At 64.4% G+C, this 53,471-nt stretch carries 62 protein-coding genes and 1 riboswitch (2 of these 63 only partly in view); of the genes, 33 read left to right on the top strand and 29 right to left on the bottom strand.

Features of this window, described 5'->3' with window-relative positions; genetic code table 11:
• On the top strand, positions 1-768 hold the 3' portion of the coding sequence (locus JQ627_RS17265; RefSeq protein WP_212485356.1) for an ATP-binding protein. The gene continues 561 nt to the left of window position 1, outside the view; only the last 768 of its 1,329 coding nucleotides appear in the window; the start codon falls outside the window, past its left edge; its stop codon occupies positions 766-768.
• A 108-nt stretch (positions 769-876) separates the two neighbouring features.
• On the opposite strand, the gene JQ627_RS17260 is transcribed toward JQ627_RS17265, so the two are convergent.
• Positions 877-1,077 (bottom strand): hypothetical protein, encoded by a 201-nt coding sequence (locus JQ627_RS17260; RefSeq protein WP_212485355.1) that lies wholly within the window; start codon positions 1,075-1,077, stop codon positions 877-879.
• Between the two features lie 230 nt (positions 1,078-1,307).
• On the opposite strand from JQ627_RS17260, the gene JQ627_RS17255 reads away from it, so the two are divergent.
• The 7 genes from JQ627_RS17255 to JQ627_RS17225 all read left to right on the top strand — a co-directional run bounded on the left by JQ627_RS17255 (position 1,308) and on the right by JQ627_RS17225 (position 7,673).
• Positions 1,308-1,841: a lytic transglycosylase domain-containing protein gene (locus JQ627_RS17255; RefSeq protein ID WP_212485354.1), complete on the top strand. Its 534-nt coding sequence runs from the start codon at positions 1,308-1,310 to the stop codon at positions 1,839-1,841.
• Positions 1,842-2,019: 178 nt separating this feature from the next.
• Positions 2,020-2,148, top strand: a riboswitch (TPP riboswitch).
• The gene (locus tag JQ627_RS17250; protein ID WP_212485353.1) at positions 2,136-3,146 is read left to right on the top strand and encodes an FAD-dependent oxidoreductase; all 1,011 of its coding nucleotides are present in this window, start codon (positions 2,136-2,138) and stop codon (positions 3,144-3,146) included. Its footprint overlaps the riboswitch before it by 13 nt.
• Positions 3,137-3,334, top strand: coding sequence for a sulfur carrier protein ThiS (gene thiS / locus JQ627_RS17245; RefSeq protein ID WP_212485352.1), 198 nt, complete (start codon positions 3,137-3,139; stop codon positions 3,332-3,334). The genes JQ627_RS17250 and thiS overlap by 10 nt, the downstream gene beginning before the upstream one ends.
• Positions 3,335-3,505: 171 nt before the next feature.
• Entirely contained in the window at positions 3,506-4,288 is a 783-nt protein-coding gene (locus JQ627_RS17240; protein WP_212485351.1) for a thiazole synthase, read from the top strand.
• A complete protein-coding gene (locus JQ627_RS17235; protein ID WP_212485350.1) occupies positions 4,275-4,883 on the top strand; it encodes a thiamine phosphate synthase in 609 nt (202 codons plus the stop codon). The genes JQ627_RS17240 and JQ627_RS17235 overlap by 14 nt, the downstream gene beginning before the upstream one ends.
• Before the next feature lie 162 nt (positions 4,884-5,045).
• Positions 5,046-6,944 (top strand): phosphomethylpyrimidine synthase ThiC, encoded by a 1,899-nt coding sequence (thiC, locus tag JQ627_RS17230; protein ID WP_212485349.1) that lies wholly within the window; start codon positions 5,046-5,048, stop codon positions 6,942-6,944.
• 171 nt (positions 6,945-7,115) lie between these two features.
• Entirely contained in the window at positions 7,116-7,673 is a 558-nt protein-coding gene (locus tag JQ627_RS17225) for a mismatch-specific DNA-glycosylase (protein WP_409363809.1), read from the top strand.
• 112 nt (positions 7,674-7,785) lie between these two features.
• On the opposite strand, the gene JQ627_RS17220 is transcribed toward JQ627_RS17225, so the two are convergent.
• Positions 7,786-8,514 (bottom strand): SDR family oxidoreductase, encoded by a 729-nt coding sequence (locus tag JQ627_RS17220; RefSeq protein WP_212485347.1) that lies wholly within the window; start codon positions 8,512-8,514, stop codon positions 7,786-7,788.
• A gap of 252 nt (positions 8,515-8,766) precedes the next feature.
• Between JQ627_RS17220 and JQ627_RS17215 the strand changes: the two genes are divergently transcribed.
• Positions 8,767-9,537, top strand: coding sequence for an HNH endonuclease (locus JQ627_RS17215; protein WP_212485346.1), 771 nt, complete (start codon positions 8,767-8,769; stop codon positions 9,535-9,537).
• Positions 9,538-9,682: 145 nt separating this feature from the next.
• Here JQ627_RS17215 and JQ627_RS17210 read toward each other — a convergent pair whose 3' ends face one another.
• Entirely contained in the window at positions 9,683-10,120 is a 438-nt protein-coding gene (locus JQ627_RS17210) for a VOC family protein (RefSeq protein WP_212485345.1), read from the bottom strand.
• A 175-nt stretch (positions 10,121-10,295) separates the two neighbouring features.
• Between JQ627_RS17210 and JQ627_RS17205 the strand changes: the two genes are divergently transcribed.
• The 3 genes from JQ627_RS17205 to JQ627_RS17195 all read left to right on the top strand — a co-directional run bounded on the left by JQ627_RS17205 (position 10,296) and on the right by JQ627_RS17195 (position 12,242).
• Complete coding sequence (locus JQ627_RS17205) at positions 10,296-10,949, top strand: glutathione S-transferase family protein (RefSeq protein ID WP_212485344.1); 654 nt, start codon at positions 10,296-10,298, stop codon at positions 10,947-10,949.
• 193 nt (positions 10,950-11,142) lie between these two features.
• The gene (locus JQ627_RS17200) at positions 11,143-11,535 is read left to right on the top strand and encodes a hypothetical protein (protein WP_212485343.1); all 393 of its coding nucleotides are present in this window, start codon (positions 11,143-11,145) and stop codon (positions 11,533-11,535) included.
• A gap of 11 nt (positions 11,536-11,546) precedes the next feature.
• Complete coding sequence (locus tag JQ627_RS17195) at positions 11,547-12,242, top strand: glutathione S-transferase family protein (RefSeq protein ID WP_212485342.1); 696 nt, start codon at positions 11,547-11,549, stop codon at positions 12,240-12,242.
• Positions 12,243-12,348: 106 nt separating this feature from the next.
• Here JQ627_RS17195 and JQ627_RS17190 read toward each other — a convergent pair whose 3' ends face one another.
• Positions 12,349-12,783, bottom strand: a complete 435-nt coding sequence (locus JQ627_RS17190) for a hypothetical protein (RefSeq protein ID WP_212485341.1) — start codon at positions 12,781-12,783, stop codon at positions 12,349-12,351.
• Between the two features lie 533 nt (positions 12,784-13,316).
• Between JQ627_RS17190 and JQ627_RS17185 the strand changes: the two genes are divergently transcribed.
• From JQ627_RS17185 to JQ627_RS17170, 4 genes are all read left to right on the top strand, one after another.
• Entirely contained in the window at positions 13,317-13,700 is a 384-nt protein-coding gene (locus tag JQ627_RS17185) for a RidA family protein (RefSeq protein ID WP_212485340.1), read from the top strand.
• 152 nt (positions 13,701-13,852) lie between these two features.
• Positions 13,853-14,113 carry a hypothetical protein gene (locus JQ627_RS17180; protein ID WP_212485339.1) on the top strand — a complete coding sequence of 87 codons (261 nt, stop codon included), beginning with the start codon at positions 13,853-13,855 and terminating at the stop codon, positions 14,111-14,113.
• A gap of 240 nt (positions 14,114-14,353) precedes the next feature.
• Positions 14,354-14,605, top strand: coding sequence for a hypothetical protein (locus JQ627_RS17175; RefSeq protein WP_212485338.1), 252 nt, complete (start codon positions 14,354-14,356; stop codon positions 14,603-14,605).
• Between the two features lie 92 nt (positions 14,606-14,697).
• Complete coding sequence (locus JQ627_RS17170; protein ID WP_212485337.1) at positions 14,698-15,333, top strand: hypothetical protein; 636 nt, start codon at positions 14,698-14,700, stop codon at positions 15,331-15,333.
• Between the two features lie 6 nt (positions 15,334-15,339).
• On the opposite strand, the gene JQ627_RS17165 is transcribed toward JQ627_RS17170, so the two are convergent.
• Entirely contained in the window at positions 15,340-15,825 is a 486-nt protein-coding gene (locus tag JQ627_RS17165) for a J domain-containing protein (protein WP_212485336.1), read from the bottom strand.
• A 111-nt stretch (positions 15,826-15,936) separates the two neighbouring features.
• On the opposite strand from JQ627_RS17165, the gene JQ627_RS17160 reads away from it, so the two are divergent.
• The 3 genes from JQ627_RS17160 (at position 15,937) to JQ627_RS17150 (ending at position 17,935) form a co-directional block, all read left to right on the top strand.
• Positions 15,937-16,704 (top strand): SDR family NAD(P)-dependent oxidoreductase, encoded by a 768-nt coding sequence (locus JQ627_RS17160; protein WP_212485335.1) that lies wholly within the window; start codon positions 15,937-15,939, stop codon positions 16,702-16,704.
• A 356-nt stretch (positions 16,705-17,060) separates the two neighbouring features.
• Positions 17,061-17,309: a helix-turn-helix domain-containing protein gene (locus JQ627_RS17155; protein WP_212485334.1), complete on the top strand. Its 249-nt coding sequence runs from the start codon at positions 17,061-17,063 to the stop codon at positions 17,307-17,309.
• Positions 17,310-17,422: 113 nt separating this feature from the next.
• Complete coding sequence (locus JQ627_RS17150; protein ID WP_212485333.1) at positions 17,423-17,935, top strand: collagen-like protein; 513 nt, start codon at positions 17,423-17,425, stop codon at positions 17,933-17,935.
• An 11-nt stretch (positions 17,936-17,946) separates the two neighbouring features.
• Here the strand turns inward: JQ627_RS17150 and JQ627_RS17145 are convergent, their stop codons facing one another.
• A complete protein-coding gene (locus tag JQ627_RS17145; RefSeq protein WP_212485332.1) occupies positions 17,947-18,165 on the bottom strand; it encodes a hypothetical protein in 219 nt (72 codons plus the stop codon).
• 97 nt (positions 18,166-18,262) lie between these two features.
• Positions 18,263-18,529 (bottom strand): DUF2277 domain-containing protein, encoded by a 267-nt coding sequence (locus JQ627_RS17140; protein ID WP_212485331.1) that lies wholly within the window; start codon positions 18,527-18,529, stop codon positions 18,263-18,265.
• Positions 18,530-18,772: 243 nt separating this feature from the next.
• Here JQ627_RS17140 and JQ627_RS17135 point away from each other — a divergent pair, with 243 nt between their 5' ends.
• From JQ627_RS17135 to JQ627_RS17125, 3 genes are all read left to right on the top strand, one after another.
• A complete protein-coding gene (locus JQ627_RS17135) occupies positions 18,773-19,834 on the top strand; it encodes an alpha/beta fold hydrolase (RefSeq protein ID WP_212485330.1) in 1,062 nt (353 codons plus the stop codon).
• An 18-nt stretch (positions 19,835-19,852) separates the two neighbouring features.
• Positions 19,853-20,194, top strand: coding sequence for an MmcQ/YjbR family DNA-binding protein (locus tag JQ627_RS17130; protein WP_212485329.1), 342 nt, complete (start codon positions 19,853-19,855; stop codon positions 20,192-20,194).
• A 165-nt stretch (positions 20,195-20,359) separates the two neighbouring features.
• Positions 20,360-20,713, top strand: a complete 354-nt coding sequence (locus JQ627_RS17125; protein ID WP_212485328.1) for a hypothetical protein — start codon at positions 20,360-20,362, stop codon at positions 20,711-20,713.
• A gap of 5 nt (positions 20,714-20,718) precedes the next feature.
• Here the strand turns inward: JQ627_RS17125 and JQ627_RS17120 are convergent, their stop codons facing one another.
• Both JQ627_RS17120 and JQ627_RS17115 read right to left on the bottom strand, forming a co-directional pair.
• A complete protein-coding gene (locus JQ627_RS17120; protein WP_212485327.1) occupies positions 20,719-20,961 on the bottom strand; it encodes a hypothetical protein in 243 nt (80 codons plus the stop codon).
• A gap of 45 nt (positions 20,962-21,006) precedes the next feature.
• Complete coding sequence (locus JQ627_RS17115; protein WP_212485326.1) at positions 21,007-22,431, bottom strand: S8 family serine peptidase; 1,425 nt, start codon at positions 22,429-22,431, stop codon at positions 21,007-21,009.
• Positions 22,432-22,633: 202 nt separating this feature from the next.
• On the opposite strand from JQ627_RS17115, the gene JQ627_RS17110 reads away from it, so the two are divergent.
• Positions 22,634-23,236, top strand: a complete 603-nt coding sequence (locus JQ627_RS17110; RefSeq protein ID WP_212485325.1) for a pyridoxamine 5'-phosphate oxidase family protein — start codon at positions 22,634-22,636, stop codon at positions 23,234-23,236.
• A gap of 183 nt (positions 23,237-23,419) precedes the next feature.
• Here the strand turns inward: JQ627_RS17110 and bfr are convergent, their stop codons facing one another.
• The 3 genes from bfr to JQ627_RS39050 form a co-directional block, all read right to left on the bottom strand.
• Positions 23,420-23,908: a bacterioferritin gene (gene bfr, locus JQ627_RS17105; RefSeq protein WP_027529403.1), complete on the bottom strand. Its 489-nt coding sequence runs from the start codon at positions 23,906-23,908 to the stop codon at positions 23,420-23,422.
• A 132-nt stretch (positions 23,909-24,040) separates the two neighbouring features.
• Positions 24,041-24,313 carry a bacterioferritin-associated ferredoxin gene (locus JQ627_RS17100; RefSeq protein WP_212485324.1) on the bottom strand — a complete coding sequence of 91 codons (273 nt, stop codon included), beginning with the start codon at positions 24,311-24,313 and terminating at the stop codon, positions 24,041-24,043.
• A gap of 161 nt (positions 24,314-24,474) precedes the next feature.
• On the bottom strand, positions 24,475-24,774 hold the full coding sequence (locus JQ627_RS39050) for a hypothetical protein (RefSeq protein ID WP_249143134.1): 300 nt from the start codon (positions 24,772-24,774) through the stop codon (positions 24,475-24,477).
• 134 nt (positions 24,775-24,908) lie between these two features.
• Here JQ627_RS39050 and JQ627_RS17095 point away from each other — a divergent pair, with 134 nt between their 5' ends.
• Both JQ627_RS17095 and JQ627_RS17090 read left to right on the top strand, forming a co-directional pair.
• Entirely contained in the window at positions 24,909-25,235 is a 327-nt protein-coding gene (locus JQ627_RS17095; protein WP_212485384.1) for a hypothetical protein, read from the top strand.
• Between the two features lie 211 nt (positions 25,236-25,446).
• Entirely contained in the window at positions 25,447-25,728 is a 282-nt protein-coding gene (locus JQ627_RS17090; protein ID WP_212485323.1) for a hypothetical protein, read from the top strand.
• Between the two features lie 99 nt (positions 25,729-25,827).
• On the opposite strand, the gene JQ627_RS17085 is transcribed toward JQ627_RS17090, so the two are convergent.
• Together JQ627_RS17085 and ettA are read right to left on the bottom strand one after the other, a co-directional pair.
• Positions 25,828-27,054 (bottom strand): lytic murein transglycosylase, encoded by a 1,227-nt coding sequence (locus JQ627_RS17085; RefSeq protein ID WP_212485322.1) that lies wholly within the window; start codon positions 27,052-27,054, stop codon positions 25,828-25,830.
• A 7-nt stretch (positions 27,055-27,061) separates the two neighbouring features.
• Positions 27,062-28,711 carry an energy-dependent translational throttle protein EttA gene (gene ettA, locus JQ627_RS17080; RefSeq protein ID WP_063689542.1) on the bottom strand — a complete coding sequence of 550 codons (1,650 nt, stop codon included), beginning with the start codon at positions 28,709-28,711 and terminating at the stop codon, positions 27,062-27,064.
• A gap of 236 nt (positions 28,712-28,947) precedes the next feature.
• Between ettA and JQ627_RS17075 the strand changes: the two genes are divergently transcribed.
• A complete protein-coding gene (locus JQ627_RS17075; RefSeq protein ID WP_028152324.1) occupies positions 28,948-29,163 on the top strand; it encodes a hypothetical protein in 216 nt (71 codons plus the stop codon).
• A 133-nt stretch (positions 29,164-29,296) separates the two neighbouring features.
• A complete protein-coding gene (locus JQ627_RS17070; RefSeq protein ID WP_212485321.1) occupies positions 29,297-30,259 on the top strand; it encodes a D-2-hydroxyacid dehydrogenase family protein in 963 nt (320 codons plus the stop codon).
• Between the two features lie 56 nt (positions 30,260-30,315).
• Here JQ627_RS17070 and JQ627_RS17065 read toward each other — a convergent pair whose 3' ends face one another.
• The gene (locus JQ627_RS17065) at positions 30,316-31,518 is read right to left on the bottom strand and encodes a L,D-transpeptidase (protein WP_212485320.1); all 1,203 of its coding nucleotides are present in this window, start codon (positions 31,516-31,518) and stop codon (positions 30,316-30,318) included.
• 368 nt (positions 31,519-31,886) lie between these two features.
• Here JQ627_RS17065 and JQ627_RS17060 point away from each other — a divergent pair, with 368 nt between their 5' ends.
• Positions 31,887-32,681, top strand: a complete 795-nt coding sequence (locus JQ627_RS17060) for a hypothetical protein (protein ID WP_212485319.1) — start codon at positions 31,887-31,889, stop codon at positions 32,679-32,681.
• A gap of 2 nt (positions 32,682-32,683) precedes the next feature.
• Here the strand turns inward: JQ627_RS17060 and sseA are convergent, their stop codons facing one another.
• The 3 genes from sseA to JQ627_RS17045 all read right to left on the bottom strand — a co-directional run bounded on the left by sseA (position 32,684) and on the right by JQ627_RS17045 (position 35,383).
• Positions 32,684-33,535, bottom strand: a complete 852-nt coding sequence (gene sseA / locus JQ627_RS17055; RefSeq protein ID WP_212485318.1) for a 3-mercaptopyruvate sulfurtransferase — start codon at positions 33,533-33,535, stop codon at positions 32,684-32,686.
• Between the two features lie 123 nt (positions 33,536-33,658).
• The gene (locus JQ627_RS17050; RefSeq protein ID WP_212485317.1) at positions 33,659-34,072 is read right to left on the bottom strand and encodes a rhodanese-like domain-containing protein; all 414 of its coding nucleotides are present in this window, start codon (positions 34,070-34,072) and stop codon (positions 33,659-33,661) included.
• Between the two features lie 135 nt (positions 34,073-34,207).
• On the bottom strand, positions 34,208-35,383 hold the full coding sequence (locus JQ627_RS17045; RefSeq protein ID WP_212485316.1) for a VWA domain-containing protein: 1,176 nt from the start codon (positions 35,381-35,383) through the stop codon (positions 34,208-34,210).
• Between the two features lie 122 nt (positions 35,384-35,505).
• Between JQ627_RS17045 and JQ627_RS17040 the strand changes: the two genes are divergently transcribed.
• On the top strand, positions 35,506-35,751 hold the full coding sequence (locus tag JQ627_RS17040; protein WP_063981466.1) for a GlsB/YeaQ/YmgE family stress response membrane protein: 246 nt from the start codon (positions 35,506-35,508) through the stop codon (positions 35,749-35,751).
• A gap of 92 nt (positions 35,752-35,843) precedes the next feature.
• On the top strand, positions 35,844-36,686 hold the full coding sequence (locus tag JQ627_RS17035) for a MoxR family ATPase (RefSeq protein ID WP_008140272.1): 843 nt from the start codon (positions 35,844-35,846) through the stop codon (positions 36,684-36,686).
• A gap of 179 nt (positions 36,687-36,865) precedes the next feature.
• On the opposite strand, the gene JQ627_RS17030 is transcribed toward JQ627_RS17035, so the two are convergent.
• The 4 genes from JQ627_RS17030 to JQ627_RS17015 form a co-directional block, all read right to left on the bottom strand.
• The gene (locus tag JQ627_RS17030) at positions 36,866-38,512 is read right to left on the bottom strand and encodes a GMC family oxidoreductase (protein ID WP_212485315.1); all 1,647 of its coding nucleotides are present in this window, start codon (positions 38,510-38,512) and stop codon (positions 36,866-36,868) included.
• 19 nt (positions 38,513-38,531) lie between these two features.
• Positions 38,532-39,125, bottom strand: coding sequence for a GNAT family N-acetyltransferase (locus JQ627_RS17025; protein ID WP_212485314.1), 594 nt, complete (start codon positions 39,123-39,125; stop codon positions 38,532-38,534).
• A gap of 109 nt (positions 39,126-39,234) precedes the next feature.
• Positions 39,235-40,161, bottom strand: a complete 927-nt coding sequence (locus JQ627_RS17020) for an SMP-30/gluconolactonase/LRE family protein (RefSeq protein WP_212485313.1) — start codon at positions 40,159-40,161, stop codon at positions 39,235-39,237.
• A 135-nt stretch (positions 40,162-40,296) separates the two neighbouring features.
• Positions 40,297-41,130 carry an AraC family transcriptional regulator gene (locus tag JQ627_RS17015; protein WP_212485312.1) on the bottom strand — a complete coding sequence of 278 codons (834 nt, stop codon included), beginning with the start codon at positions 41,128-41,130 and terminating at the stop codon, positions 40,297-40,299.
• 171 nt (positions 41,131-41,301) lie between these two features.
• Here JQ627_RS17015 and JQ627_RS17010 point away from each other — a divergent pair, with 171 nt between their 5' ends.
• On the top strand, positions 41,302-42,405 hold the full coding sequence (locus JQ627_RS17010) for a mandelate racemase/muconate lactonizing enzyme family protein (protein WP_212485311.1): 1,104 nt from the start codon (positions 41,302-41,304) through the stop codon (positions 42,403-42,405).
• A gap of 9 nt (positions 42,406-42,414) precedes the next feature.
• Here JQ627_RS17010 and JQ627_RS17005 read toward each other — a convergent pair whose 3' ends face one another.
• A complete protein-coding gene (locus tag JQ627_RS17005) occupies positions 42,415-42,771 on the bottom strand; it encodes a hypothetical protein (protein WP_212485310.1) in 357 nt (118 codons plus the stop codon).
• A gap of 183 nt (positions 42,772-42,954) precedes the next feature.
• Between JQ627_RS17005 and JQ627_RS17000 the strand changes: the two genes are divergently transcribed.
• Positions 42,955-43,179: a hypothetical protein gene (locus JQ627_RS17000; RefSeq protein ID WP_041953164.1), complete on the top strand. Its 225-nt coding sequence runs from the start codon at positions 42,955-42,957 to the stop codon at positions 43,177-43,179.
• Positions 43,180-43,459: 280 nt separating this feature from the next.
• Here JQ627_RS17000 and JQ627_RS16995 read toward each other — a convergent pair whose 3' ends face one another.
• Positions 43,460-44,116, bottom strand: a complete 657-nt coding sequence (locus tag JQ627_RS16995; RefSeq protein WP_212485309.1) for a glutathione S-transferase family protein — start codon at positions 44,114-44,116, stop codon at positions 43,460-43,462.
• Between the two features lie 169 nt (positions 44,117-44,285).
• Between JQ627_RS16995 and JQ627_RS16990 the strand changes: the two genes are divergently transcribed.
• Positions 44,286-45,509: a polyhydroxyalkanoate depolymerase gene (locus JQ627_RS16990; protein ID WP_212485308.1), complete on the top strand. Its 1,224-nt coding sequence runs from the start codon at positions 44,286-44,288 to the stop codon at positions 45,507-45,509.
• Positions 45,510-45,512: 3 nt separating this feature from the next.
• Here the strand turns inward: JQ627_RS16990 and JQ627_RS16985 are convergent, their stop codons facing one another.
• The 5 genes from JQ627_RS16985 to JQ627_RS16965 all read right to left on the bottom strand — a co-directional run.
• Positions 45,513-48,887: an adenylate/guanylate cyclase domain-containing protein gene (locus tag JQ627_RS16985; protein WP_212485307.1), complete on the bottom strand. Its 3,375-nt coding sequence runs from the start codon at positions 48,885-48,887 to the stop codon at positions 45,513-45,515.
• Between the two features lie 313 nt (positions 48,888-49,200).
• Complete coding sequence (locus tag JQ627_RS16980; protein WP_212485306.1) at positions 49,201-49,716, bottom strand: hypothetical protein; 516 nt, start codon at positions 49,714-49,716, stop codon at positions 49,201-49,203.
• A 402-nt stretch (positions 49,717-50,118) separates the two neighbouring features.
• Complete coding sequence (locus tag JQ627_RS16975) at positions 50,119-51,042, bottom strand: AraC family transcriptional regulator (RefSeq protein ID WP_212485305.1); 924 nt, start codon at positions 51,040-51,042, stop codon at positions 50,119-50,121.
• 261 nt (positions 51,043-51,303) lie between these two features.
• Positions 51,304-53,172 carry an ABC transporter ATP-binding protein gene (locus tag JQ627_RS16970; protein ID WP_212485304.1) on the bottom strand — a complete coding sequence of 623 codons (1,869 nt, stop codon included), beginning with the start codon at positions 53,170-53,172 and terminating at the stop codon, positions 51,304-51,306.
• Between the two features lie 9 nt (positions 53,173-53,181).
• A protein-coding gene (locus JQ627_RS16965; protein ID WP_212485303.1) for a glyoxylate/hydroxypyruvate reductase A crosses the window boundary here: on the bottom strand, positions 53,182-53,471 show its 3' portion. It continues 637 nt past the right edge of the window; only the last 290 of its 927 coding nucleotides appear in the window; its start codon lies off the right edge, out of view; its stop codon occupies positions 53,182-53,184.

Here is a 53,471-nt window from a genome sequence, read left to right as displayed (position 1 = left end):
GCCGCCGAGAATTTCAGTCTCGACGGCGCGGCCGATCCGCTGCCCGAGCGCGGCCCGGAGGAGATCCGCTCGGTCGCACGCGCGCTCAACCGCATGCATGAGCGGATCGCGCGGCTGATGTCGGATCGCACCCGGATGCTGGCGGCGATCAGCCACGATCTGCGCACCCCGATCACCCGCCTGCGCCTGCGTGCCGAGTTCATCGAGGACGAGGGCAACCGCAAGCGCATGCTGATCGATCTCGACCAGATGCGCTCGATGCTGGAGTCCGTGCTGTCGCTGCTGCGCAATGACCGCAAGATCGAGGCGGTGACGCTGGTCGACATCGCGAGCACGCTGCAGCTCATCGCCGACCAGTTCGGGGACATGGGGCATGTCGTGCACTATGACGGCCCCGCTTCGGCGACTGCCGCCGCGCGGCCCGACGATCTGCATCGGGGCGTCACCAACCTCGTCGAGAACGCCGTGCGCTTCGGCGCCGAAGTGACGATCCGCCTCGACGTATCAGGCACCAAGCTCGTCATCGACGTCGAGGACGACGGCCCCGGCATCTCGGATGCGCGCAAGCAGGAGATGCTGGAACCGTTCGTGCGCGGCGACGACGCGCGCACCATGGACGATTCCACCGGCTTCGGGCTCGGCCTGTCGATCGCGCGCGCGATCGCGCTCGCCCATGGCGGCGAGCTGTCCTTGCACGACCGCGAGCCGCACGGGTTGATCGTGCGGATGCAATTGCCGGTGTGGCAGCAACCGCGGCTGGCAGCCTAAGGCATGATCCGGACCCGAAGGGCAGCGTCAGCGCAAAGCGTGCAGCGGTTTTCCCTCGCGACAAACGCGGAACGCGTTTGCGCGGAGATCATGCCCTAAGGGCACGCCTCAGGCGGCGAGCGGCGGATGCTCGATCGCGTGCTCATCGAAGATCGCCACCGCCTCGAAGCGGTAGCCACAGGCGTGGCAGTTCCAGAGATAGGAAACGCGCCCTTCGCCCGGCTCGATCCAGTCTGGGAACGGGATCGGTGTCCCGCATTGTGCACACGGGTTCTGCTTGGGGATGTCGCCGATGTTTTCTCGGGTCATGGACGTCCTCCCGAATGCTGGTTTTGAATAGCGATTTTTGGGCGAGCGCACGAACGGACAGACCTGCTGTCGCGTAAGTCACCTCGCCAGCTCCAAGCTTAACCTAGGTTTAAGTCGTAAAAACGACGGCCGCGCGAAAATCGCCGTTGGCGGCGTTTCGCCACATCATCGCCGTGTTCCCACGGCCTAACGCGCACGGGTGCAGGTCTGTTCTGCCGAGGAATAATTCAATGAAAATTTTGCGCATTGCCGTGCTCGCTGCGACCGGGCTGATATTGCCGCAGGCCGCATTCGCGGGCGAAGCCGAATACGCCGAGATGGTCGCGATGCATGCGCGTGCCAACGGCGTGCCGGAAGCGCTGGTGCATCGCGTCATCATGCGCGAGAGCCGCTATCAGCCCGGCCTCGTCGGCCATGGCGGCACCATCGGCCTGATGCAGATCAAGCTCGCGACCGCCCGCGGGGTCGGCTACACCGGCGACGCCGCAGGCCTGCGCGATCCCAACACCAACCTTACCTACGCCGTCAAATACCTCGCCGGCGCCTATCGCGCCGCCAATGGCGACCACGCCCGAGCCGTGCGTTATTTCGCGGGCGGCTATTACTACGTTGCAAAGCGGCAGCGGCAGGAGGCCGTGCAGGTCGCCAATATGGGCGACACCTGGCTCGAGCCCAACGGCAATCCGCAGCCGATGTTCGGGACGACGCCGCATAAGAAGCTGGCCCAGCGTGTCCGCAACGCGCGGGCGCAGGCGCCGAGATAGCTCTCGTGTCCCGGACGCCTGCGACGCGAAGCGTTGCTGCGCAGAGCCGGGACCCATTCCAACCACGCGCGAAGCTGGGCCCCGGCTCAGCAGCGCACCATTGCGTGATGCGCTGCGTCCGGGCACGAGGGGTTCCCGCAAAGCGCGTTGACCACCTCGTCCCGCTGGCATACATTAGAGCCGTTCCGAGGGGTGCTCCGAGGAGGAGCTGAGATACCGCTAAATGGGTCAGAAGGCCCAGGACCGCGGTGACCCTTTGAACCTGATCCGGGTCATGCCGGCGAAGGGACAGGGATGTTGCAGACCACCAAGCGACCGGATTCCCCGGTATCCATTATCGGCGCAGGCATCGCAGGTGCCTGGCAGGCGCTGTTGTTCGCGCAGGCCGGCCACTCCGTGACGCTACACGAGCGCGGTGACGCGGCGATGACCGATTCCACCAGCCATTGGGCCGGCGGGATGCTCGCGCCCTGGTGCGAGGCGGAGGTCGCCGAACCCATCATCTCCCGGCTCGGCCAGCGCTCCCTGGACATCTGGCGGCGCGAGCTGCCGGATACACCGTTCAACGGCTCGCTCGTCGTCGCCCATCCGCGCGAGCGCAACGATTTCGAGCGTTTTGCGCGGATGACCGAAGGCCACCGCCGGCTCGATGCGACCAGCCTTGCCGAGCTCGAACCGTCGCTGGAGGGCCGCTTCCGCGACGCGCTGTTCTTCCCGACCGAAGGCCATGTCGAGCCGCGCCGCGTGCTGCCGAAGCTGCACGAGCGCATCCGCGCCGCCGGCGGCACGATCAAGTTTGATAGCAACGTTTCCGCCAAAGACCTCGACGGCATCGTGATCGACTGCCGCGGCCTTGGCGCGCGCGACGAGCAGCCGGAGCTTCGCGGCGTCAAGGGCGAGATGATCCTGATCGAGACCGGCGAGGTACAGCTCGCGCGCCCGGTGCGGCTGATCCATCCGCGCTGGCCGCTCTACGTGATCCCGCGCGAGGACAATCTGTTCATGCTGGGCGCGACCTCGATCGAGGCCGAGGACACCGGCGTCAGCGTGCGGTCGGCGCTGGAGCTGCTCGGCGCGGCCTATGCGGTCCATCCCGCCTTCGGCGAAGCGCGGATCATCGAATTCGGCTCGGGCCTGCGCCCGGCTTTCCCCGACAATCTGCCACGCATCGGCATTCGTGGCGAGAGGATCGCCGTCAACGGCCTCTACCGCCACGGCTTCCTGATCGCGCCGGCGCTCGCCGAGCTGACGCTCAGCTATGTCGAGCGCGGCCAGATCGACAATGAGGTGATGCAATGCGCGTGATCGTGAATGGCGAGCAGCACGAGGTGAACTCGGCCAGCGTCGACGCGCTGCTCACCGAGCTCGACTACGAGGGCACGCATTTTGCGATCGCGCTCAATTACGACGTCGTGCCGAAGAGCCGCTGGGCCGAGACCAGCTTGAAGGCCGGCGACGAGATCGAGATCATCACGCCGCGGCAGGGAGGGTGAGGTGATGGCTGTCCATTTGTCGCCTCGGCGCGCGCCACACATTCCGCTGTCATCGCCCGGCTTGACCGGGCGATCCAGTACGCCGCGGCTTCTCGCTTCCAGCCGCGCCGCCGTGGCGTACTGGATCCCCGCTTTCGCGGGGATGACACCGTCATTCGAGGAAACACCGACATGGTGACCTTCTACGGCAAAACCTTCGCCTCCCGCCTGCTGATCGGCAGCGCGCTCTATCCTTCGCCTGCGATCATGCAAGGAGCGATCCGTGCCTCGGGCTCGAACATCGTCACGGTGTCGCTGCGGCGCGAGGCCGCCGGCGGCAAGACCGGGGACGCGTTCTGGCAGCTGATCCGCGAGCTCGACGTCAGCGTGCTGCCGAACACCGCCGGCTGCCGCAGCGTGCGCGAAGCCGTGACCACGGCAAAACTCGCGCGCGAATTGTTTGGCACCAACTGGATCAAGCTGGAAGTGATCGCCGACAACGATACGCTCCAGCCCGACGTCGTCGGCCTGGTCGAAGCTGCGGCCATCCTGATCAAGGACGGCTTTGAGGTGTTCCCCTATTGCACCGAGGATCTCTCGGTCGCGAACCGCCTGGTCGATGCCGGCTGCAAGGTGGTGATGCCGTGGGCCGCGCCGATCGGGAGCGCGAAGGGCATCACCAACCGCGACGCGCTGAAACTGCTGCGCGAGCGGCTGCCCGACATCACGCTGGTCGTCGATGCCGGCATCGGCGCGCCGTCGCATGCCGCCGAGGCGCTCGAGCTCGGCTACGACGCCGTGCTGCTCAACACCGCGATCGCAAAGGCCGCCGATCCCGTCGCGATGGCGAATGCCTTCCGGCTCGGCGTCGACGCCGGCCGCACCGCTTATGAAGCCGGGCTGATGAATGCCCGCGATTTCGCCTCCCCCTCCACCCCTGTCGTTGGGACCCCGTTCTGGCATGCCGTATCCTGATCGCTTCTACCCCGTCGTCGACAGCCTCAAATGGGTCGAGCGGCTGACAAAACTCGGCGTCGGCACCATCCAGCTGCGCGCGAAAGATCTCAACGACGCCGACGCGCTCCAGATCGTCGCCGACGCGCTCTCGATCACCGAGGGCACGCAGGCCAAGCTGGTCGTGAACGATTACTGGCGCGCGGCGGTCGTGGCCGGCGCAAAGTATCTGCATCTCGGCCAGGAGGATCTGGCGGACGCCGACCTCAAGGCCATCCGCGAGGCCGGCCTGTCGCTCGGCGTCTCCACCCATGACGACGCGGAGCTTGAGACGGCGCTCGCGGCGAAGCCCGACTACGTCGCGCTGGGCCCGATCTTCTTCACCACGCTCAAATCGATGCGCTTCGAACCGCAGGGCATTCCAAAGATCACGGAATGGAAGAAGCGCATCGGTCCCATCCCGCTGGTCGCGATCGGCGGCATCAAGTTCGAGCACGCGGCGGAGATCTTTGCCGCCGGCGCGGATTCCATCGCCGTCGTCAGCGACGTCACCCAAAATGCCGACCCGGATGCGCGGGTGCGGCAGTGGCTCGGCCAGTCGAAGGAGGCGGCGTGACGATGCACCTCCCCCTCTCCCCACTCCGTCACCCTGAGGTGGCCGCGCAAGCGGCCCTCGAAGGGCGACGGCCCGGCTCGTCCATCCTTCGAGACGCCCAAGCGCGCGCACCTCAGGATGACGAGAGCAACAGCATGCACACGAATTAAACCGGAGGATCCCATGAACATCCGCTCCAACCCCGACAAGACCGTCCCCGCCGTCACCACCGGCCCGCTGGCCTCCTCGCGAAAGATCTTCGCCTCGCCCGACGCCGCGCCCGATCTGCGCGTGCCCTTGCGCGAGATCATCCTCTCCGAGGGCGCCGGCGAACCGAACCTGCCGGTCTACGACACCTCGGGCCCCTACACCGACCCGTCCGTGACGATCGACGTCAATGCCGGCCTCGCCCGCGATCGCAAGGCCTGGGTGCTGGAGCGCGGCGGCGTCGAGGAATATGACGGCCGCCAGATCAAGCCGGAGGACAATGGCAGCGTTTCCACCGACAAGGCCGCGCGCGCCTTCTCGGCCTATCACAAGCCGCTGCGCGGCCTCGACGGCCACAAGATCACCCAGCTCGAATTCGCCCGCGCCGGCATCATCACCAAGGAGATGATCTACGTCGCCGCCCGCGAAAACCTCGGCCGCAAGCAGCAGCTTGAGCGCGCAGAGGCAGCGCTCGCCGATGGCGAGAGCTTCGGCGCTTCGGTGCCCGCCTTCATCACGCCGGAGTTCGTGCGCGACGAGATCGCGCGCGGCCGCGCCATCATCCCCTCCAACATCAACCACTCCGAGCTCGAGCCGATGATCATCGGCCGCAACTTCCTCACCAAGATCAACGCCAATATCGGCAACTCGGCGGTGACCTCGTCGGTCGAGGAAGAGGTCGAGAAGATGGTGTGGGCGATCCGCTGGGGCGCCGACACCGTGATGGACCTCTCGACGGGCCGCAACATCCACACCACGCGTGAGTGGATCCTGCGCAATTCGCCGGTGCCGATCGGCACCGTGCCGATCTACCAGGCGCTGGAAAAGTGCAACGGCGATCCCGTGAAGCTGACCTGGGAGCTCTACAAGGACACGCTGATCGAGCAGTGCGAGCAGGGCGTCGATTACTTCACGATCCACGCCGGCGTGCGCCTGTCCTACATTCACCTCACCGCCAACCGCGTCACCGGCATCGTGTCGCGCGGCGGCTCGATCATGGCGAAGTGGTGCCTGGCGCATCACAAGGAAAGCTTCCTCTACACCCATTTCGACGAGATCTGCGATCTCATGCGCAAGTACGACGTCTCGTTCTCGCTCGGCGACGGCCTGCGCCCGGGCTCGATCGCGGACGCGAACGACCGCGCGCAGTTTGCCGAGCTCGAAACGCTCGGCGAACTGACCAAGATCGCGTGGGACAAGGGCTGCCAGGTCATGATCGAGGGCCCCGGCCACGTGCCGATGCACAAGATCAAGATCAACATGGACAAGCAGCTCAAGGAATGCGGCGAGGCGCCGTTCTACACGCTTGGACCGCTGACCACCGACATCGCGCCGGGCTATGACCACATCACCTCGGGCATCGGTGCGGCCATGATCGGCTGGTTCGGCTGCGCCATGCTCTGCTACGTCACGCCGAAGGAGCATCTCGGCCTGCCTGATCGTAACGACGTCAAGGTGGGCGTCATCACCTACAAGATCGCCGCGCATGCGAGCGATCTCGCCAAGGGCCACCCAGCCGCCCAGCTCCGCGACGACGCGCTCTCCCGCGCCCGTTTCGACTTCCGCTGGAGCGACCAGTTCAACCTCGGCCTCGACCCCGACACGGCCAAGAACTTCCACGACGAGACCCTGCCGAAGGAAGCCCACAAGGTCGCGCATTTCTGCTCGATGTGCGGACCGAAGTTCTGCTCGATGAAGATCACGCAGGACGTGCGCGATTACGCGGCGACGCTGAATGATCCGAACTCGATCGGCATGTCCTTGAGCGGCACCGCCGAGGACGGCATGGCCAGGATGAGCGAGAAGTTCAAGGAGATGGGGAGCAGCGTGTATCTGGATGCGGAGAAGGTGAAGGAGAGCAATCGGGTGTTGTGATCTCTCCACTCTTTATGCCCGGGCCTGCACGGGCATCCATCAGAAACGAAGCCGGGCGAGAGCTCGGCTTCATTTTTAAGCGGCGAGTGGAGCGCTAGACTGAAAGCGCGCGGAGCGCATTAACCGTGCCAGGATGAGCAAAGCGACATCCGGGATTGACAGCCGACCCGCATGTCGCTGACGCTCGTGCGGGCTACAACTCCGCGGATAAACAATTTGCCCGCACCCTCCCCCCACCGCCTCCCCGACCAGCTCAGTCCCGACCTCCGCCTCGTCTTCGTCGGCACCGCCGCCAGCACGCGCTCGGCCGAGGTCGGGCACTACTACGCCCATCCCGGCAACCGCTTCTGGCGCGCGATCCATGAGGCCGGGATTACGCCGCGGCGCTATCAGCCGGGCGAGTTCGCGGCGCTGCTCGAGCTCGGGATCGGCTTTACCGATCTCTCCAAGTCGGGCGCCGGGATGGATCACCAGATCGCGACTGAAACGATCGACGTGGCGGGGTTCAGGGCGAAGATCGACAAGTACCGGCCGAGGACGATTGCGTTCACGAGCAAGAAGGCGGCGAGCTTGTTTTACGGCAGGCCGTCGAGCGCGATCGCGCTGGGGCGACAGCCGCGCGATGCAGGTTTGCCGGAGATTTTCGTGCTGCCCTCGCCGTCCGGCGCGGCGTCCGGGCATTGGACGCTGGAGCCGTGGCACGAGTTGGCGGCGTGGATCGCTGCGTAGGATGGGCAAAGGCGCCGTTGCGCCGTACCCACCAACTCTCCACAAATCCGGTAGAACGGTGGGCACGGCGCGCGAAGAGCGCGCCTTTGCGCACCCTACGAGAGCATGCGCCCTAAAGATCGAAATTGGTCGGCATCATCACCACGTCGCGAATGGTCATGCCGCGCGGCCGGGTCAGCATGAACATCACCACTTCAGCCACTTCGCTGGCCTCCAGCAGGCTGCCCGTTTCCCTGGCTTCCTTCAGCTTCTCGGGCGGCCAGTCCGCGAGCAGCGAGGTGACGACCGGGCCGGGCGAGATCGAGCCGACGCGAATGCCGTGCTTGAAGACCTGGCGCCGCACCGTCTGGACGAAGCAGTTGATCGCCCATTTCGACGACGCATAGACCGGCTCCCAGGGCGTCGGAAAATGCGCCGCCAGCGAACTCGTGACGATGATGTCGCCGCTCCGGCGCGCGATCATGTGCGGCAGCACGTCGTGCACGTTCTTCATCACGACGTTGACATTCAGGTTCAGCATCCGGTCGATCGCCATAGTGTCGGCATCGACCAGATCGCCACCGACATAGGTGCCCGCATTCGCGTGCAGGATGTCGAGCTGGCCTGCCTGCTCCAGGACGCGCGGCAGCAGCGTTGCGCAGTCTCTTGGATCGAGTAGATCGACGACCAGCGGAATCACGGCGTCGCCATGCTTGTTGCTAAGCGCCTTCAGCGCGGCCTCGTCGCGGTCGACCATCACCACGCGCGCGCCCGCGGCCAGCATTGCTTCAGTGCTCGCCAACCCGATGCCCGACGCGGCCCCGGTCACGGCAGCAAACTTGCCTTCCAATTCGTTTCCCATGGGGCCACCATCCTGCTGATGGTCGGCAGTATAGCGATGCAAGACGAATTGGCGATGCGGATCGCTGGCTTCGCAGGGTGACAAAGGCGCTCTTGCGCCGTGCCCACCATCTCTCCACAATTCCCCTGGAACGGCGGGTATGGCACGCGAAGGGGCGCCTTTGCGCACTCTACGCGCTAGCTCTGACGCCGTCAGTTTCAGGTCCGTCACCACACCGCCTTCATCAAGACATCCATTGCCGGAGAATTGCCGATGCCCAAGCTCATGACGATCCAGTGGATAAATCAGGAGGCTGGCGGCGCAACCGATATCCTGCCCATGTTGCTCTTCTCGCGTGAGCGAGCGAACGAGCAAATCTCCCATCGGCTGAGATGGCCCGGCACTGGCGTTGTTTCAGTCCGGTGTCGATTGAGCGTCTCCAGCGATTACGCCGAGTTGACCTACGATGCGGCAGAGGCAAAGCGATCTGATATCTGGCCCGGGAGAGCCAAGCTCGTCTTCAGAAATGGAGGGCGCGATCAGGTCGATCACGTTCTCTGGGCTAATCCTGGCGAACCCTATGAGAGATTGGAGCCGGTCATCCAGTACGTGGACGATGGAACCGAAGGCGAGATCGAACGCCAAACGCGCTTCGGCCGGATGTCGAAACGCCCCGAGCAGACCGTTTTCAGCGCGTCCGTCCGGGATGCCTACAACGAAACATGCGCCGTCACCGGCTGCACGACGCCGGAAGCCCTCGATGCGGCTCACATCAAGGTCGACGAAAGGGACAGAGGCGGTGAAGAACCGCGTGTCGACGACAACAGCATTGAGAACGGCATCCTTCTCCGAGCGGATATTCATGCAATGTTCGATGCGGGCCTCATATCGCTGAGCAAGGACGGCAAGACAGTTGACGTGAGCGAGAGACTGTCTGACGAGACCTATTCGTTCTTGAAAGGCAAGAAGATCTCGCCTCCGATGTATTCTCCTCCGTCTCGCGACAACATCTTGTCGCACCGCCGACGTTTTGGCTTCGAATAGCGCGTAGGCTGGGTAGAGCGCCGGTCTGCAGGGTGGGCAAAGGCGCTCTTGCGCCGCGCCCACCATCTCTCCACAAATCCGGAAGAACGGTGGGCACGGCGCGCAAAGAGCGCGCCTTTACCCACCCTGCGACAGCGTCAGCCCCTCACCCCGCATACGCCCTGTCGAGGTCAGCGATGACGATTTTCCGCATCTCCATCATCGCCTGCATGACGCGGTTCGCCTTCGTCCGGTCGGGATCGCCGAGGTAGCGGCCGAGCGCCGACGGGATCACTTGCCAGGACAGGCCAAACTTGTCCTTGAGCCAGCCGCAGCGGGATTCCTCGCCGCCGTCGGCAGTGAGGCGGCTCCAGAAGTAGTCGACCTCGGCTTGCGTCTCCACGCTGATGAAGAACGAGACCGCCTCGGTAAAGCGATATTGCGGCCCGCCGCTGAGCGCATGGAAGCGTTGGCCTTCGAGTTCGAACACCGCCATGAAGTCGCTGACGGTCTCGACTTTGGCGTTGGGAAACACCGATTTGTAGAATGCGACGGCGTCCGGGACGTTGTTGTCGAACCAGAGGAATGGCGTGATGGAGGTCATGGGGGGATCCTTTCGGTTCGGGCGGGGCGCGCGGGTGTTCCAAGGACGTGACCGGGATCGGCGTTCCGACAGCGCGGACAGGATTTTTTCGACCGGCCGGAAAACGCGGTAGCCTGTCGGAAACCGCCCCACCCATTCGTCCTCTGACCAAAACCCTGACCACCCCGGAGCCCCCATGCGCCCCACCATCACCGCCTTCGAAAGCTCGCCCGACCGCGGCCGCGGGCAGGCGCGCGACATGCGGGTCCGCTGGGCGCTGGAGGAAGCCGGCCTGGCTTACGACGTTCGCCTGGTGTCGTTCGCGGCGATGAAGGAGCCGGCGCATCGTGCGCTGCATCCGTTCGGGCAGATCCCGACCTTCGAGGACGGCGACCTCGCGCTGTTCGAGTCCGGCGCAATCGTGCTGCACATCGCCGAGCATCATGCCGGGCTGCTGCCGACAGATGCCAATGCGCGGAGCCGCGCGATCGCATGGATGTTTGCAGCGCTGAACACGCTGGAGCCGCCGATCGTCGAGTTCGGGATGACCATGCTATTCGAGCGCGACAAGAGCTGGTACGAGGAGCGCCTGCCAGTCCTGAAAGATCGCGTCCGTATCAGGCTCGGCGAATTGTCCCGTCGCCTCGGCGATGCCGATTGGCTCGACGGCGCGTTCAGCGCCGGCGATCTCATGATGGTGACGGTGCTGCGCCGGTTGAACGCATCTCGCCTGCTGGAGGAATATCCCGACCTCTCAGCCTATGTCGCCCGCGGCGAAGCGCGGCCGGCGTTCCGGCGGGCGTTCGATGCGCAACTGGCGGTGTTCACGGCCGCATCGACCGGCAGATAGAGGCCGCGCCACTTACTGAAGCCGGTACATCGGTCCGAATCCGTACGTCGACGGGCGACGCCAGGCGTCCTCCGATCGAATGACGCTGCGCACAATGCGCAAGGACTGTTGCCAGCCCGTCACTCTGGCGATACGACTTGAGGTGGAGGAGCCTGATATCAACCGGTCCGCATCATTCCAGGAAGGCACCGCCATGAGCGACGATCTCTCCGGTGTCTGGGATGGCAGCTACATTCAACCGGGCACCGGCATGGTCACCTTCACCGCAACTCTGGTCGACGCCGGCGGCGCGCTCAGCGGAAGCGTGACCGAGCCCTGCTCGAACCCGCGTTGCCCGCTGCGAACCCACAACGCCTCGATCGCCGGCCAGCGCTCAGGCAACGCGGTCTCGTTCGTCAAACGTTACGAGCCGCCCGGCTACGGCTTCGACACGGTCCATTACGAAGGCAGGGTGAATGCCGAGGCGACCGAAATCGACGGGCGCTGGCGGCTGCCAGGCTTTTCCGGCGCGTTCCTGATGATCCGCGCCAGCAGGGTCGCGCAAGCGGCCACGACGGAGCAGCGCGCCAAGGTGCCATCACGCTGAAGGGAGCAACCATGCTGGCCCTCTATTCCTACCCGGAACTGTTTGGCGTCGCCGACAACAACGGCTACGGCCTCAAGGTCTACGCATTCCTGAAACTCGCGGGCCAGCCGTTCGTGCACGAGCACGTGTTCGATGCTTCCGCCGCGCCGCGCGGGCAGCTGCCTTACGTCGTCGACGACGGCGAGACCATCGGCGATAGCGAGACCATCATTGCGCATGCGATCGCCAAATATCGCCTGAGCATCGACGCCGCGCTGTCGCAGGACGCACGGCGCACCAACCATTTCGTCACCCGCATGCTCGATGATCTCTATTGGGTGATGTCGTATTCGCGCTGGAAGGACGAACGCTTCTATCCGGCGTTCCGCGACGCCTTCATCGCGCAGCATCCGCAGATCGATGCGGCCGGATTCGAGAAGGCCAAGGCCTACAATGCGCAGCGCTATCATTACCAGGGCATCGGCCGCTACACGCCCGATCAGGCTTACGCGCGGGGCCTCGCCGATCTGCAGGTGCTGGCGGAGATCGTTCCCGCCGCGGGCTACGTCCACGGCGCGGCGCCGACCAGCGTCGATGCCGGTATCTACGGCTTCATCGCCAACATCTATTACTTTCCGATCCCGACGCCGCTGAAGGCTTTCGTCGATGCGCACACAAATCTCGTCGCGCATTGCCAGCGGATTCATGCGGCGGTGAGTGGAAAGTAGTCCATTCCGTCATTGCGAGCGCAGCGAAGCAATCCAGACTGTTACCGCGGACGGATTCTGGATTGCTTCGCTTTGCTCGCAATGACGGCATTGATACATCGCGTCTCTACCGCATCGTGATCGCGAGCCCGCTCAGATCCGCATTCGCCATCAGGCCGGTCTGGTAGCCCGACAGCTCAAGCACCGCGCCCTTCTGGTTGGTCAGCACGATAGCGCGGGCGCCTCGGCCGACGGCAAGGCCGGCTCCGGCCGCACCATAGACGCCGGCGACGTCGGAGGGGCGGTTGATGTTGGAGACACGGCCCCGCAGCACGGTCTTGGAGCCGCCGAAGACGAGGCCGTAGTCGAGCCCGCCGGTCGAGAGCCCATAGGAGCGGCCGCGGAAATTCAGCACGCCGCTCCCGCCCGAACCGCCGATGATCCAGCCCGCCTTGTAGATCGTCAGCACCACGGTGCCGCCGTCGGCCAGTGCCGAGGTCGAAAGGCCGGCCAGAGCGGCAATGGCGACCAGCGCGGCGCGGAAGGTGGTGGCGATCTTCATGGGAGTCTCCGGGGGCTGTTTTCCAAAGGAGGGAAGCGAATCAGACGAGGCGAATCTATCCGATGGATCGCGGCGGCAACATGATGAGGATGACGTGAGACGCGCTCTTCGCCACGCTCACAACTGTCATCGCCCGGTTCAACCGGGCGATCCAGTATTCCAGAGGCCGCCGTTGGAGAATTCACTCTCGCCACGTCTGCCGCGGCGTACTGGATGCCCCGGTCAGGCCGGGGCATGACAGCAGAGTTCGAGGCCCGCACGAGGCGGAGCATGAAGCTACACACGGCGAAGATTGGGCCCGCAGCACAGGCCAACCGCATCATGCCATTCTGCTCCTGTTTTGCCCGACGGAGCAAGCGGTAATTTCGCCCTTCCCGAATTCAAAAAAACCAATGATTTCGGCATGATCCCTACTGTGCATGGGGTTGTTTTCGCATTTTTTGTTCTGCCGGCCTTCCTCAAGCCGATTGCAACTCCCCCGCATGTCGCTACGCTCATGCGGCCCACGCGACCGTTCCATCCGAGGTGATCCCATGCCGATCCAGCATTTCGCGCCCCCGCCGCACGTCAAGGCGCCGCCGCTGTCCTTTGCCACGCGTGCCGGCGATCTCCTGTTCGTCTCGGGCATTCCCGGCTTCGATGCCAATGGCGCGCTGCCGGACGGTTTCGATGCGCAGTTCGCCAACGTCGCCGTCAACATCAGGCGCGTGCTGGACGAAGCCGGCGCAACGGTCCGCGATCTCGTCAAGGTCAACGTGCTGCTCACGCGCGCCTCCGACGTCGCCGCGATGAACGCACTCTATGCCGGCGCGTTCGGCCCGCCGCCCTACCCGGCGCGCACCACCTGCGTCGTGCACGCACTGCCCGATCCGAAAATGCTGATCGAGATCGAGGCGGTGGCGTCGCTGGCGAAGTGAGCGGCGCCTTGCGCGTGTGACTTGCGGGGCACTCGGCCAAACCAAGTGGCCGACTCCCTCTGACATGTCCGTGAACGGCCGCCCCTCGGCTTGCAAAGGATAGGCTTTTACCGCACGCATTTTCGGGTCACACGTCCCCACAAGGAGATATCATGCGTCGCGTTCTCGCCCTCTGTGCCGCTGCCGGCATCGCCACTTCCGTCTTTGCCGTGCCGGCCTCGGCGGCGGTCGGCTATTACGTGATCCGCTGGGACAACACCGGCATCTGCCAGGTCTGGAACGAGGAGCTGAAGTACAAGCCGTTCCAGTGGGGCGCGTCGACCTACAAGGTCGTCAGCAAGCCGCTCCCGACCTTCACCGCGGCTTCGGACCTCCAGATCAAGCTGCGCTCGGAGCGCCGCTGCACGCTCTGAGCGTCACGCGACGAATTTGATTTTGAGGGCGGGCCGCGCGAGCGACCCGCCCTTTTCCTTTGCAGGCGCGCGCTGGTTTTCCCGCTCAAATGGCGCATTTCCTGCCCGCACGCTTTGAACCTGATCAGCCGGCGGAACTACTCACATCTTGTCCGGGGCGCATCCCCAAAAGCGCCCCGCACCATCACCTCCCCATCATTGTCGGGAGGCGCATCACATCTTTCATTTGAGGAGCTGATCATGCGTCGTATTTCCGTGCTGTGCGCTGCTGCCGGCCTTGCCGTCACCGCCTTCGTCGCCGCGAGCCCTGCCGAAGCCAGCTATCACCTGATCCGCTGGCAGGACACCGGCTTCTGCCAGATCTGGGACGAGAGCATCCCGACCGCGCCATGGCCCTCCGACTACGCCCGCGTCAGCGCGACCGTGCCGACCTTCGTCGACGCACTCGTGCTGAAGGATCACGCGTTGAAGAACGGCCACTGCACCTGGTAAAATTTGGATCGGCGGACGCAAGGGTCGGGCAAGGATGCGATGCTAGCATCCTTGCCCGCTCGTTTTTTATCTCGCGACTTCGGAGCAGAGCGATGCGCCCGCCAACGACAGCAACAGTTCTCGCCGCGTCGCTCCTGCTCGCCGCAACGGCGCGGGCGCAGGCCCCTCAATCCTTCCGCGTGATCTCGCCGATCTTCGGCCAGCTCGTCAGCTTCGCGATGCCGTCGGACTTCATCGCGGTGTTCGAGAACACCAAGGGCGGCCACTACATCCGCGAGGCCGTGCTCAAGGGCGAGACGGCCGAGCGCTGGACGCAGATGATCACCGTGACAGGCGAGAAGGGCATGACGCTGACGCCAGGCGCCTCGCCCGAGAGATTCGCGGGCACCATCGCCGGCGGCTTCAGATCAGCCTGTCCTGACAGTTTTGCGGCGCAGCCGCTGGGGGTCATGACCTTCGGCCGCTTCGAGGGTTTCGTCGCCGTGATCGGCTGCGGCCGCGTCGACAGCGGCCCGACCCGCCACAGCGAGACCGCGCTCCTGATCACGCTGAAGGGTACCACCGACTACTACACCCTCCAATGGGCCGAGCGCGGGCCGGAGAGCGACGAGCCGCCGGTCAATGGCGAACGCTGGCAGACGCGCTTGCGCGATCTCGGCCCGATCGATCTCTGCCCGATCGTAGCAGGGGAAGCCGCGCCCTATCCGAGCTGCGTGAACAAGAGCTGAGCGCTCTCACGCATCCTTGTGCGCGCCGGGATGGATGAGGATGTCGCGCGCGGCGGCGAGATCGATGAAGGCCTCAGTGCTGCCGCCCTGGTCGGGATGCATGCCCTTGGCGGCGCGGCGATAGGCCTGGTTGATGTCGTCGCAGGTGAGCTGCACGGCGAGCGGCAGGCCGAGCATCCTGCGCGCACGATCCTCGCTTGAGAGCTTCTTCGGCATGGCGTTGCGGCGGCCGAAGCGCGGCGCGGTCAGGTCGTGAACGACCTCGAGGATCACGCCGACGCGGCGCTGGGCCGCCAGCGTGACGCTGTGATCATCATTGTCCACGGCCTGGCGCAGCACCGGAAGCGCCTGCTCGGCCGCCTGGCGCAGCGTGGCATCCGTACTCATGCGCACGATCTCGGCTGCGAGCCGGCCCGCCTCGGACCAGTCGGCCGACTGCGCCGACCGCAGGCGTTCGAGAGCGAGTTTCCAGGATTCAAGCCGTTCCATCATGCGCGCAACGTTTAGCAATGAAGATCAGTATGCCAAGGCCGCCGTTTCCGACCCCTTAATTTCGAGTTAGCCTTTCATGAAACTTCGAAACGAATCCGGGAGGAAATTGTCATGGCATTGCTCGCAAACCACATCGCCGTCATCACGGGCGCCGGCTCCGGCATCGGCCGGGCGATCGCGGCAGGCTACGCCCGCGAGGGCGCGCAAGTGGTCCTGCTCGACGTCAACGCCGACACGGTCGCGGAGGCCGCGCAGGAGATCCGCAAGGCCGGCGGCAAGGCCGAGAGCTTTGCGCTCGATGTGACAAGACGTGACGACTGCTTTGCGCTCGCCAGGCAGATCGCCGACAAGGTCGGGCAGGTCTCGATCCTGGTCAACAATGCCGGCATCACCCGCCGGAATGCCTTCACCGCGGAGACGGAGACGGTGGCGAAGGACTGGAACGACATCATCTCGCTCAACCTCAACGGCGTCTTCAACGTGACGCAGGCGTTCCTTAGCCCCCTGCGCGCAAGCAAGGGCCGCATCGTCAATATCGGCTCGATCCAGTCCTTCGTGCATCTGCGCACGCCGAGCTCGGCGGCGTATACGACCTCGAAGCACGGCGTGCTCGGCTTCACCAAGGCGCTTGCGGCCGAGCTCGGCAAGGAAGGCGTGCGCGTCAACGCGATCGGGCCGGGCTTCATCGAGACCAACATCAACGCCAACGTGCGCGCGACGAATCCGGCGCTGGTGCAGGCCTTCGTCGACCACACCCCGCTGGCGCGGACCGGCAAGCCCGAGGACATCGTGGGCCCCGCGATCTTCCTCGCGTCGGATCTGTCGGCCTACGTCACGGGGACGATCGTGATGGTGGACGGCGGGTATCGGACGGTGTGAGAGGGGCGAGGCTTCACCACATGAGCAGGTGTCATCGTCCGAAGGCGGACGATCCATGACTCCGCGGCACCTCGTGGTGCGTCTGACCTCTCGGAACACTGGATGCCCCGTCCCAGTGCGCAATTGCGCGCAAGGCGGGGCATGACAGCGAATTTGTCGCGTGAGATACGTCCGCATCACTATGCATCTCGTGCCAATCACGGCAGCTTCGCGGTATTCCCGAGGTCAATTGGTGCGATGGCCCGCGATTAACCTTTCGTTAACCAAACCCGCCCACCGTAGATCTACGGCTTGGGGGTCGTTTGTTCTCGATCGCTTCCAAAGAAGGAAGCGGGCGTTGATCGGGGAGTATGTTGATGACCACTGTTCATGTCGCGGCGCCCGAGCAGGGCGCGCAATTTCTTGCCCCTAACCAGATCGTTCCGCTGTTGATCGGCGCGACCGTCGACGAGGTCGAGCGCGAGCTCGTGCTCCAGACGCTCGCACGCTGCGACGGCAACCGCACGCGCGCGTCGCGCGTGCTCGGCCTGTCGGTGCGCACCCTGCGCAACAAGATCAGGATCTATGCAGCGTCCGGCATCGATGTGCCCGCGTATCACGACTAGCGCGCGACCTGGGGACGATTGATGTTGATCAGGCCCGGCGCAAGGCGCCGGCGGAATTGCTGCTGTCGTCAAACGCCGCTAAGTAGCTTGCTTCCGGTCAAGGGAGCAGTGGCGTGGCAGACGAACAGAAACGGCAGGGACCGCAAGGTCCGCGCGGGCGGCAGGGCGAGCCGGGACGGCCGGGGCCGCAGGGTCATCCGGGCAAGCGCGGCCCGGACGGCGCGCGTGGCAAGCCGGGACAGCAAGGCAAGCCGGGGGCGGCCGGAAAGGCCGGCGCGCAAGGCAAGGCCGGCCTCCCGGGCAAGCCAGGCGAGGCCGGTGCGCGGGGCGCAGCCGGGCCACAGGGGCCGGTAGGGCCGCAAGGCCCGCGCGGCGAGGCCGGACCGCCCGGCCAGCTGCCGTCGATCGAGCAGGTGCTGCCGTGGCTCGATCAACTCTTCGACGCCTGGGACGAGCGCCGCCGCCAACGCGAGCGTGAAGCCGCCGAGCGCGAGGCGCTGGAAGCCGCCGTGCAGGAGACCGATGAGGCGATCGCCGATGACGAGGCCGACGACGGCGAAGGCGACGATCACAGGAAGAAGAAGAAGAAGAAGAAGAAAAAGAAGAAGCACGGCCACAGGGACTAGCAGGCGCACGCCTACTTCGTCTGATCCTCACGCCCCGGCAACATGCCCATGCGCTCGAACTGCCAGCGCATGGCGCGGTACCAGAGATAGCCGACCAGCGCGCCAAGCAGCGTCAGGATGACGAGGTTGACGCTGCTGTAGGAGCCGCTCCACCACATCATCCATGCGGTCCACAGCACCGTGAAGGCGACGGCACCTGCTTTGAGAGGAATAATAAGGGGGCGGCTCATGGTAGTGCTCCGGGCTGTCAAAATCCCGGCAGATACCATCGCAAGTTGAAGCCTCCGCTGCCGTGAGCCAGATCACGGAACGGACACAGGAGACCGGCTAACCGAACCGCAGCCGCGAGCGCTCCTTGGCCTTCTCCGCCTCGACCTCGCGGTCACGCGCCGGCGCTTGGGTGTGCAGCGAGGTCAGGAGCTTTCGCGCAGCCTCCGAGACTTCGGCCACCGCGCGGTCGAATGCCGCCTCGTTGGCCTGCGACGGCTTGTTGAAACCGGACAGTTTTCGCACGAACTGCAACGCCGAGGCATGGATCTCGTCCTCCGTCGCCGGCGGCTCGAAGTTGAACAGCGTCTTGATGTTGCGGCACATGCGCTCTCTCCCGTGGCGGTGTTCCCCTGAGGACGATCGGCGAGGCCGAAATCCTACATCCGGGAAGCAGCCGGTCATAGGCAGGACCAGCCATATCTGATCCGCGATTATTCCCCTTGCGCGCCGCACCATCGCGGAATGTTTTTCGGGGGGCGATGATGGTCCGGTCTCGATCCGCCGTGACCAGCTGCTAAGATCGCGTCCAACGCGGCCGCCAACCATGAGCCGCATGGGGAGAGAAACATGAAAACGTCTTGCGCGGCGCTAGCGGCCCTCCTGCTGTCCATCGCAATGCCGGTTATGGCCGCCGATTATCCAGCACCGAGGCAAGGCGACTGGATCGCCAAGGATTTCAAGTTCCACACCGGCGAGACGATGCCGGAGCTGAAGCTGCATTACACCACAATCGGTGAGCCCTCAGGCCTGCCCGTGCTGGTGCTGCACGGCACCGGCGGCTCGGGCGCAAGCATGCTGTCGTCCACCTTCGCCGGCGAGCTGTTCGGCGCGGGACAGCCGCTCGATGCGTCCAAATACTACATCATCCTTCCCGACGCGATCGGCCACGGCAAATCGTCAAAACCGTCGGACGGCATGAAGACGGGCTTCCCGAAATACAATTACGACGACATGGTCGAGGCGCAGCATCGCCTCGTGAAGGAAGGCCTCGGCGTCAAGCATCTGCGGCTCGTGATCGGCAACTCGATGGGCGGCATGCAGACCTGGATGTGGGGCGAGAAATATCCGAAGGAGATGGACGCGCTGGTGCCGATGGCCTCGCAGCCGACCGAGATGGCGTCACGCAACTGGATGATGCGGCGGATCATGCTCGACACCATCCGCAGCGACCCCGACTACAACGGCGGCAACTATACCAGCCAGCCGCGCATGATGAGATACGCCATCACCGCCTACGGCATCGCCAGCATCGGCGGCACGCTCGCCTATCAGCAGCAGGCGCCGACGGCGGCGAAGGCCGATAAGATCGTCGACGAGCGGCTGGCGACGCCCATCACGTCCGATGCCAACGACTTCCTTTACCAGTGGGGCTCCTCGCAAGACTACAATGCCGGCGAGAAGCTGGAGACAATCGAGGCCACGCTGCTGCTGATCAATTCCGCCGACGACGAGCGCAACCCGCCCGAGACCGGCATCACGGACGCAGCGATGAAGCGGGTCAAGAATGGCAAGCTGTATCTGATCGCCGCAAGCCCCGAGACGCGCGGCCACGGCACCACCGGCAACGCGAAATTCTACAGCGAGCATATCAGGCAATTGCTGCAAACCGCGCCGCAGCGGACGATGTGAGCCAAGCAGCAAGACAGCATGTCGAATGCTCGCTTTCGCAAGGCTGCGCTGGCGCTTCCCGGCGTCATCGAGGGCGCACATCACGGCCATGCCGACTTTCGCGTCGGCAAGCGCGTGTTCGCGACGCTGGGCTATCCCGACGAAAACTGGGGCATGGTGAAGCTCACTCCCGACCAGCAGGCCGTGCTCGTCGACGCGGAACCGGAGATGTTTCGTCCGGTCCCCGGCGCCTGGGGCAGGAGCGGCAGCACGAATGTGAAGCTGGCGAGGATCGATCAGGTCGCGTTGCGGAGCGCACTCGGGATGGCATGGCGCAATGTCGCGCCGAAATCGCTGCTTGCATCGCTCGAGACGCGATAGGAAAAGATCGTCCGCGCAGGTTCGCGCCGTGCGCCTGGCTGGCCGCTCATACCGCAACGCATCATATGCAGCGCCCGGCGCCGCATATTATTTGAGCATGCAATGCGCTGACAGCTCGGGCTTAATCGCATCAACGATACGAATCGAGACGCGACGGAGGATCGCATGCACAGGCTTGCGCTGTGCGTTTGGCTGGCCGCGACGACGGCACTGACGAGTGCGGCGTTCGCGTTCGATAACGGCCAATATGACCACGTTCCGCCCGACATCCGCGCCTGGTTCAAGAGCGTGATCGCGCCGAATGGCGTGCCCTGCTGCGACGTTTCCGACGGCCATCGTACCGACTACGACGTGCGCAACGGCGCCTACTGGGTGCCGATCGAGGGACAGTGGATAGAGATTCCCGAGCGCGCCATCATCCGCGATCGCGGCAATCCGGTCGGCCAGGCCGTGGTGTGGTACGTCCACCATCGCGGCGCGATTATCATCAGTTGCTTCGTGCCGGCGGACGCGGTGTAGCTCGCTCAGGTCTTGAGGTCCCGCTTGGGCGAGGCCTCGACATATTCGATATCATCGCCGAAATCGTCGAGCGCGGCGCGAACCGATTTGGCGTCGGCCGCAGCGACGGTGAAGATCGCGGCGAGGGTCTGCCGCTTCTGTCCCGGAAACAGGCTTTCCGCGGCATAGCCGGCATCGCCGAGCGTCTTGATGATCTTGCGCCGCCGGCGCTGATCGACATGATCGTGGAATTTGAACTGCACGGACATGCTGGGAAGCTAGCCCTTCGCGGCGCCCGATCAAGGTTGCAGAAGCTATTTTCGTCCCTTTCTCGCGGGCTTTGCCTTTGCAGTTTTCCTGGCAGCTTTCCTGCGCGATTTCCTTGCCGCTTTCACGCGGCCGAGCGCAGCGGCAACATCCAGCAGGCCGGCGCCGTATTCCGGCGTGAAAGCCCTTCCCCGCATCGCCGGCAATTTCGTCGCCGTCGCGATCAGGCGCTTGGCGACCGCAAGCCCGGCCGCCCTGGATTTCGGCTTGTTGATGTAGACGAGTGCAGCGGCGCCCGTCACATGAGGTGTTGCCATCGACGTCCCGGGCCAGGAATCGTAGCTCGTATGGTCGGCGAAGCTTGCCTTCACCCGGGGCACCGTCGACAGGATGTTGACGCCCGGCGCGACCAGCTTGATGTGCTTCCCCGTATTGGAGAACGAGGCGCGCCGATGAGACTCGTCGACGGCGCCAACTCCGATGGTGTCCGGGTAGCCCGCCGGATACTCCTTCGGATTGCCGTCCTCGAACTCGTTACCCATCGCGGTCGAGATGACGACACCGGCATCGATCAGTTCGGCGAAGATCGTCGCTTCCGCCTTCGAATGATCCTCCCCGCCAATGCTGAGGTTGATGACCTTGATGTTGGAATCGAGCGCGGCCGCGAGCGCCTTGCTGTAGAATTCGAAGTTGAAGTTCTCGTCATCGCCTGCGCGCTTGGGATCGTCGAACACCTTCCAGCAGTGCAGCCGGCAATTGGTCACGCCGGCGATGCCGGCCGAATTATTGACCACGGCCGCGATCGTGCCGCTGACATGTGTGCCATGGCCGAGAAAATCACGCTCTCCGTTGCCGTCGTGCCGATAGTCCTCGATGGCGTCTGCGAGATCGGGATGCCAGGCGTCGACACCGCTATCGAGCACGGCGACATGAACCCGCCCCGCACCTGGCCGCGATCTATCGAACCATCTGACGGCGCGAAGCCCCCACTGCCTGATCTTCATGGGATCGGCGGCGGCACTGAGCCACCGGTTGGGAACGGGCTCGACCAGATCCACCGCCTTGGAGGCACGCAGGCGCTTCAGGACCCCTGCGTCGACCTTCGTGTCCTTCACCTGCACGATCTGAAATCCGGCCAACGCCTCCCGCGGCGGCGCCGTCGCGGAGCGTGCGATCGAGCGATGAACCGCGGCCAAGGCCATCGCCTGGGGCTGCGCGGGTGTCTCACCGCCGTCGACCACGAACAGCGGCTTCATCGACTGAAGCCCGAGATTGTCGCGCAGGAAATCGATCGGCCCCCTGACTTCATCGGGCATCGCAGCCATCAGCGCGCGGGACGTCGTCGCCTGAAGCGAGGTCGCCGCGATCTGCCGGGCTGCGGCCGGCTTCAACCGAACGATCAATTGTCCCGGGACATGCTTGCGACGGCGCGGCCGATCGCCCGCGATCCGCATTGCCTGGGTTGAGGCCATGACAAATTCCTTCGTTGAAAAGCATCAAAATACGACACCCGTTATAAGCGAACTTTCAGATCTACGCCACCTGCCCCCTGTCGATCGCGCCTGCTCCCGATCGCTGCGCCATGCCATGGCTACGCCAGGCCGCACATGCTATTTCGGGGATAGCGGTCGAGCCGGAGAATGCTATCCTGTGGCCTCAATCAGGGAGACCTTCGTGACCGAGCTTTGCGCCGAAGACCTCGCGGCCATCTATGCCAGGCCGAGCCCACGCGTGATCGCAAAGGCGCGTCCCGCGATCGATGCGCATGCGAAGAAATTCATCGAGATGTCGCCGTTCTGCGTGCTTGCAACGTCAGGCGTCGACGGCAGCGTCGATGCATCGCCGCGCGGCGGCGGGGTGGGCTTCGTCCATGTCGCCGGCCCCAACCAGTTGCTGATGCCCGACCGTGCCGGCAACAACCGGATCGACAGTTTTCGCAACGTCGTCGAAGGCTCGGGCTTCGTGCACCTGTTGTTCTTCGTCCCCGGCATCGACGAGACGCTGCGCGTCGGCGGACGCGGCACGCTATCGGCCGATCCGGACCTGCTCGCGTCGATGGTGGAATTCGGCAAGCCTCCGCGCGCGGTGCTGAACGTCGCGGTGAGCGAAGTCTATTTCCACTGCGGCAAGGCGCTGATGCGCTCGAAGCTGTGGTCACCTGAGAAGGTGCAGCGCTCGGTGATGCCCAGCATCGGCGAGGTCATCCACGCCCAGACCGGTCTGGGCGAGCCCGAGAGCCAGGAGATCGTGGAAGAGCGTTACAAGACGCAATTGTAAGCTCGCGCAACAATCACGGTGTCGTCCCGGGCAAGCGAAGCGCAGATCCGGACTCATAACCACAGGAACTGGTTTGGCGAAGACTCGTCGTTCGGTACTGCTACCGGCAACGATCGCAGATTCCGCGGTATGGGTCCCCGCCTTCGCGGGGACGACATGGGAGTTTGCGGCTAAAGCCGAAGCCTAATGCCCCTCGCCCTCGAGCCCGCCGACGTGCTTCTGGGTGTAGAGCTCAAGGCCGATGCGGCCGATCAGATCGAGCTGGGTTTCGAGGAAGTCGATGTGGTGTTCCTCGTCGCTCATCAGCTTCTCGAACAGGTCACGCGTGACGTAATCCTTGACGCCGTGGCAGTAGGTCGCCGCTTCCTGGTAGAGCGCCCGCGCGCTCATCTCGGCGGCGAGATCGCATTCGATGATCTCCTTGACGTTCTGGCCGATACGCAGGGGATCAAGCACCTGCATGTTCGGGAAACCGTCGAGGAAGAGGATGCGCGCGGTGAGCTTGTCGGCGTGCTCCATCTCCTCGATGGACTCCTTGCGCCAGACCTTGGCCATGTCCAGCAAGCCCCAATTGTCGAGGAAACGATAGTGCAGCCAGTACTGGTTGATCGCAGTCAGCTCGTGACGCAGTGACTTGTTGAGATAGTCGATGACTTTTGCGTCGCCCTGCATGGTTCACTCCAGCTCTTGCAGTCCAAATCGGCCCTAACCGACTTTAGAACGCTTCTAAATCAGTTTAAAGACGAGGGCAACCGGCTACGGGGACGCAGCCGGGGAAAAGCTCAGCCGAAATTGCGGAAGATTTCAGCAGGCCGCGAGGGCGAACTGGGCGAGCGCGGCCGTCTCGTCATTGGCGGCCACGGTGTGGCTGTGCGGGCAGCCCGAGCAGCAGGACTTGGCACAGGGACCAAGCGCTTCGTCGATGATGGTCTTGATGGTGCGGGCGCAGCGGCCGCATTCCGCGCTACAGCCGAGGCATCCATACACCTGCTTGGCATGACGTACGGCGTCGTCGGATTCGGCGACGGCGGCGCGGATATCGTCATCGCTCAGCACGTTACAGGAACAAACGATCATGGAAGCGGCAGGCCCTTCGGTGATGCGCCATCATCGATATTTAAGGGGCCGTCCGGATGCAAAGGGAAAAAGCGGTATTTGAAGCTATTCCAAACTGGCCCGGATACAGCCTAGAACGGCTCTAAAATAGGGTGTTGTGCTGGATCAAGATTTTGGCGGACCTAGTCACCGCCACCGCCTCCACCACCATCGCCGCCACCTCCGCAATCTCCGCCACTGCTACCGCTATCGCTGCTGGAACAGCTGTCGCTCGAGCTCCCCGAGCTGTCGCTGGAAAACCAGCTCCCCAGCGAGAAGCCATCGCTGGTCCCTGAATAGCCGTCGCCACCACTCCCGCCATCACTGCCGGCACCAGCGCGGGAGCGCCGCCGGCCCCGGCTCTGGAGATGGGTGAACCAGCCATAGCCAATCGCGAAAACGACCCCGGCAGCGATCAAAGTATTCATCATCGCCTTGCCCATCGTCGTCTCCCTCACGGACCTGCGATCCATTAATTGGTCGCTGCCCGCAAATGTGCCGTTCATTGATCATTCAAACGAAGTATGGAACTTTAGCCCCAAAGAGTTCCCGCGTGTTTATGCGAAAGGTCAAGCCAATGAAGAAGTCGCTCCTGACGGTCGCCGCCGTCGCCACCCTGGCCCTCATTGCCGGGACACCGGCCCACGCTCAGCGCGGTGTCGCCGCCGGCGTGGCCGCCGGGATCATCGGCGGCGCCATTGTTGGTGGCGCGCTGGCCTCTCCGTATTACTACGGACCTGGTCCGGGCTACTCGTACGGCCCCGGCTATTATCCGCCCCGCTACTACGCGCCGGGTCCCGGCTATGTCGCCGACGACTATTACGGTGACGGCTGCGTTTGGCAGAGGCAGCGCTTCTGGGATGGCTACGCCTGGCGCACCCGCCGCGTCAGAGTCTGTGGCTGAGGCGCATTGAACCGGTTCACGACGGATGCGCCGTTCATCTCCGGGCCCGAAAAAGACCGCTTTTTCTCGTCACAGCTCCGTGTGCGTTTACCGTGGATTGACCAATTGCGCGCTTCCTAGCTGCATGGTCGATTTCATCAGAGTGTGCGTGAACCTTTGAAACCCGGATGCTCCTAACAAGGGACGTCCATCTCCCAGGAGAGCCAAGAGCATGAAGAAGACTTTTGTTGCCGCCCTCACGGTTGCGATGATCGCCGGTTCGCTGGTGACCGCCGCTCCGTCCGCGAAGGCCCATGACGGCGTCGGCGCCGGCATTGCAGCCGGCCTGATCGGCGGCGCCATCGTCGGCGGCGCCATCGCGTCGAGCCGTCCCGCCTATGGCGGACCGGTCTACGTGGCCGAGCCCCCGCCGCCCGCGCCCTGCTACTGGCAGCGCCAGCGCTATTGGGACGGTTACGGCTGGGTCGTCCGCCCGGTTCGCGTTTGCTACTGATCTGATCGCAAGATCTGATCGCATGGCGCATCCGCGCCGCGATCGAAGCCCGGCCGAGCACCTCGGCCGGGCTTTTTCTTTGGCGAAGAGCTGAGCCCGCTACCGCGCCGCCTGGATCGAGCGCAGCACCTCTTCGCTCGGCCAGCAATCGACCTTGAGGCCTGCCGACTTCTGGTAGGCGCCGAGCGCAGCGCGCGTCTGCATGCCGGCCTTGCCGTCGATCTTGTCCTTGTAGAGCCCAACGCGGGTGAGCCCGCGCTGCATGGTCTCGACGTCCCTGGTGCGCAGCTGCTTCGACGCCGCCCATGGTGTTGCGAACGGCTGCGGGCTCGTCATGCGGTCGCCGAGATGGCCGACGAACAGCACGTAGAGATCCGAGAAATTGTACTCCTTGATGACGAAGTAGTTCTTCGTCGTCAGGAACGACGGGCCGTAAATGCCTTCCGGCTGCAGCAACGAGGCGGGCTGCGCCTGCTCGGCGGCGCTCAGCTTCTCGCCGCGCACCGGCGCAAAACCTTCGCGCAACCACTGGCCGATCGGCTTCGTCACCTCGGGCACGCCGCTGGTGCAATCGACCTTGGCCGGCGCCTGCACCTCGTAGGCCCAGCGCACGCCGCTCTCCCAGCCCTTGTTGACGAGCTGCTGCGCGGCCGAGGCCAGCGCATCCGGCACCGAATGCCAGATGTCGATGCGGCCGTCACCGTCGAAGTCGACGCCGTGCTTATAGTATTCCGACGGCAGGAACTGCGTGAGCCCGGTGGCGCCGGCCCAGGACGAGCGCATGTCCTTGCGCGTCACCACGCCCTCGCCGAGGATCTTCAGCGAGAGGATGAACTCGTTGCGATAGGTGTCCTTGCGCCGACCGACATAGGCCTGCGTCGCCAGCACGCGCACGAGATCGTAAGGCAGCGTGTAGCGGCCGTAATCGGTCTCGCGGCCCCAGATCGCGAGCATCACCGTCGCCGGCACACCGGATTTCTTTTCGATCTCGCTGAGCGCCGGACGATATTTTTGCAGCAGCCGCTGCCCCTCGCCCGCAAGCCGCGCGATCGATGCTTCCTTGACGTAGTCGGCAGGCACCTGCACGAACTCGGCCTGCGACGGTGCGCCGGTCGCGGGCCGTCCGGGCAGGATCAGGTCGGGCAGCTTGTAATCAGGCTCGAGCCCGCGCGTCTGTTCATCGAATGTCGCGCGCGACACGCCGGCGGCCTGCGCCTCCGGCCAGAGCGAGGCGATGAACTGGGTGAAGGCGGCGTCGGCGGCGCGGACGGGCGACAGGCCACAGGTGATGGCGACCACCGCAGCTATGAGCGCCCGCCGCATCATGCCCAGATCACCGCGTCAGCTTCTTGTACTTCACGCGATGCGGAATGATGCTGTCCTGGCCGAGCCGGCGCATCTTGTCCTTCTCGTAGTCCTGGAAGTTGCCTTCGAACCATTCAACGTGGCTGTCGCCTTCGAAGGCCAGGATGTGGGTCGCGATGCGGTCGAGGAACCAGCGGTCATGGCTGATGATGACGGCGCAGCCGGCGAAATCCTCCAGCGCCTCTTCGAGCGCGCGCAGCGTGTCGACGTCGAGGTCGTTGGTCGGTTCGTCGAGCAGCAGCACGTTGGCGCCGGACTTCAGCATTTTTGCCAGATGAACGCGGTTGCGTTCACCGCCGGAGAGCGCACCGACCTTCTTCTGCTGGTCGGCGCCCTTGAAATTGAACGACGAGCAATAGCCGCGCGAGTTCACTTCCTTCTTGCCGAGCAGGATCAGCTCGTTGCCGCCGGAGATCTCCTCCCACACGTTCTTGTTGCCGTCGAGCGCATCACGCGACTGGTCGACATAGCCGAGATGCACGGTCTCGCCGACCGTGATCGTGCCCTTGTCCGGCGTCTCCTGCTTGGTGATCATCTTGAACAGCGTGGTCTTGCCGGCGCCGTTGGCACCGATCACGCCGACGATGCCGCCGGGCGGCAGCTTGAAGGTGAGATCGTCGATCAGCAGCCGATCGCCATAGCCTTTGCTGAGCGCTTCGAAATCGACCACGTTGGCGCCGAGCCGCTCCGCGACGGGAATGATGATCTGCGCCGTCTGGGTCTGCTTCTCGCTCGCCTGCTTGAGCAGCTCCTCGTAGCGCTGATAGCGCGCCTTGGACTTGGCCTGGCGCGCCTTCGGCGAGGACGCGACCCATTCCTGCTCGCGGGCGATCGTCTTCTGATGCGCGGCGTCCTCGCGGCCTTCCTGCTCGAGCCGCTTCTGCTTCTGCACCAGCCAGGACGAGTAGTTGCCCTCGTAGGGAATTCCCTTGCCGCGATCGAGCTCGAGAATCCAGCTCGTGACGTTGTCGAGGAAGTAGCGATCGTGGGTGACGATCAGGATCGCGCCGGGATAGGTGCGCAGATGACCTTCGAGCCACGACACGGACTCGGCGTCGAGGTGGTTGGTCGGTTCGTCGAGCAGCAACAGCTCGGGCTGGTCGAGCAGCAGCCGGCATAGCGCGACGCGGCGGCGCTCACCGCCGGAGAGTTTCGTCACGTCGGCATCGTCGGGCGGACAGCGCAGCGCGTCCATCGCCTGGTCGACCTTGCTGTCGAGATCCCAGAGGCCCTGGGCCTCGATCTCGTCCTGCAGCTTGGTCATCTCGTCGGCGGTTTCCTCGGAGTAGTTCATCGCCAGTTCGTTGTAGCGATCGAGGATGGCCTTCTGCTTGGCGACACCCAGCATGACGTTCTCGCGCACGGAGAGCGCCGGGTCGAGATGCGGTTCCTGCTCGAGATAGCCGACGCGGGCGCCCTGGGCGACCCAGGCCTCGCCGTTATACTCCTTGTCGAGGCCGGCCATGATCTTGAGCAGCGTCGACTTGCCCGAGCCGTTGACGCCGAGCACGCCGATCTTGGCGTCCGGGTAGAACGACAGATGAATGTTATCGAGCACCTTCCGGGTCGGGTAGCTCTTGGTCAGGCCCTGCATGAAATAGATGAACTGGCGCGCCATCGGTCCCGTGAAACCTTCGATTTGAGGAAATTTGCTTGCCGCCGATGTAACGATCCCGCCCCCAAAGGGCAATGTTTTCCCTCCGTTCACCACGGATGAATACGGGTCGGACACCATCCGGCCACCGATCCGGACAATTGAAACCTTTTTTTAATAAAGCAGGCCAAAGCTCGTCATGGCGCCGAAAAAGACGCCACCCGCGGCAGAAGCGGCGGGGAGAACAGCGAGGCCGCATCATGGCTCTGATCGAGACCAATTCCATCGCCGTTCCGGCACGAGCCGGCAGCGCTTCCGGACTCGTCACGGAGATCAAGGGCTTCTGGAAGCGCTTCTTCGCCACCGCTTTCAACCCTTACCGCCCCGAGCTGCACTACATGCGTGGTCCCGGCCCCGCCTGGCGCGCCAAGCACGGCATGGACACGCCGTTCCGCCTCAAGCCTCGCGACCTCTGACCCCTTCCCTCCTATCGGATTTTTGAACACGTCGGCTGCTTGCGCGCGGGCGCGATTGCGCGCAACCATGGCCAGGTTCCGACGATGGCGCCCCTCGCCTGGCACCATCACCTCTCGCCATGGATGAAAGCTGATGACGCGGCTGCGCTGTGCAATTCTCGACGACTATTTCAACCTCGCCCTCGACGTCGCCGACTGGCAAAAACTGTCCGACCGCGTCGACGTCACCGTGTTCAGCCATCCCTTTGCCTCGGAGCAGGCCGCAGCGAGCGCGCTGGCCGATTTCGAGATCATCTGCGCGATGCGCGAGCGCACGGCGTTCCCCAAGAGCCTGTTCGCGTCGCTGCCGAAGCTGAAGCTGCTTTTGACCTCCGGCATGCGCAACGCCTCGATCGACATGGAGGCGGCGAAGGCGCAAGGCGTTGCCATCGGCGGCACGCAATACTCCCGCGATCCGACCGCTCCGCTGACGATGGGCCTGATCCTCGAACTGACCCGCGGCATCGGCCGCGAGAATGCGCGCATGCATGCGGGCGAGCCCTGGCAGACCTTTGCCGGCGTCGAGATCGAGGGACTGACGCTCGGCATCGTCGGGCTCGGCAAGCTCGGCAGCAAGATGGCAGGCATTGCGAAAGCGTTCGGCATGAACGTGATCGCCTGGAGCCCGAACCTTACGCCGGAAAAGTGCAGGGCGGCCGGCGTCGGCTATGCCACCAAGGAGGAGCTGTTCGCCAAGGCCGACATCATCACCATCCACGTGGTGCTGAGCGATCGCTCGCGCGGGCTGGTCGGCCGCGACGACCTCGCGCGGATGAAACCGACGGCGTTCCTTGTCAACACCGCGCGCGGACCGATCGTGGACGAGCAGGCGCTGCTGGAGGCCTTGCAGCAGAGGAAGATCGCGGGTGCCGGGATTGATGTGTTCTCGGTCGAGCCGCTGCCGGTCGACCATCCCTTCCGCAAGCTCGACAATCTCGTGCTGACGCCGCATCTCGGCTACGCCACCGAGGACGGCTTGCGCATCCATTACGGGCAGATGGTCGAGGCGATCGACGCCTTCACCAAAGGCAGCGAACTGCCGCGGAAGCTGGCCTGAAACGAAAAGGGCGTGCCGCGGCACGCCCTTCGCTAATCTGAACTGTCGCGCAGCGCTTAGCGCACGGTGACCGGCGCGGGCAGCGGCGGCACCACCGTCGGCTGCGTGCCCGGAACGGGACCAGCCTGGGCGGACACCGGAGCCGGACCCGCAGCGCCCGACGTCGGCGCAGCCGAGGCAGTCGCCGTCCCCGGCGGCGGGCCGCCCGGCATCACCACCACGCGGGTGCCGACCTTGACGCGGTCGAACAGGTCCGAGACGTCCTCGTTCAGCATGCCGATACAGCCGGACGACACGAACTTGCCGATGGTCGAAGGCTGGTTGGTGCCGTGGATGCGGTAGACGGTCGAGCCGAGATACATCGCGCGGGCGCCGAGCGGATTGCCGGGGCCGCCGGCCATGAAGCGCGGCAAATAAGGCTGGCGCTCGATCATTTCCGTCGGCGGATGCCAATCCGGCCACTCGGCCTTGCGGGTGATCTTCTGCACGCCGGTCCAGGTGAAACCGTCGCGGCCGACACGGACGCCGTAGCGGATCGCACGGCCGCCTCCCAGCACGTAATAGAGGTAGGTATTGGGCGTATCGACCACGAGCGTGCCGGCAGGCTCCTTGGTCTGGAACGAGACCTCCTGGCGGCGCAGGTTCGGCGAGAGCTGCGCCGGTGCCGCGTCAGGCTGCTCCTCGGGCGGCAGCGAAGCGATCGTCATCGGCCGGCCGTCGGCGCCGACGGGCGGCTGGCCGGACTGGACCGTCCCGGTCGCGGCGGGGCCACCAACGGCCTCCGGCGGTCGCAGACCGTCATTGGCGGGAGCCTGTCCCTGCTGGCCCGGACGATTGGCGTAGATCACCGGCGGCGGACCGGCGGGACGGCCGTAGCGCGGATCGTCGGGCGACATCACGGGGCCCTGCGGCGGCGCGGCCGAATAGACCGGCGGTGCGCCAGCCGGACGGCCATAGCGCGGATCATCCGGCGACATCACCGGACCCTGCGGCGGGGCGGCGGAATAGACGGGAGGACCAGCCGGGCGGCCGTAGCGCGGATCGTCGGCTGGGCCGGGCGGCGGCAGCGACGCCTGCGGCATCGCGTCGTCTTCGTCGTCCAGCGCGTCGAAATTCGGGGTGCGATCGCCGGGGCGGTATTCGGCCGGAGCGCCATAGCTCGGCGCCTGCTGGACCGGATAGCTCTGAGCCTGTGCGAGCGAGGTTCCCGCCGCAGCGACTGTTGCGGCAGCGCATATCGTCAGAAAATGTTTGATCATCATCGCTCTTGTATAGCCCCGGGGCCCATCCGGACCGTTAATGGCCAGATGACCGAAGATAGCGGCACATTCAAGACATTACCGGTTCATTTGCGCCTGATTTGACGATTTGTGATGCAAGCGCACACAGTTGCCCCGTTGCATCACGGGGCGGAAATCGCCTGACACCGTGGATTGCCGGAGTCATCGGCTCGAATTTAAGGGAACGGCGCGGAATCGTTGCGGTATGTTCGAATCAGCCTGATTCGCTGCCGCTTTGAGCTTCCATCCCGGCGTGGCGAACGCGGCAATCAGTACCGTCACCGCGTTCAGATGGCTCATGGGCCCTGGCCACCACGCTGCCGGGGCGGAAATTCGCAACCCCCTCGATGCTTCCCGGCTTTCGCTTCCTGTTTGCCGCGATCCTGCTGTCAACCTCCATCCTGGTGTTCGGCCTGGGCGCCGCCGCGCTGCTGCGCGCAACCCACGAGCAGTATGTCAGCAACCCCTCCTGGCGGAACGGCCCGCAGGAGCAGGTGTTTGCGCAGGCTCCCGAGCCCGCCCAGCCGATGCTCGCGGTCCTCCGCGCCGAGCCGGAGGCGGCCGCCGAGCCCACGCCATCGCTGCGCGACCGCGTACCGACCATCGGCCTGCCAGCGAACGAGCCCGAACCGGTGGCCGGCCTGACCACCGAGGCCGACGTGCAGTCGCAGGTCACCGAGGCCGCGCCTCCGGCCGCCGAACCGGCGCAGGCCGAGACGACGGCGGAAACCATCGCTCCGGCTCCTGCCGACACACTCACCCCGGCCGACACAACGGCATCGATCCCCGAGGCCAAGCCTGCGATGACCGCCAGCGAACCGGCGCCGGCCGATCCCGATGCGGCCCTCGCCTCCCCGGCGCCGGACATTGCCTCGGCCAGGCTGGCCGTGCTGAACGATCCGGCGGCGACGGCCTTGAAGGATGCGCCGGCGAAGGCCAAGGGGAGCGCCAAAGGGGACACCAAGCGGGACACCAAGGCGGACAGCAGCGCCTCGGACGGCAAGGCGACCAAGCGCCAAGCGAAGGCGAAGAAGCGGCACCGCGTGGTGCGGCGTCCTCCGCCTCAGCAGTTGCAGCAGAGCTATGATCCGTTCGGCCCGCAGCAGGCGCTGGCGACAACGGCCGCGCGCACGCGCCAGTAAGGCTACGCCGGTCCGGTCGCGATCGGCGGGCCTTTTTCCCGGCCCCATTCCGACCAAGAACCATCATAGAGCGCGGTGTCGGTGATGCCGAGGCGATAGAGCGCGAGCGTCAGCACGCCGGCGGACACGCCCGAGCCGCAGCTCGTCACGATCGGCGCGTCGAGCTTGACGCCGGCGTTCGCGAAGGCGGCTCGGAGATCGTCGAGCGGCTTCATGGTGCCGGTCGCGGCATCGAACAGCTGGTTGTAAGGCACGTTGCGCGCGCCGGGGATGTGACCGGAGCGGATGCCCGCGCGCGGCTCGGGGGCGCGGCCCTCGAAGCGGTCGGCGGCGCGCGCGTCGATCACCTGCTCCTTGCTGCTTTCGACGTTGGCGATCAGCTGCTGCATGCTGCGCACGCGCTTTGAATCGTAGCTCGCCTTGAAGTTCGCCGGCTTCGGCTTCACCTCGCCGGTCTCGACGGGGCGTTCCTCGGCGCGCCACTTCTTCAGCCCGCCATCGAGGATGCGCACATTGCTGTGGCCGAAGGCCAGGAACATCCACCACGCGCGGGGCGCGGCGACCCAGCCGCCGGCATCGTAGAGCACGATGGTGTCGGCATTGGAGATGCCGAGTTGGCCTGCGTCACGGCCGAACTGCTCGGCGCTCGGATACATGTGCGGCAGCGGGTTGGAATGATCCGACACCGCGTCGACGTCGAAGAACACCGCGCCCGGCAGATGAGCGGCGAGATAGTCGTCCTTCGGCAGCGGCAGCACGCCCGGCAGCTTGAAGCTGGCGTCGAGCACCTTGACGTTGGCGTCGTTGATGTGGGCGGCGAGCCATTCGGTGGAGACGAGGGGGTCGGTGGCCATCGGTGTTTCCTTGTGGTCATTCCGGGGCGCCCGGAGGGCGAGCCCGGAATCCATCGTGCAGCAGAGTTGGTGGATGAATGGATTCCGGGCTCGCGCTACGCGCGCCCCGGAATGACGAGAGAGTTAGCCCTTCTTCTTCGGCTCCCACTGCTCCGTCGGGCCACCGGCATCGCGCCAGGCGGCATAGCCGCCGGCGATGTGGGCGACGGGCTTCAGGCCCATGTCCTGCGCGGTCTTGGCGGCGAGCGCGGAGCGCAGGCCACCGGCGCAATGGAAGACGAACTTCTTGTCCTCCTGGAACACCGGTTTTGCATACGGGCTCTGCGGATCGATCCAGAATTCGAGCATGCCGCGGGTGCAGGCGAATGCGCCGGGGATGCGGCCGTCGCGCTCGATCTCGCGGGGGTCGCGGATGTCGACGATGACGACGTCGCCGTTCTTGGAGATCTCGATGGCGTCCTTGGCGTTGAGCGTCTCGATCTCGGCATTGGCCTCGTCGATCAGCGCCTTGATGCCGCGGGTGATGGTCTGGGGCATGTGGTTCTCCCTTCTCTTCGTCATTCCGCGGCGATGCCCAGCATCGAACCCGGAATCCATTCATCTACACGGACTGCGGCCCGATGGATTCCGGGCTCGCGACTTCGTCGCGCCCCGGAATGACGGCGGCGAGAGTCAGTGCGTCAATTCCTTCATCGCACCCTCAAGCCCCTCGATCGTGATCGGGTACATGCGGTTGGCGAAGATGCGTTTGATGATGGTGGTCGATTCCGAATAGTCCCAATGCTTCTGAGCGACCGGATTGAGCCACACCGAATGCGGATAGGTGTGGATGATGCGATCGAGCCAGACCGAGCCCGGCTCCTCGTTGACATGCTCGACCGAGCCACCGGGCACCATGATCTCGTAAGGCGACATCGATGCGTCGCCGACGAACACCACCTTGTAGTCGTGCGGGTATTTGTGCAGCACGTCCCAGGTCGGCGTGCGGTCGGTGAAGCGGCGCTTGTTCTGCTTCCACACGCCTTCATAGAGGCAATTGTGGAAGTAGAAATACTCCATGTGCTTGAACTCGCTCTTCGCCGCCGAGAACAGCTCCTCGACCTGCTCGATATGCGCGTCCATCGAGCCGCCGATGTCGAAGAACACCAGGAGCTTCACCGCATTGCGCCGCTCGGGCCGCATGTGGACGTCGAGATAGCCGTGATTGGCGGTCTCGCGAATGGTGGTGTCGAGATCGAGCTCATCAGGTGCGCCGGTGCGCGCGAACTTGCGCAGGCGCCGCAGCGCGACCTTGATGTTGCGGATGCCGAGCTCGACATTGCCGTCGAGATCCTTGAACTCGCGCTTGTCCCACACCTTCACGGCACGGTTGTTGCGGTTCTTCTCCTGGCCGATGCGGACGCCTTCGGGGTTGTAGCCGTGGGCGCCGAACGGCGAGGTGCCGGCGGTGCCGATCCACTTCGAGCCGCCCTGGTGCCGGCCCTTCTGCTCCTCGAGCCGCTTCTTCAGGGTCTCCATGAGCTTGTCCCAGCCCATGGCCTCGATCTGCTTCTTCTCTTCCTCGCTGAGGTACTTTTCGGCGAGCTTCTTCAGCCACTCCTCGGGAATCTCCGCCTTCTCCATGGCATCGAGCAGGCTTTCCAGCCCCTTGAACACGGTGCCGAAGACGCGGTCGAACTTGTCGAGGTTGCGCTCGTCCTTCACCAGCGAGGCGCGCGACAGATAGTAGAAGTTCTCGACCGTGTAGTCCGCCAGATCAGCGTCGAGTGCCTCCATCAGCGTGAGGTATTCGCGCAGCGTGACAGGGACCTGCGCATCGCGCAGAGAAGTGAAGAATTGCAGGAACATGGGTGACAGATTGCCCGTCGGGTGGCCGACGTCAAGGGGCGGAGCTCGCCGCGGGACGCTGGACCGGTTGGCTTTTTGCTCTAGAATTGCCCGTCTCCGGGGTTGTTTTGGGGACGTTTGCAATGGGAATTCTCGCAGCGCTCATCATCGGCGCGATCGCCGGCTGGCTTGCCGGCAAGATTGTCCATGGGGCGGGATTTGGGCTGATCGGCAACATGGTCGTCGGCATCATCGGCGCGCTGGTCGCGAGCTGGGTGCTGCCGCAACTGCATATTGCGCTGGCCACCGGCACGGTCGGCGCCATCGTGGATGCCACCATCGGCGCGGTGATTGTGCTCGTCATCCTTTCGCTGATAAAACGGGTCTGAAAGCCTGACCGAACCAGGAACGGCCGCCATGAGCGGCCGTTCCGTTTGTTGGACCAGGGCGATGCCCGGCCGACGACCAACAAGGACGCACGATGAAATTTACCGGCACCAAGGACTATGTTGCGACCGACGATCTCAAGGTCGCCGTCAATGCCTCGATCGTGCTGGAGCGCCCGCTGCTCATCAAGGGCGAGCCCGGCACCGGCAAGACGGTGCTCGCGGAGGAAGTGGCGAAGGCGCTGAATGCGCCGCTTTTGACCTGGCACATCAAGTCCACCACCAAGGCGCAGCAGGGCCTCTACGAATACGACGCGGTGTCGCGCCTGCGCGACAGCCAGCTCGGCGATGCCAGGGTGTCCGACATCAAGAACTACATCAAGCGCGGCAAGCTGTGGGAAGCCTTCACCGCCGAGCAGCGCCCGGTGCTGCTGATCGACGAGATCGACAAGGCCGACATCGAATTCCCCAACGACCTCTTGCTCGAGCTCGACCGCATGGAATTCCATGTCTACGAGACCGGCGAGACGATCAAGGCCAAGCAGCGCCCGATCATGATGATCACCTCCAACAACGAGAAGGAGCTGCCGGACGCCTTCCTGCGCCGCTGCTTCTTCCACTACATCAAGTTCCCCGACGCCGACACCATGGGCCGCATCGTCGACGTCCACTTCCCCGGCATCAAGAAGCGCCTGGTAGAAGAGGCACTGCGCATCTTCTTCGAGGTCCGCGAGGTCCCGGGCCTGAAGAAGAAGCCGTCCACTTCGGAGCTACTCGACTGGCTCAAGCTGCTGCTCAACGAGGACATGAGCGTCGAGCAACTCCGCGAACGCGACCCGCGCAAGCTGATCCCGCCGCTGCACGGCGCGCTGCTCAAGAACGAGCAGGACGTGCACCTGTTCGAGCGGCTGGCGTTTTTGAGCCGGCGGGAAGTCTGAGGCACGCGGTCGCGCGATAGCGCTCCGCTGCAGCCCCACCACCGGTGTCATGCCCGGCTTGACCGGGGCATCCAGCAAGACTTGTAGGATGGGTAGAGCGCAGCGAAACCCATCCTGCTTCGGCGAGCGCTGCATGATGATGGGTTTCGCTGCGCTCTACCCATCCTACGAAGTCCGCCTCACGCCACCGCCGCATCCGGAATGCGCGCCGCGTCCATCGGCTGCTTGCCGCGGATGAGGTCCGACGCACGGTCGGCGATCATCATCGTCGAGGCGTTGAGGTTCGCCGAGATCATGCGCGGCATCACGGAGGCGTCGATGACGCGGAGGCCCTCGAGCCCGTGGACGCGGAGCTGGTCGTCGACGACAGCCCAGGTGGAATCTGCCGGGCCCATGCGGCAGGTGCAGCCGGGGTGGAAGGTGGTGGTGCCGCGCTCGGTGGCGGCGGCCAGGAACTCGTCGTCGGTGTTGATGTTCGGCCCCGGGAAATCCTCGTAGGCGTAATAGGGCGACAGCGGGGCGCTCTTCAAAAGCCTGCGCGCGAGCTTCATGCCGCCGACGATGACGCGGCGGTCGAGCTCGGCGTCGAGATAGTTGGTCTGGATGATCGGCGGCGCGAACGGATCGTTGGAGCGGATGCGGACATAGCCGCGGCTCTCCGGGCGCTGCTGCCAGGACGCGACCGTCATGCCGGGCTCGTCCTCGAGCTGGCCCTGCACGCCTTCCTTGTAGCTCGCCGGCGTGAAGGTGAGCTGGAGATCCGACGAGTCGGCGCTCTCGCCGGAATGCCAGAAGCAATAGACCATGGTCGGCGACAGCGAGAGCAGGCCGCGGCGCGCGGTCGCCCATTTCAGCGCCTCGATCCACAGCGAGAAACCGCGGCGGAGCTCATTGATGGTCTTGATGTCCTTGACGCGCGCCACCGTGCGGGGCGCGTAATGATCCTGCAGACCTTCGCCGACCGGCAGCGCGTGACGCACCTGGATGCCGTGCGCGCCGAGCAGATCGGGCGAGCCGATTCCGGAGAGCTGCAGCAGCTGCGGTGAATTATAGGTGCCGCCGGAGAGGATCACCTCCTTGTTGGCACGCACTTCCACCGGCGTGCCGCCGCGGCCGCCCTTGGTGTAGCGCACGCCGACAGCGCGCTTGCCTTCGAAGATGATCTCGGTCGCGTGCGCGTGGGTGTGCACATGCACATTCGGCCGCTTCATCGCGGGCTTGAGGAACGCGGTCGAGCCGGAGACTCGCAGGCCGTTGTTGATGGTGCGCTGGCAGTAGGAGACGCCTTCCTGCTTAGCGCCGTTGTAATCGGGATTGCGGGGAATGCCGAGCGAGACCGCGCCTTCCATGAAGGCCTCGCAGAGCGGATCGCGCCAGTCCATGGTGGTGACGGTGAGGTTGCCGTCGCGGCCGCGATAGGCGTCCTCGCCCTCGCCGACCCGTTTCTCCAGCCGCTTGAAGTAAGGCAGCACGTCGGCATAACCCCAGCCGCGATTGCCCATCTGCGCCCAGGTGTCGAAATCCATCCGCTGGCCGCGATTGTAGATGTGGCCGTTGATCGAGGACGAGCCGCCCAGCGTCTTGCCGCGCGGCGCGTAGATGCTGCGCCCACCGGTCCAGGGCCCCGGCTCCTGCTGGTAGGCCCAGTTGATGCTCTTCATGTGGAAGGTCTTGATGAAGCCCGCCGGCAGATGGATGTAGGGATGCCAGTCGCTCGGGCCCGCCTCGAGCACGCAGACGCTCACGTTCGGATCCTCGCTCAGCCGGCTGGTCAGCACGCAGCCGGCGGAGCCCGCGCCGACGATCACATAGTCAAATCTATCCATGATGCCCGCCAGAAGCCGCTCAGCGCGGCTTGTCGTTGAGTTGATAGTTCAAATGCGTCCGCACCGTCGGCCATTCGGCCGCGGTGATGCTGTAGACCACGGTGTCGCGCAGCGTGCCGTTCGGCGCAATTTGATGGCTGCGCAGGATGCCGTCCTGCTTGGCGCCCAGGCGCTCGATCGCGCGGCGGCTCTGGTGGTTGAAGAAGTGCGTGCGGAATTCCACCGCAATGCAGTCCAGCGTTTCGAAAGCGTGGGTGAGCAGCAGCAGCTTGCACTGCGTGTTGAGCGGCCCGCGCTGCGCGCTTTTGCCGTACCAGGTCGAGCCGATCTCGACGCGCCGATTGGCGGCATCGATGTTCATGTAGGTGGTCTGGCCCACGATCTTGCCGCTGCCATCGAACACGGTGAAGGGGAGCATCGAGCCCGCGGCCTGAAGGCCGAGCCGGCGGTCGATTTCCTTCGCCACATTATCCGGCGTCGGGATCGCAGTATACCAGATCGTGTAGAGCTCGCCGTCCTTCACGGCCTCCACCAGCCCCTCGCGGTGCTCTCGCGACAGCGGCTCGAGACGGGCGTGCTGTCCACGCAGGGTGATGGGATCAGGCCAGGGCATTGAAGTCTCTCTCCGTTGTCATTGCGAGGGAAGCGAAGCAATCCAGAGTCTTACCTCGGAGGCAGCCTGGATTGCTTCGTCGCTTCGCTCCTCGCAATGACGGCTTGGCTCACTTATTCAAAAAGTTCAACGGCAAACCGCCGCGCGGCCAGTCCATGGCGACCAGCTCGCCCTTGCCCGACAGCGTGATGTAGGCGGTCTTCAGACCCTCGCCGCCGAAGGCGATGTTGGTGGTCACGCGGTCGCCGGTCGGAACCTGCTCGACCAGGGTCCCGTCAGGCGCGATCACCGAGATGCAGCCGGAGACGAGGGTGGCGACACAGACATTGCCGTTCGCCTCCACTGCGAGCGAGTCGAACATCTGGTAGCCGCCGAGGCCGCAGATCGGCTTGCCGCGCTCGCCGCGATAGATCACATCGCGCGGCTTCAGCGTGCCGGGCGCGGAGAGCTCGTAGGCCCAGAGCCGGCCCGTCGGCGTCTCCGCGATGTAGACGGTGTTCTCGTCCGGCGACAGGCCGATGCCGTTGGCCGGCAGCACGCCGTGCACGACTTCGACGATCTCTTTCATGCCGGGCTTGAGGTAGTACATGCCGCCGACATCCATCTCGCGCGCGCGGCGCTTGCCGAGATCGGAGAACCAGAGGCCGCCGTGCTTATCGAAGACGAGATCGTTCGGCCCGCGCAGATCGTGCTCGCCGCATCTGGTCACGACGGTCTCGACCTTACCGGATTGCAGGTCGATGCGCTGGATCGAGCCGCCGAGATAATCATCGGGCTGCGGTCCCGGCATGATCATGTTGCGGGTCGGGATCCAGGAGAAGCCGCCATTGTTGCAGATGTAGACCTTGCCGTCGGGGCCAAGGGCCGCGCCGTTCGGGCCGCCCGGAATTTTCGCGACGATCTCCTTGCGGCCGTCGGGATAAACGCGGGTCAGGCGCTGACCGCGGATTTCCACCAGCACCACCGAGCCGTCCGGCATCACGACCGGCCCTTCGGGAAATTCGAGGTCGGTGGCGAGAACGCGGACGTCAGACATGGGGTACCTCCCGGCTTGCTTGTTATGGCTTGCACGGGATGTCCGGCCTCGGCCCCTCATGCAAGGTTTGCCTGAGGTTATGACAAAGTCACCCGGGCTTGCCAAGCAAGCGGGATGGTATGCCAGCGTTGCGCGTCACTCTCGCACCGGTATCCAGATTTCGAAACCGCCATTGCCGGTCGAGGGATCAAACTTCTCGTCGTAGCGTTCGAAGTTCGGCGCGTCCGCGGCCTTCAGGCCGGAGGCCGGCAACCACTGATTCCAGATCGTGTTGACGGTACGGCGGATCGAGGCGACGTGCTCTGAATGCGTGAACACCGCATAGCGCTGCTCGGGGATGCGGATGCGACCGAACTGGCGCGGCAGGTCGGAAAAATCGGCGACCTCGATGCCGGCGATGTAGTCGAAATTGCCGGCATCGTCGCCGTTGCAGCAGACGCCGTAGGCGACGTTCCCGACGCGCGCGGGAATTTCGTCGACCTCCCGGTGGAAGCGGTGCCACAATTCCGGAATGGCAGCGCCGTTGTCGCAGGCGATGCGCTCGCTGATGCCGGCGACGAGGAAGGCCTTTGCGGTTTCGAAACGCGGGGCTTTGAGGTTGTCGAGCATGGTGGAGTCCATGAGGATCGGCTCCTGTAGCTTGAGATGGCCAGTGCATGTCGCGGCCCGGACCGCTTCGGGCGTCACCCCGAACTGGTCGCGGAACGCGCGGGTGAATGCTTCGTGCGAGCCGTAATCCGCCTCCAGCGCCAGCGACAGAATGTCCGGCGCGCCGTTCGCAAGACTGCGCGCAGCCTTGCTTAGCCGGCGTGCGCGCACGTAACGCATCACCGGAAGACCGGTGGCTGCAGCAAACGCGTGCACGATGTGGAACCGCGACACGCCTGAGATCGCGGCAATCTGGTCGAGCGTCATCGGCTCGGCCAGATGGCTTTCGATATACCAAAGCGCGCGCTGGGCTGGGTTCATGGTGTCAAAGGCCCTCATTCGAAGCCTGGCAATGATGCGCTGATGACCACCGCCTCGCTTGATCGGCATTGCTGTCCTCGCATGAGGATAGTCCCGAAACAGCCACTGGCAACGTCCCGGCGTTCGCGGCTACACTCGTTGAAACCGCTCACGAGAAAGAGGAACCGCGTCATGGAAATCACCGATGTGCGGGCGCACCATATCCGCATCCCCTATGACGCCGGTGTCGCGAGCTTTCGCCAGGGCGCGTCCGCAATCTCCGCGCTCGACATGGTGCTGGTCGAGGTCACGACCGATGCCGGACTGACCGGCTGGGGCGATGCCTTCGCCTATGTCTGCCCGCGCACCACGCGAAGCGCCGTCGAGGAGATGATCGCGCCGCAGGCCCGCGGGCTGAAGGTTCCCGATGCCGGCGGCATTCCCGCGGCCATGGAGCAGATCCAGCGCAACCTGCACCTGTTCGGTCGCTACGGCATCACCATGTTCGCGATATCAGGGCTCGACATCGCGCTGTGGGACCTGGCTGCGAAGATCGAGGGCGTGCCGGTGCATCGCCTGCTCGGCAAGACCAGGCGCGCGAACATTCCCGCCTATGCGAGCCTGCTGCGGATCGGCTCGCCCGAGAACATCGCCGGCGAATGCAGGAAGGCGCTCGCGCTCGGCTATGGCGCCATCAAGCTGCACGAGACCACGACGCCCGCGGTGTTTGCCGCGCGCGAGGCGATCGGGCCCGGCATTCCACTGATGGTCGACATGAACTGCCCGCTGACCGGCGAGCAGGCGGTCGCGTTCGCGAAAGCATGCAAGGACGCACAGCCGATGTTCCTGGAGGAGCCGGTCTGGCCGCCGGAAGATTTTGCTGCGCTCTCCGACGTCCGCAGCAAGGGCGGGCTCGGTGTTGCCGCCGGCGAGAACGCCTGCACGGAATATCAATTCCGCCAGATGATGAATGCGGGCGCGGTGAGCCATGCCCAGCCGTCGGTGATCAAGGTCGGCGGCATCACGGAGTTCCTGAAGGTCGCCGCACTGGCCGATCAGCTCGGCGTCAAGATCGTCCCGCACTCCCCTTATTTCGGTCCGGGCCTGCTGGCGACGCTGCACCTGCTGGCGACGCGTGACGACGGGCTCGTCGAGATGTTTTATCTCAAGCGCGAGGCCTGCCTCTGGGGCGGCCGCGCCGACGTCGATGCGACCGGCCATGTCGCGGTGCCCACCGGCCCCGGGCTCGGCTACGAGCCCGACCGCGGCGTGATGGAGCGTTATCGCGTGGCGTGATCGTCGCGCTTATTTCTGCGCGTCCTTGGGCGGCGGTGCGTCCTGCTTCTTCTTCAGATCGTCCGCGATCTTCGTCTGTGCAAACTGGAGGTCGCCGAGCGTCTTCTGAAGGCCGGCGACAACGGTCTTCAGCGCGTCGATCTGGCGATTGGCCGCATCAAGCTTCTGCTGATGATCGAGCGTCAGCTTGGTGATCGTCTTCTGGAGGAAATCGACGTTACTCTGGAGGCAGCTCGTGCGCCGCTCCATGGTCTTCTCGACGGTGCAGATCTCGATGCCGGGCACGTCCTGCGCGCGGACCGGCGCAATCGCCAGCGTGGCGAGCAGCAACAACACGAAACAAACGCCGACGCTTCGAAGCGGCATGCAGGTTCCTCGTCAAAATCGATCACGGCAATGTGCGCTTTTTACGCGCGGTCGCCAGAGGCTACCACACTCGTACCGCATTCTCGCGTGAGCTTGGCTTGTTCCCTTGGACGGGGAGCGGTGAACCGTGCGCGGAAGAGATGGGCGATCTTTCCGCGACTTTGATTAGGGGAGATTTTTGGAATGGCAACGCGCGATAGACGTCTGGCGGAATTCGATGGCGCCGGAGAACCGCCGCCTGGCCTGCCGGTCGAAGTGCTGTGTGAGGACCATAGCGGAACGTATCAATTGCCGTTCGCCTGCCGCTATGTCGAGGGACGATGGCAGAACGACGCGGCCGGCGTTCCAGTGGAAGCCACTGTCATCGGCTGGCGTGTGCCGCGCGCGAAGCACTCGGGTTTCGCCTGACGCGCGGCATCTGTCTCAAAATGCAACGGGGCCGCGCTCTGCCTTAACTAACGGAACGCGGCCCGAACGAATCACGTCCGAATCAGCCGAAAGGCCCTGTACGCGGCTGTTCACGGCTAGATGTCGCAACAGGCCCGCACGCGCATACAATATCTGCGCAGCATCTGGGCCGGCCCGCGCCGGCCACGGCTGCTAAAAGTTAACGGCTTCAATGACATGGCTGCCGGGTGCAGCAGTCTGGGCCTCGCTCCCAAAACAGGCAGGCGGGCACCTGGCCTGCCTAATATTCGACCTCGAGCTCCTCGATCTCGGCCGGCTCATCCCTGGCCGCCGCGATCCATTCCTTCATCTCGGGCATGGCCATGATGGTGTCGGCATAGGCCTTCAGGAGCGGCTCGAGCTTGACGTCATAGGTCACGAAGCGCGTCACCACGGGGGCGTACATCGCATCCGCCATGGTGCGCCTCGCGCCGAACAGGAAGGGACCGCCTGATTTCTCCAGGCAGTCGCGCCAGATGGACCAGACGCGGTCGATGTCGGCCTGCGCACGCGACCAGATCTTGAAGCCGGGGAAGTGCCCCTTCAGATTGACCGGCAGCGAAGCGCGCAACGTTGTGAAGCCGGAATGGATTTCGCCGCAGATCGAGCGGCAATGCGCCCGCTGGACGCGGTCATCAGGCAACAGGCCCGCATCCGGCATCGCCTCGTTGAGATATTCGGCGATCGCCAGCGTATCCCAGACCACAGCGCCCTCGTGGCGCAGGCACGGCACCAGAATCGACGACGACAGCAGCAGGATTTCCGCGCGCGCCGACGCGTCGTCCGGCGCGGTGACGATCTCCTCGAAATCGAGCCCGGAAAATTTCGTCAGCAGCCAGCCACGCAGCGACCAGGACGAATAGTTCTTGCTGCTGATGGTCAGTGTCGCCTTCGCCATATGGCCTCTTCCTACGCCTGTGACTTGCACCCCGCCCGGCCCGCGGGAGTGCTCATGACCCGTGCTTCCCGCAAAAAGAAGAGCAAGCGATGTACCAGTTTTGAGGGCGGCGTGGCTCCCGTTTGGCTTCGATATTGCATAGCAGCACGGGACAGGTGGGCGTTTCAGTATGATGTCGATGTATTATCAGGCCTTTCAGAACCATATGGACCTCACCGCGCCGTGGCGGGCGGGAGCATCGTCCGCGCTCAAATTCCTCAACCTGGTGCCGCAGGGCCTATCGGATCAGGTCGTCGGCCGGCTCTCGGCCGCGCTGGAGCTGATCTCGCGCTCCACCCTCACCTATGACCGCCCGGCCTACGGCATCAACAGCGTGATGGTGGGCAACCGCGAGGTCGGCGTCACCGAGGAGGTCGCCTACGCGACGCCGTTCGGCTCGCTGCTGCACTTCAGAAAGGACGGCGCGCCGGAGCAGCCGCGCATGCTGCTGGTGGCGCCGATGTCGGGCCATTTCGCCACGCTGCTGCGCGGCACCGTGAAAACGCTGCTCCAGGATCACGACGTCTACATCACCGACTGGCACAATCCGCGCGACATTCCACGCCGCGAAGGCCGCTTCGGACTCGACGATTACACCGATCATCTCATCGACTTCCTCGGCCAATTGGGCCCGCGTCCGCATATGGTTGCGATCTGCCAGCCGTCGGTTTCCGCACTCGCGGCGGCCGCGGTCATGTGCGAGGGCAACCACCCCTCGCGGCCTGCGACGCTGACGCTGATGGCAGGCCCGATCGATACGCGCATCCAGCCGACCAGGGTCAACGAGTTCGCCAAGAGCAGGCCGATCGACTGGTTCGAGCAGAACCTGATCAACTACGTGCCGGTGCAGTGCCGCGGCGCGCTCCGCAAGGTCTATCCCGGCTTCGTGCAGCTCACGGCGTTCGTCTCGATGAATCTCGAGCGCCACATCAAGCAGCACATGGATCTCGCCAGCCACATCGCCAAGGGCGAGAAGGAGAAGGCCGCGAGCATCAAGACCTTCTACGACGAATACTTCGCCGTGATGGACCTGCCGGCCGAGTTCTACATCGAGACCGTGCGTGACGTGTTCCAGGAGCACCTGTTACCGCAAGGCAAGTTGATGCACCGCGGCCGCCCCGTGAACACCAGGGCCGTCAGCCGCATGGGACTGATGACGGTCGAAGGCGAGAAGGACGACATCTGCTCGATCGGCCAGACGCTCGCCGCGCAAGACCTCTGCACCGGTGTGCGCGCCTATCGCCGCGTCCACCACATGCAGGCCGGCGTCGGCCATTACGGCGTGTTCTCGGGCAAGCGGTGGAATAACGAGATCTATCCGCTGCTGCGGGATTTCGTGCACGTCAATTCGTGAGCGTCATCTCTGCCCAAACGACCGCCGGCCAGGGGGAACCGCACGTGCCTCACGCTCCTGCCCGAGCAGCTCTTTCGCTTCCACGAATTCCGGAAGATTACGTTCCGCCTCGAATTCAGCGAGCACGGGGGCGAGCACTTCGGATATCGCATCCGCTCGGCCATTGGTCTCGTACAGGCGTGCAAGTTCAAGGGCGCTGCGCAGCTCGAAAGTCCTGGTCTGCTGGTGTCGCGCGATGTCCAGCGCTCGCTTGAGGGCGTCTTCGGCACTGGATTCGTCCAAAGGGTCATGGCGCGATAAGAGTTTACCGCGGACACGATGCAGCTCGGCATCAAGCCAATGCTGGCCGGATTGTCCCGTCCCGGCGATCAATTCGTTCAGGATTTCCAGCCCGGTCTCGACTTGGCCCACCTCTGCATTCGCCATGGCGACATGCATCCCCCAGAACGGTTCACAGAGGTAGCAATCATTCTCGTGCAGCAAGGTCCAGCCGCGACGCATTTCCGTCAGTCCGGTCATTCGGTCGCCGGCACGCCACTTGGCCAGGCCATTCAGGTAGGTGCCCGCGGCCACATACAGCGGCATCGTGTGGTCGCGCGCGAGACCAAGCGCCAGGATCGTCTCTGTCTGCTGCAGCATGCCCCCGCATAGTCCGTCGAACACAGCTCGATGAACAAGCGCATTGGCCTGGGAGAGCGCCCGTTTTTCTCCCGAAGCACTCACCGCTTCGGCGGCGAGGCGACGTGCGCGGGCGATCCCGCCAAGCGGCCAAAGCACCAGGGCAAGAAACCTCATGATCACGAAAGGAAGATCCAGCGCCGATCCCCTGAACGTCGCGGGGTCCGGCTCGGCGCCGTAAATCTCCAGCGCCCGCTCGAGATGCACCCTCGCGTTCAAGTAGTCACCCCCGAACCAATGGGTAACCCCGCCCGTCCAATGCGCAACGACGGCAGCCACAGGCGAGTCCGGTCGTCGGTCAGCGGCGCTTTTGATGGCATCCGCGAGCTCCCGCATCGGAGCAAGTTCGCCGTGTGTCAGGCAGGCATTGAAGAGGCCCGAATGAACCGGCGCAAGTTCAACGGGGTCATTGATGTCGGCTGCGAACTGTCGGGCGCGCGTCCATGCGGCCACCGTTTCCGGAGCGCTGTGCCCGAGGCTGCCTCGCAATGCACGGCCATATGCGATTTGAAGATGCAGCCTGTTTATCATCCGGCGCGGCTCATCAGGCAACTCATCGGCGGTCGCAATCGCCTTGCCAAGATGTGCGATCGCCTCGGAATAGGCCGAGCGTTTCAGCGCCTGCTGGCCCGCCTTGTGCCACCATTCGAGGGCGACCTCGCTCAGCCCCGCCTCGGTGAAGTGATGCGCCAGAACTTCCGGCTCAGTCTCGGCGACGACTGGAAACTTATCGCGCAGGACATCGCCGATCCGCTTGTGAAGCACATGCCGTTTGCTCTTGAGCAGGCCCTCGTAGGCCGCTTCCTGAACGAGAGCGTGCCTGAAGCTATAGTTTGCTTCGGGCGGAGCTCCGCGACGCACCAGCAGTTCGGCCTCTTCGAGTTGCGCTAGCGCGGCGCTCAGCGTCAGATCATCGCGTCCCGCCACATATCTCAGCAGCGCGTATGAAAAGTCGCGGCCGATGGCGGCGCCTATTTGCGCCACCTCCTTGACTGGAGCCAGCCGGTCGAGCCGCGCCATCAGCGAATCCTGCAGCGTCGCGGGAATAGCGAGCGGCGGGAGCGGACTATCGAGGCGATAGCCCCCGGACTCTTCGACGAGCAACCCGGACTCCAGCACCATCTTGGTCAGTTCCTCGACGAATAGCGGGATGCCGTCCGTCTTGTCGATGATCTGATTCATCATCTCGCGGGGCAGCCGGCGACCGACGGTCACCTGCTCGACCAGCGCACGCGTATCCTGCCGATCGAGCCGGTCGAGCCGCAACAGACTGACGTTGGCCAGGCCCGACCACGAGGGCTCGAACTCTGGCCGGGATGTCATCAGCATGAGTATCGGCAGCCCTCTGATCCGGTCGACCCCGAGATCGAACAGTTCAAGTGTCGTGGCATCGGCCCAGTGCATATCCTCGCAGATAACCAGCAGGGGTTGCTCTCGCGCCAACCCCTCGAGCTGATCGAGAAGCGAGGCGAATGTCTGTCGCCGCTGCTGCGCCGGGCTCAAACCGAGCGGCGGACAGTGGTCGCCGGTGGGAATCGAGAGGAGAGCCGCAATGAGCGGTGTCGCTCGGGCGACCTGCTGTGTTCCAAGCGCCAGCATTGCCTCAAGCTTGACGAGCTTTTGCCCGGGCGTGTCGAGCGAGCGGATGCCGGCTGCGCGCTCGAGCTGTGCGACAAAGGGATGAAGCGCACTGTTGGTGTGGTAGGGCGAACATTGATATCGCACCCGGCGGTGCGCCCCCAACGCGGGGCTTTCGGACAGCGTTGCGACCATGCGCGACTTGCCGATGCCTGCTTCGCCGGAAATCAACACCATCTGGCCCTGCCCCTGCCATGCCAGCCGCTGGCGCGAAAGCGTGAATTCGATCTCCTCCTTGCGACCGACAAAGCCGATCGAGCGCGCCGCGCGGACCGCCTCGAAGCGACTCTCCGATGTGGTCGCCCCCTCGACCGCCCAGACCGCGATGGGTTCGGCTATCCCCTTGACCTCACGGCGCCCGAGATTGCGAAAAGTGAAGAGATCGCCCAGCAGCCGGCGCGTCGACGAGGCAACGACGACCGCCCCCGGCTCCGCCAGGCTCTGCAGCCGGGCAGCGAGGTTTGGTGTATCGCCGACCGTTGCGTGCTCCTCAGACGCATCTCCACTGATGAGGTCGCCGACCACCACAAGCCCGGTCGCGATTGCGATCCGCAGTTCAACCCGTTCGTCGGCGCCCGTCTTGAGTTGCCCAATCGCAGAAATGGTGTCGAGGCCCGCACGCACTGCGCGCTCCGCATCATCCTCGTGGGCGCGGGGATAGCCGAAATAGACGAGTATTCCATCACCGACGAACCTTGCTATCCTGCCGTCATAGGCAGCAATGACGCTCGCGCAGGCAGCGCGGTAGGCCCGGATCACTTCCCACATGTCCTCGGGATCGAGACGCGCCGAGAGCGCGGTCGAGCCGACCAGATCGCAAAACATAACGGTGAGGTGACGCCGCTCGGCGTCGTGAGGAGGAGCCGGTGATGCGATCAACGCGGCTGGATCGAGGTCGGCAATCGCACGCAGCATCTTGCGGCGATGGCCGAGCAGGACTCCGAGCTTGTCGAAGTCTTCGTCCATCAGTTCGGGAAGGACGCCCATGTCGATCCCATTTTGGGCAAAACGCTGCGCGTATTGCCCAAGCCCCAGCTTCTCGAGCCACTCCGCGATCTGCATTGGCTCCACCGATCGTGTGGTTGGCAATTGGCAGAATTTCGGACCACGGCGCGGGGACAATATCCCAACGCCGCCATGATGGCACGTCTTGTTTGTTCCGCGATAACTTAGGTTGCTCAGTACCGATGCCGCTTCCAGGCAAGGACATGCTCGATGCAAACGGCGGCGCTACTAAAAATCGTCTGCACGCAGCGTTGAACGACAGAAGTTGCGATGAGCCGTCAACCACTCGCCTTCAGACCTGACGTCAGCACTGGCACCGGTGCCCACATCACGACGCCAAGCAGACGTTTTTCGGTGAGCACAATCGTCTTCATTCCTCGTCCTTGGGCACTTCGTAGTTGCGCGCCATCGTTCCCGCCGCAACTTGAAGCGAAGACCCAACGACCCAACAGCCGACGAGAAAGGCTATCAGCCCATTGGGTAGGCTTTGATCAAGGACAAGGACGCTGACGGACAGAGTTGCTGCAATCGCCGCACCGAACGTCCCGGCCGCACTCATGATCTCGGCAACCTCAGAGCCGTTGTATTCTTCCGAGGCGCTCGAAATCGACTTCCGAGCGACAGACCGGGACAAATCAATTCCAACATAATAGCTGAGAGCTCCGTAGAGCATCGTTAGCAGCACGATCCAGCCGCTTTCAAAAAGCCCGCCTTTCTGACGCAACAGGGTCGCACCCACATAGAGGCCGCAAGAGGCCCCAACGGCTGCGAGCCCAATTCTTTCGAGGAGATGGGCCGACTTGATAAGACTGGAACGGGCGATCCCAAGATTACCGGCGTACCTCGTTAGGGAAAATGCGCCGGAAACTGCGTTGCCTATCTTCATTGGGGGCTCCTTAGTAAGTAGCAGCCTACCGGCCGACCCCGATTAGAAGCTGCGTGGACGCGCTTCGCGATGCTTTGATTCCAATTTCCAAAAGATGTGGCTGAGTGATGGGGCTGGCTTGCTCGTAACCAAGACGAGAGCCAATCCAAAGCTGCGAGCACGCGGCTTCGCAGGCATTGCGTCTCACCCGTGTCTGTCAGTCAGCTCCGGGGTGCGGCAATTTCTTGGGGGAGAGTTAGCTCGAAAAGAGAGTGATGGACTATGAGACTGTTCACATACTCCCGTTCCCTGTCGCTCCATCCAGTCACGATTTCAGGAGGACTAAGTTTGCATCGTTGCATACTCGGGAGCGCAGAAGCGCGAACTGACTGATTTGGATTCTGATTTTGACGCGAAAACGTTCTACTCGTCCCGCCCGCCATGGGTTTCGCGGCGCCAAGCGCCCGGGCTGACGCCGACTATCTGCGAGAACACCCGCGTGAAATGGCTTTGATTGGCAAATCCGGCCAAGATCGCAATCTCGGACAACGGCAGGTTGCGGCCGGTCATCAGCTGCGTGGCCGCCTTCACCCGCTGGCGCAGCAGCCATTGATGCGGCGGCAGGCCGGTGGAGATCCGGAATGCGCGTGAAAAGTGGCTGACCGAAAGGCCGAGCTCGGCCGCGATCTGCTCCAACGCGACCTTGCCTGAGAGATCGGAGTCGAGCCGGTCACAGGCGCGCTTCACCTGCCATCGCGCGAGGCCGCCGCGGTTCGGCTCTGCGACAGGCTTCAGCCCGCCATAGGTCTGGGCGACGTGGGCGGTGAGCGCGAGCATCATGTGATCGACGAAAAGCTGGTTGGTCTCGTCAGGCTGACGCAGTCCTTCCCGCAACGTGGCGCCGATATGACGGATAACCCCGTCGTCATGGCCCAAACCGGGCTCGTAACTGAGCTCGCCAACGCGCGGCGCGCCCGGTTGCCTCGCCATGTCGTGAAGGGCCGAGCGCGGCAAATAGAAGAAGAGCGAGTGAAACGGCTTGTCGATCACATAGCGCGGGTCGCGCTTGAGGTCGTACAGGTAGGTCGCGCCCGCACGAATATCCTCTCTTGTGACGTAGCGACCCTCCTCCCAACATTCGCAGGCGGGATAGTCGCGGAGCTTCAGGCTGACGAGGTAAGCATCTTCCGCCGGCAACGAGCCGGAAAATTCGGGCGTCGGCTTGTCATTGCGGACTTCGGTGACCGCGAGCTCGGCGCTGCGCAGCGACCGTGTGATCAGAACCGGAGCTTCCTTCACGTGAAGGCCCCGCCCGAGCCTCTGCCCGTAGACTCCTGCTTCTGTCATTTTCAAGAATTCCATCCGGGAAAGGCACGCTTTCCCCAGCCCTCCCGAGTCGATGCATTATCGGATCGGTGGCCAACGGTCCACCTTCACAGCATCAACATGAAGTGTTGTGACAGGCTGCCGCACCGATCGCGGCGAGGTGAATTCATTGCGATTTCAGAGGCCCGGCATCGCCAAGGACAACACCATTAACCTGATGGGCAAGTCACCGCGCGATTTCATCGTGCGTTCTTGAAAGAATTCGCAGCCGGCTTGCTCGCGTCAAGCAGACCACTCCTCGCCCCAGATCTGGACGACGTGGCCGGGCGACACCTCGCGATATTGCCGGACCGGCGGCTGATAATCCGGCGCGCGCACCGGGCTTCTGATCTCGTCGTTGGAGGCCTCGCGCCGTCTGCCCCGACGCGATGGATCGGGCACGGGCACGGCGGCCATCAGTTTCTTCGTGTAGGGATGCTGCGGATCGCCGAACACGGCGGCGCGCGGGCCGGTCTCGACGATCTCGCCGAGATACATCACCGCGACGCGATGGCTCATGCGCTCGACCACCGCGATGTCGTGGGAAATGAAGAGATAGGCAAGGCCCATGCTGGCCTGGAGGTCGAGCATCAGGTTGACGACCTGCGCCTTGACCGAGACGTCGAGCGCAGAGACCGCTTCGTCCGCAACGATCAGCTTCGGCCCGAGCGCGAGCGCACGCGCAATGCAGATGCGCTGGCGCTGGCCGCCGGAGAATTCGTGCGGGAAACGCGCAGCCATGTCGGCGGTCAGGCCGACGCGCACGAGGAGGTCGACGACCTTGTCGCGCGCCTGCGACGCCGTGGCGAGCCCGTTTGCGAGCAGCGGCGCGGCAATCGCCGTGCCCACCGACATGCGTGGGTTGAGGCTCGCGAACGGATCCTGGAACACGATCTGCATCTGCTTGCGGAAGTCGCGCAAGGTGTGGCCGCTCATGGCGAGCACATCCTGACCGTCGATCAGGACGGTGCCGCTGTCCGGCTCCGTCAGCTTGAGGATGGAGCGGCCGGTGGTCGACTTGCCGCAACCGGATTCGCCGACCAGCGCCAGCGTCTCGCCGGCGCGCAAGGTGAAGGAGATGTTCTCGACCGCGTGGACCCGGCCCGAGACTTTTCCGAACAAGCCCGAGCGGATCGGAAAGCGCGTGGTGAGGTTGGAGACTTCGAGCAGCGGCCGTTCGGCGGTCGAGACCGTATCGGGCGTCTCCGCCGGCTCGTCCGAGGTCCCCGACACCTTGTCGACGATCGGAAACCGCATCGGCCGCACGCGTCCATCCATGGAGCCGAGGCGCGGCACGGCCGCGAGCAGCGCGCTCGTGTAGGGATGCGAGGGTGCTGCGAAGATGCGCGAGGTATTGTCGGCCTCCACCGCCTGGCCGTCATACATCACCACGGTGCGGTCCGAGATCTCGGCGACCACGCCCATGTCGTGGGTGATGAAGAGGATCGACATCCCCTCCTCCTGCTGAAGCTCCTTCAGCAGCTCCAGGATCTGGGCCTGGATGGTGACATCGAGCGCGGTGGTCGGCTCGTCCGCGATCAACAGCTTCGGCTTGCAGGCGAGCGCCATCGCGATCATCACGCGCTGGCGCATGCCGCCGGAGAAACGATGCGGATGCTCGTGGAAGCGCGATTTTGCCGCGGGAATGCGGACCCGATCGAGCAGGCGGATGGTCTCGGCCTCCGCCGCTGCGCGCGGCAGGCCGCGATGCAGGATCAGCGCCTCGGCGATCTGGAAACCGATGGTGAGCACCGGATTGAGGCTCGTCATCGGTTCCTGGAAGATCATGGCGACGTCGTTGCCGCGGACATCCTTCATGCCGTTTTCGGGCAGCGTCAGCAGATCGCGCCCGGCCAGCGTGACGCGCCCCTCGATGCGCCCGCTCTCCTTCGGGATCAGCCGCATGATCGAGAGCGCGGTGACGCTCTTGCCCGAACCGGACTCGCCGACGATCGCCACGGTCTCTTTGGGAGCAATATCGAACGACACGTCACGGACGACGGGAATCCATTGCCGCTCGCGCATGAACGACGTGGTGAGGCTCGCGACCGAAAGCACAGGCGCCTGCGCTTCGGCAACGACTTGGTTAGACGTGTTCGCGCCGATGCTCATGCGATTACTCTAATAACCACGACTGCGATCGACACGGCCCGGCAGCTCTTCGCCGCGGCGGTGGCGTGCGATGACGTCGAGCACGAAATCGACAGCCGTATCCGGCGTCGTCATGCTGGCATTGTGCGGCGTCAGCAGAATGCGCGGATCGCTCCAGAACGGATGGCCCGCCGGGAGCGGTTCGGGCTCAGCGACGTCGAGCACGGCGCCCGACAGCGCGCCGCTGTCGAGTGCGGCGAGGAAGTCGGACTCGACGAGATGCGGGCCGCGCCCGACATTGACGAGCCCCGCACCACGCG

The sequence above is a fragment of the Bradyrhizobium liaoningense genome (assembly GCF_018130785.1).
Taxonomy (GTDB): Bacteria; Pseudomonadota; Alphaproteobacteria; order Rhizobiales; family Xanthobacteraceae; genus Bradyrhizobium; species Bradyrhizobium liaoningense_A.
This window is presented reverse-complemented; position numbering and strand designations above follow the sequence as displayed.

Bases quoted from the DNA above. Each gene is read 5' to 3' on its own strand.
- JQ627_RS17260 (WP_212485355.1), bottom strand. From the start codon at position 1,077: ATGACCCGAGAAAACATCGGCGACATCCCCAAGCAGAACCCGTGTGCA.
- JQ627_RS39050 (WP_249143134.1), bottom strand. From the start codon at position 24,774: ATGGGCAAGGCGATGATGAATACTTTGATCGCTGCCGGGGTCGTTTTC.
- JQ627_RS17060 (WP_212485319.1), top strand. From the start codon at position 31,887: ATGCTTCCCGGCTTTCGCTTCCTGTTTGCCGCGATCCTGCTGTCAACC.
- JQ627_RS16985 (WP_212485307.1), bottom strand. From the start codon at position 48,887: ATGCAGATCGCGGAGTGGCTCGAGAAGCTGGGGCTTGGGCAATACGCG.
- JQ627_RS17100 (WP_212485324.1), bottom strand. From the start codon at position 24,313: ATGATCGTTTGTTCCTGTAACGTGCTGAGCGATGACGATATCCGCGCC.
- JQ627_RS17250 (WP_212485353.1), top strand. From the start codon at position 2,136: ATGTTGCAGACCACCAAGCGACCGGATTCCCCGGTATCCATTATCGGC.
- JQ627_RS17220 (WP_212485347.1), bottom strand. From the start codon at position 8,514: ATGGGAAACGAATTGGAAGGCAAGTTTGCTGCCGTGACCGGGGCCGCG.
- JQ627_RS17210 (WP_212485345.1), bottom strand. From the start codon at position 10,120: ATGACCTCCATCACGCCATTCCTCTGGTTCGACAACAACGTCCCGGAC.
- JQ627_RS17190 (WP_212485341.1), bottom strand. From the start codon at position 12,783: ATGAAGATCGCCACCACCTTCCGCGCCGCGCTGGTCGCCATTGCCGCT.
- JQ627_RS17125 (WP_212485328.1), top strand. From the start codon at position 20,360: ATGCACAGGCTTGCGCTGTGCGTTTGGCTGGCCGCGACGACGGCACTG.
- JQ627_RS17235 (WP_212485350.1), top strand. From the start codon at position 4,275: ATGCCGTATCCTGATCGCTTCTACCCCGTCGTCGACAGCCTCAAATGG.
- bfr (WP_027529403.1), bottom strand. From the start codon at position 23,908: ATGCAGGGCGACGCAAAAGTCATCGACTATCTCAACAAGTCACTGCGT.
- JQ627_RS16990 (WP_212485308.1), top strand. From the start codon at position 44,286: ATGATGTCGATGTATTATCAGGCCTTTCAGAACCATATGGACCTCACC.
- JQ627_RS17240 (WP_212485351.1), top strand. From the start codon at position 3,506: ATGGTGACCTTCTACGGCAAAACCTTCGCCTCCCGCCTGCTGATCGGC.
- JQ627_RS17115 (WP_212485326.1), bottom strand. From the start codon at position 22,431: ATGGCCTCAACCCAGGCAATGCGGATCGCGGGCGATCGGCCGCGCCGT.
- JQ627_RS17140 (WP_212485331.1), bottom strand. From the start codon at position 18,529: ATGTGCCGCAACATCAAGACGCTGTTCAACTTCGAGCCGCCGGCGACG.
- JQ627_RS16970 (WP_212485304.1), bottom strand. From the start codon at position 53,172: ATGAGCATCGGCGCGAACACGTCTAACCAAGTCGTTGCCGAAGCGCAG.
- JQ627_RS17120 (WP_212485327.1), bottom strand. From the start codon at position 20,961: ATGTCCGTGCAGTTCAAATTCCACGATCATGTCGATCAGCGCCGGCGG.
- JQ627_RS17065 (WP_212485320.1), bottom strand. From the start codon at position 31,518: ATGATCAAACATTTTCTGACGATATGCGCTGCCGCAACAGTCGCTGCG.
- JQ627_RS16995 (WP_212485309.1), bottom strand. From the start codon at position 44,116: ATGGCGAAGGCGACACTGACCATCAGCAGCAAGAACTATTCGTCCTGG.
- ettA (WP_063689542.1), bottom strand. From the start codon at position 28,711: ATGGCGCGCCAGTTCATCTATTTCATGCAGGGCCTGACCAAGAGCTAC.
- JQ627_RS17000 (WP_041953164.1), top strand. From the start codon at position 42,955: ATGGCAACGCGCGATAGACGTCTGGCGGAATTCGATGGCGCCGGAGAA.
- JQ627_RS17020 (WP_212485313.1), bottom strand. From the start codon at position 40,161: ATGTCTGACGTCCGCGTTCTCGCCACCGACCTCGAATTTCCCGAAGGG.
- JQ627_RS17010 (WP_212485311.1), top strand. From the start codon at position 41,302: ATGGAAATCACCGATGTGCGGGCGCACCATATCCGCATCCCCTATGAC.
- sseA (WP_212485318.1), bottom strand. From the start codon at position 33,535: ATGGCCACCGACCCCCTCGTCTCCACCGAATGGCTCGCCGCCCACATC.
- JQ627_RS17030 (WP_212485315.1), bottom strand. From the start codon at position 38,512: ATGGATAGATTTGACTATGTGATCGTCGGCGCGGGCTCCGCCGGCTGC.
- JQ627_RS17170 (WP_212485337.1), top strand. From the start codon at position 14,698: ATGCGCCCGCCAACGACAGCAACAGTTCTCGCCGCGTCGCTCCTGCTC.
- JQ627_RS17200 (WP_212485343.1), top strand. From the start codon at position 11,143: ATGAGCGACGATCTCTCCGGTGTCTGGGATGGCAGCTACATTCAACCG.
- JQ627_RS17085 (WP_212485322.1), bottom strand. From the start codon at position 27,054: ATGATGCGGCGGGCGCTCATAGCTGCGGTGGTCGCCATCACCTGTGGC.
- JQ627_RS16980 (WP_212485306.1), bottom strand. From the start codon at position 49,716: ATGAAGATAGGCAACGCAGTTTCCGGCGCATTTTCCCTAACGAGGTAC.
- JQ627_RS17095 (WP_212485384.1), top strand. From the start codon at position 24,909: ATGAAGAAGTCGCTCCTGACGGTCGCCGCCGTCGCCACCCTGGCCCTC.
- JQ627_RS17045 (WP_212485316.1), bottom strand. From the start codon at position 35,383: ATGTTCCTGCAATTCTTCACTTCTCTGCGCGATGCGCAGGTCCCTGTC.
- thiS (WP_212485352.1), top strand. From the start codon at position 3,137: ATGCGCGTGATCGTGAATGGCGAGCAGCACGAGGTGAACTCGGCCAGC.
- JQ627_RS17070 (WP_212485321.1), top strand. From the start codon at position 29,297: ATGACGCGGCTGCGCTGTGCAATTCTCGACGACTATTTCAACCTCGCC.
- JQ627_RS17185 (WP_212485340.1), top strand. From the start codon at position 13,317: ATGCCGATCCAGCATTTCGCGCCCCCGCCGCACGTCAAGGCGCCGCCG.
- JQ627_RS17075 (WP_028152324.1), top strand. From the start codon at position 28,948: ATGGCTCTGATCGAGACCAATTCCATCGCCGTTCCGGCACGAGCCGGC.
- JQ627_RS17035 (WP_008140272.1), top strand. From the start codon at position 35,844: ATGAAATTTACCGGCACCAAGGACTATGTTGCGACCGACGATCTCAAG.
- JQ627_RS17180 (WP_212485339.1), top strand. From the start codon at position 13,853: ATGCGTCGCGTTCTCGCCCTCTGTGCCGCTGCCGGCATCGCCACTTCC.
- JQ627_RS17225 (WP_409363809.1), top strand. From the start codon at position 7,116: ATGTCGCTGACGCTCGTGCGGGCTACAACTCCGCGGATAAACAATTTG.
- JQ627_RS17195 (WP_212485342.1), top strand. From the start codon at position 11,547: ATGCTGGCCCTCTATTCCTACCCGGAACTGTTTGGCGTCGCCGACAAC.
- JQ627_RS17005 (WP_212485310.1), bottom strand. From the start codon at position 42,771: ATGCCGCTTCGAAGCGTCGGCGTTTGTTTCGTGTTGTTGCTGCTCGCC.
- JQ627_RS17090 (WP_212485323.1), top strand. From the start codon at position 25,447: ATGAAGAAGACTTTTGTTGCCGCCCTCACGGTTGCGATGATCGCCGGT.
- JQ627_RS17025 (WP_212485314.1), bottom strand. From the start codon at position 39,125: ATGCCCTGGCCTGATCCCATCACCCTGCGTGGACAGCACGCCCGTCTC.
- JQ627_RS17135 (WP_212485330.1), top strand. From the start codon at position 18,773: ATGAAAACGTCTTGCGCGGCGCTAGCGGCCCTCCTGCTGTCCATCGCA.
- JQ627_RS16975 (WP_212485305.1), bottom strand. From the start codon at position 51,042: ATGACAGAAGCAGGAGTCTACGGGCAGAGGCTCGGGCGGGGCCTTCAC.
- thiC (WP_212485349.1), top strand. From the start codon at position 5,046: ATGAACATCCGCTCCAACCCCGACAAGACCGTCCCCGCCGTCACCACC.
- JQ627_RS17155 (WP_212485334.1), top strand. From the start codon at position 17,061: ATGACCACTGTTCATGTCGCGGCGCCCGAGCAGGGCGCGCAATTTCTT.
- JQ627_RS17145 (WP_212485332.1), bottom strand. From the start codon at position 18,165: ATGAGCCGCCCCCTTATTATTCCTCTCAAAGCAGGTGCCGTCGCCTTC.
- JQ627_RS17205 (WP_212485344.1), top strand. From the start codon at position 10,296: ATGCGCCCCACCATCACCGCCTTCGAAAGCTCGCCCGACCGCGGCCGC.
- JQ627_RS17255 (WP_212485354.1), top strand. From the start codon at position 1,308: ATGAAAATTTTGCGCATTGCCGTGCTCGCTGCGACCGGGCTGATATTG.
- JQ627_RS17215 (WP_212485346.1), top strand. From the start codon at position 8,767: ATGCCCAAGCTCATGACGATCCAGTGGATAAATCAGGAGGCTGGCGGC.
- JQ627_RS17160 (WP_212485335.1), top strand. From the start codon at position 15,937: ATGGCATTGCTCGCAAACCACATCGCCGTCATCACGGGCGCCGGCTCC.
- JQ627_RS17015 (WP_212485312.1), bottom strand. From the start codon at position 41,130: ATGAACCCAGCCCAGCGCGCGCTTTGGTATATCGAAAGCCATCTGGCC.
- JQ627_RS17130 (WP_212485329.1), top strand. From the start codon at position 19,853: ATGTCGAATGCTCGCTTTCGCAAGGCTGCGCTGGCGCTTCCCGGCGTC.
- JQ627_RS17165 (WP_212485336.1), bottom strand. From the start codon at position 15,825: ATGATGGAACGGCTTGAATCCTGGAAACTCGCTCTCGAACGCCTGCGG.
- JQ627_RS17050 (WP_212485317.1), bottom strand. From the start codon at position 34,072: ATGCCCCAGACCATCACCCGCGGCATCAAGGCGCTGATCGACGAGGCC.
- JQ627_RS17040 (WP_063981466.1), top strand. From the start codon at position 35,506: ATGGGAATTCTCGCAGCGCTCATCATCGGCGCGATCGCCGGCTGGCTT.
- JQ627_RS17175 (WP_212485338.1), top strand. From the start codon at position 14,354: ATGCGTCGTATTTCCGTGCTGTGCGCTGCTGCCGGCCTTGCCGTCACC.